The sequence below is a fragment of the Williamsia sp. MIQD14 genome, from assembly GCF_051025635.1.
Classification (GTDB): Bacteria; Actinomycetota; Actinomycetes; order Mycobacteriales; family Mycobacteriaceae; genus Williamsia_A.
Genome location: NZ_JBPFDG010000001.1, coordinates 1,257,696 through 1,315,366, shown reverse-complemented (window position 1 = coordinate 1,315,366; position 57,671 = coordinate 1,257,696). Strand labels below are relative to the sequence as shown.

Sequence of the window (57,671 nt, the reverse complement as noted above, 5' to 3'; positions counted from 1 at the left end):
CACGACGGCGACCCCGCCGAGCACGGCGTCAACGAAGGCGTCGCGCAACCGCTCGAGGTGACGCATCCCGTTGAGCAGCGGCAGCACCACGGTGCCGGCGGTGACGGCGGGCGTGATGTCGGTGATCGCGGCATCGAGTGCCTGCTCCTTGACCGTGACGATCACCAGGTCCCACGAGGTCTCTCCGAGGCGGTCGGCGGTGACGGTCGGGGCGCGCGTGACCGTCGTCGTCGGGCCGTCGTGCACCGCGAGGCCGTCGGCGGCCATCTGTGCGGCGCGTGCGGGACGGACGAAGAAGGTGACGTCGCGACCGGCCTCGAGGAGCAGTGTCCCGAAGAACCCACCGACCGCGCCGGCCCCGACGACGAGTGTGCGCACGTGCGTCAGTTCCGGCCGACGTCGATGGGATGGGTGGCGAGGAGGGGGAGCGGCCACGGCTGGCGGCGCAGCACGTCGGCGAAGACGTCCGACCCGGCGGGGGCGAGCAGATCCCCCGGGAGCGCCGAGGCGACCAGCCAGGAGTCGTGGCGGAGCTCGTCGTCGAGTTGGCCGATCCCCCAGCCCGAGTACCCGGCGAACACGCGGATGCCCTCGAGCACGTCGGTGAGGTACTCGGGTTCGGCGTCGAGATCGACGAGCACGACGCGTCCGTCGACCGGTCGGACCCCGACGACGGTGTCGACGTCGATGCCGCGCCGCACGACCCCGAGACACAACGCGGAGTCCTGCTTGACCGGACCACCGATGAACACCGCGGGCGGTGCGGCCGCCATGTCGGTCCACCTCGGCAGCAGATTGTGGACCGCGGTCTGGCTCATCCGATTGACCACGACACCGAGGCTGCCCGCGTCGTTGTGTTCGACGATGTAGATGACCGACCGACGGAACGTGGGTTCGGTGAGCGTGGTGGCCGCGATCAGCAGGCTGCCCGCTCGAATTCGCCCTGCCTCCACGGTGTCCCAGCTCGCGTCGTATCCCTCACCGACGGCGTCGTGTTCGCGCGAACCCTCACCGGGAACGTCCTCGGGGTCGTCTGACCTGGCCACATCACCATCATGGCACGGTCGACGGTCGGGGGCGGTCGGCTCGGACATCGGAGGCCGATGTCGGGTTCGTCTGTGGCGCCTCGCCGATCGTCAGGATTCTCACAGCTCGTGGCCCCGCGCCCCGCCGGCGCGGTTTGTACCCTCGGTCGGGTGAGTTTCCTGCGTGCCTTCCACGGCCGCCCCGGACTGGGGCGGCTGCTGGCCGTGCGCCTGAGCAGCCAGGTGACCGACGGGCTGTTCCAGGCCGCGCTCGGTGGCGCCATCCTGTTCAACCCCGAACGGCACGCCGACCCGTTGGCCGTGGCCGGTGGTCTCGCTGTGCTGCTGCTCCCGTATTCGGTGATCGGTCCCTTCGCCGGCGCCCTCCTCGATCACTGGGATCGCCGGACGGTGCTCATCTGGGCCAACATCGCGCGAGCCTTCCTCATCGGCGCGGTGGCGACGTCGATCGCCGTCGGTGCACCCGACACGGTCGTGCTGATCGCGGCACTCGTGGTCACCGGGGCGAGTCGATTCGTGGCCAGCGGTCTGTCGGCGGCCCTGCCCCACGTGGTGGACCGCGAGGCGCTCATCGGCATGAACGCGTTCTTCACCACCATCGGTTCCGGCGCCCTCGCCGTCGGCGCCGGACTGGCCCTCGGGCTGCGTGCGGTGTTCGGGGCGGACAACTCCGGGAGCGCCGCGACCACCATGGGGGCGGTGGTGATCGCGCTGCTCGGTGCGGCCCTCGCCGTCGGATTCGCACATCTCGCCCTCGGCCCCGACCACCCCGACACCGAGGGTGCACCGGTCAGCGCGGACCATCCACGCGGCCCGGCCCTGCGTGCGGTAGCCGTCGGACTCATCCACGGTGCGCGCGCCGTCGCCCGGGCGCGCGGGGTGTCGGGAGCGTTGACGGCGATCGGCGCGCATCGATTGGTGTTCGGGCTCAACACGCTGATGCTGCTGGTCCTCACGCGGCACTCCGCCCTCGGCGGGGGCATCGCCGGTGTCGGACTCGTCGCGGCCATGACCGCGGTCGGCATGTTCTTCGCCGCCATCCTCACCCCGATCTCGGTGGCCAGATGGGGCCGGCGCATCACGCTGTACGCGGCGTTGTCGGTCGGCGTGTGCGCCGAGCTCACCCTGCTGACGTTCAACGGCATCGTGATCTGCGCCGCGGCGCTCGTGCTCGGGTTGATCGGGCAGATGGCCAAGCTCTGCGGCGACGCGGCCATGCAGATGGACACCGACGACGCCGTCCGAGGGCAGGTGTTCTCGTTCCAGGACGCCGTCTTCAACGTCGCCTACGTCGCTGCGGTGACCGTCGCCGCGCTGGTGATCGCCGAGGACGGGCACTCACCCGGCCTGCCCGCCGCGGGCGCGGTCATCTATCTCGTCGCGCTCGTCGCCGTGCGGACCGTCTACTCGCCGCGACGCCGATTCGCCGACGACCCCGCGACTCATCGCGCCTGCGCCGAGGCGGCCGGAGCATCGAACCCGGACTGCCCGCGCAGTGCCCAGGTGTCGGCGACACCGTCGCCGTCGGCGTCGATCACCACCCCGTCGAACTGACGGTCGCCGTCGAGATCGATCAACACCCGCACGGGGTGCGGATCATCGGAACCGGCGAACACCAGGCCCACCGTGGATCGGCCCGACGAATCCGGGTCGACGATGCGGTCGTCGGGACGACCGTCGCCGTCGAGATCACGGTGATCGTCCGGCACGGCCTCGACACTCTCGGGTTCCGGGGCGCTCACCGATGCGGGCGGAGACGACGGCACGGGCGTCTCGGTCGGTGGCGCCGCCTGCACGGCACCGGCGTGCACGTCGTGGACTCGGTGATCCCACAGGCCGCGACCGGTGTCGGAGTAGAAGCGGTCGGGATCGTCGCCGCCGACGTCGAGGGCGGCGAGATCGACGCGACCGTCACCGTCGGAGTCCCACATCGCGTCGTCGAGGTGACCGTCACCGTCGAAATCGATGGACACGGCATCGGCGACGCCGTCGCCGGAGAGGTCGCGGTCGGCCCGCGACGACCACTCGGTGGCGGCACCGTCACCGGTCCCGAACGCGTAGGTGAGCAACGGATGCTCGCCCGGTGGCGAGGCGTGTGCGCCGTCGGCGGTGGGATCGGTCGGGTCGTCGGGCGTGCCGTCGTCTGCGGAGGGATCGCCGAGGGCGCCGAGGAAGTCCATGTCGCTATGACGTCGCAGTCCGCCCCTCGGTTCCACCACCCGACGAACCGGCCCGTCACGTCGAGACGGGCCGCGGATCGCCTCGGTGACGACGGGTAGCGTGACACTCGCTTCGTCGGCGAAAGGCCCTCATGTACATCAGCGAACTGGGCGAGATGTGGCATCGCGCCCGCGTGGAACCGCGCACGGTGCATCTGGACTCCGCTGCGGCGTCTCGTTCCTCGAACGCCGTGATCGAGGCGGTGACCGCGCATCTGTGGCGGGAGTCCGAACGCGGGGCCTACATCGCCGCCGAGGAGGCCGCCGATCAGGTCGCGCGGTGTCGCCGCGACATCGCCGCGATGGTCGGGCACGACGCCGACCGACTCGCGTTCCGGGAGAGCGCTCTCGCGGCGTTGCGTGCGCTGCTCACCTACTGGAACCTGCCGATGTCGGCGACGGTGTGGGTGTGCCCCAACGAATACGGCCCGAACCTCGACCAGTTCGAGCGACGCGGTTACGCCGTACACACGATGCCGTCGACCGACGTCCACGGCCGGGTCGATCTCGACGCCCTCGAGAACATGCTGCAGTTCGAGCAACCCGACGTGATCCACGTCTGCCACGTCGGGTCGCACAGCGGGATCGTGCAACCCGCCGCGAAGATCGTCGAACTGGCGCACCGGGCGGGTGTCCCGGTGGTCGTCGACGCCGCCCAGGCGCTCGGCCAGGTCGACTGTGTGACCGGGGCCGACATCGTCTACGGGACCAGTCGCAAGTGGATCGCCGGTCCGCGCGGCGTCGGTTTCCTCGCGGTGCGCGCCGATGCGCTGCGGCCGGTGGAGATCGAGAGCTCGGAGGCGTTCATCGCCGGCCGGATCGGCCTCGGGGTGGCCGTGCAGGAGTTGGCCAGCTTCGGCCTCGAACGGGTCCGCCGCGAACTCGCGGCCATCGGCAGGCACACGCGCGAGCGGTTGCACGGCGTCGGCAGCTGGGAGCTGCTCGAACCGATCGACGAACCGACGGCGATCGTCACCCTGGCGCCACCCCCGGGGTGGGGTCCCGGCGATGTCGCGGCCGCACGAGAACGACTGCGCTCCTTGGGCATCTTGACCACCTGCGCCGAATCCTGGCGTGCGCCACTGTTCACCGAACAGTCGGTGCTGCGGATCAGCCCGCACCTCGACGTACAGCGCGAGCATCTCGACACCCTCGCGACCGAGCTGCGCGGGATGGGCTACTGACGGTGCGTCCAGACGGCTCCGCGGCCCCGCGCCGTCGGCCATACTGATTCCATGGCCATCGACCCCCGCGGACGAGATCTCCAGCGCTACCTCGCAGATGACCCCGGTGGTCCGGTGGTGATGCTCAACCTGCTCCGGTTCGCCGACGGCGGCCGCGAGGCGTACGCGGAGTACGCCGCCGCACTCGATGCGACGTTCCTCCCGCGTTACGGCGGAGAGGTGCTCTACGCGGGGGACGGTTCGACCGCGCTGGTGGCCGAGGCCGGACAGGAGTGGGATGCGGTTCTCCTGGTGCGCTATCCCTCTCGCGCCGCGTTCAGCAAGATGGTGGCCGACCCCGAGTACCAGACGGTGACAGGGCTGCGGACCGGCGCGCTGCAGGAGGCCGTCCTGCAGGCCACCATCCCCTGGCCCTAGCCGGGTTCGACGACCTCACCCCGACCGCAGCGCGGTCAGGACGTCGCGGTGGGTGATCCATCCGACGACGTGGTCGTGCCGATCGTCGAGCACCGGCAACCCTGTTCCCGAGTGGTCGGCCATGGCCTCGAGTGCCTCGTCGAGCGTGCTGTCGGCGGTGACCGCCTCGGGCAACTCGGCGATCTGGGCGACGGAGACCGCACGCGCCGAGGGGATCTGCATCGCCTCGGCGATGCCGCGCGCACTCACACATCCGCGGTAGAGGCCTGCCTGATCGACCACCGGTATCAGCGACCGGTCGCAGTCCGCCAACAGACCGGCCGCGGCCTCGAGGTCGGTGTCGTCGGGAAGCGGATGCGGGGCCGGACCGACGGCGCGCGCGATCGTCTGCCCCTCGAACAGATCCGGTCGGGCCGCCTTGTCGATGTCGATGCCGCGCCGCAACAGCTTTCGCGTGTAGATGGTGTCCTTCGAGATGAGTTGACTCACCCCGGCCGACATCGCGACGGCGAGCATCAGCGGCAGGATGATGCTGTACTCCCCGGTCAGCTCGAACAGGATGATGACGGCGGTGATGGGTGCCCGGGTGGCACCGCCGAGCGCCGCGCCCATCGCGATCAGTCCGTATGCCCCTGCGCTGACGACGATCCCGGGCGCGATGTCATGACCGATGGCGCCGAACGCACTGCCCGCCATGGCACCGATGAACAACGTCGGGGCGAACACCCCTCCGGATCCGCCGATGCCGATCGTGAGACTGGTGGCCGCGATCTTGGCCACCAGCAACAACAGCAGGAAGCCGACGACGTACTTGCCCTCGACCGCGTTCTGCAGGATCGGGTATCCGACGCCGTACATCTGCGGGACAGCCAGCAGCACGGCACCGAACACGAGTCCACCCACCGCGGGTCGGGCCCACTCGGGCCAGCGCCACACCCAGTCGCAGAGATCCTCCACCAGGTAGAGCACCTTCGAGAACAGGACCCCGACCGCGCCGACGACCACTCCGAGGACGATGTAGAGCCCGTACTCGGCCGGGTTGTGGACGGTGAACGCGGGCAGCGACAGGAACGGGTCGTCGCCGAGGACCGCGCGGGCGAGCAGACTCGCCGTCACGCTCGAGAGCACCACGGCACCGAAGGATTCCGCGGCGAAGTCCCGCAGGATCAGTTCGAGTGCGAAGAAGGGGCCGGCCAGCGGAGCGTTGAAGGTGGCGGAGATGCCGCCGGCGGCGCCGCACGCGACGAGCACCTTGAGACGGTCGGAGTCGACACGTGTCCACTGGCCCAGACCGGAGCCGATCGCCGAGCCGATCTGGACGATGGGCCCTTCCCGCCCGACCGATCCGCCGCCGCCGATGCACAGGGCGGAGGCCAGCGCCTTGACCAGCGCAACGCGCGGCGCGATCCGTCCGCCGCGTTGGGCGACGGCGTACATCACCTCGGGCACACCGTGTCCCTTCGCCTCGGGAGCGAAGCGATAGACGAGTGGACCGTAGACGGCGCCGGCGATCATCGGCGCGACGAGCAGGAACCACATGCCCATGCCCGGGAAGTGGGGACTGCCGACGCGGCCCGCGTCGGAGAAGTCGTCGGTACCGGTGAACACCCACGTGATGGAGGTGATGAGCCATCGGAACGCCACACTGCCCAGTCCGGTGCCGAGGCCGATGACGACCGCGAGCGGGACGAGGGCCGCCCGTTCGGTCCGGAGCCACCGGCTCACCGGCATCGGGATCGTCATCGCCGCGTTGCCGACAAATCGGACAGCACAACAGGTTCGGCGGTCTCACGGGGGCGTGTTCGCATCGTCCGAACGTATCGAAGGCCCGAGAGGGTGGGCCGGTCGGCGTCGGGAGGGTCTGGTGATCGCGCCGTCGGCCCGTGGCCCACTGGCTAGTCTGAGCCCACGGTGCCGATCGGCGCGGTGCGTCGCGGGACGGGGGAGTGGGTCGGGATGCGGATGAGGATGACGCGTTTCGCCGACGTCTTCTGGTTCTTGCCGGTCGTTCTCGGCGTGGGTGCCCTGATCCTCGCCCAGGGGCTGATCGCCGTCGACCGTGCCCTCGTCGACAAGGACCTGGGAGTCTGGGGCACGCTGCTCTATCGGGTCGGGGTCAGCGGCAGCCGCGACATCCTCGGCGCCATCGGCGGGTCGATGCTCGGAGTCGCCGCGACGGCGTTCTCCATCACGGTGTCGGTACTGGCGACCGCGAGTTCCACCTACGGTCCGCGGCTCGTCCGCAACTTCATGAACGACCGCGGCAACCAGTTCGTCCTGGGCACGTTCGGGGCGACGTTCCTGTACTCGCTCATGGTGCTCCGGTCGATCCGCGACAAGTCGATGGAGAACGGGCAGTTCGTCCCCGACATCGCCGTGAACGTCGCGGTCGTCCTCGCCGTGCTCGACGTCGCGGTGCTGGTGTACTTCATCAACCACATCGCCGGGTCGATCCAGGTGTCCACCCTCTCGGCGCGCGTGCGGTCCGAACTCGTCGATGTCGTCGACGCCCTCTACCCGGAGCAGCAACCGGACGACGCGCGACCCGCGACGTTCCCCGACGGCGACGCGAAACGTGTTCTCGCCGAGTCATCCGGGTTCGTGATCGACATCGACGAGGATGCCCTTCTCTCCCTCGCGCACCGACATCAGTGCGTCATCGAGACGCTCGTGCGACCGGGTGACCACGTGGTGGCCGGTGAACACCTCGTGCGGGTGACCCCGCCGTCGGCGGTCGACCGACTCCGTGTCGGTGTCCGCAAGGCGATCGATCTCGGCGACACCCGAACCCCTCTGCACGACGTGCAGTTCGCCGTGCAGCAGTTGGTGGAGATGGCGGTGCGCGCCCTGTCGCCGAGCACGAACGACCCGTACACCGCGCACAACGCCCTGAACGAACTCGCGACCGGCATGGTGCCGTTGGTAGCACGGGAAGCGCCGTGGCTCGGTCGCGTCGACGGTGAGGACACGGTTCGGTTGATCGTCACCCGCGTGCCTGCCGCCGAACTGATCGACGACATCTTCGACGCCGTGCGGACCTACGCTCTCGCGGCCTCGGTCGCCATGTCGGCCGCCATCCTGCTCGCACGGCGAATCGGTGTCGCGGCTGTGGAACCCGATGTCCGAGAGGCGGTCCTGCGCCACCTCGCGCTGATCGAGGCCGCCGAGCAGGCATCGACCGGTGATCGGGTCACCATCGACTTCTGCTGTGGCGAGATCGCCGCCGCACGACTCGCGATCAACGCCCGCGCCGTGGTGTGAAGCCTTCGGTCACCCAGGAGAGGCGAGCGTCAGCATCGCGATCTCCGGCGGGGCACCGACGCGCACCGGAGGTCCCCACGCACCCGCACCGCGTGTCGTGTAGATCGTCGTGTCGCCGATGGTGTCGAGGCCCTCGACCGTCGGCTGCTGCAGTGGCACGAGATAGCGCAGCGGCCAGATCTGTCCGGCGTGGGTGTGACCCGAGACCTGCATGTCGACACCGGCGTCGGACGCCTCGTGTGCCTGCAGTGGCTGATGGGCGAGGAGCAGGACGAAGCGGCTCGGGTCGCGGCCGGCGAGCGCTGCGGTGAGGTCGGGTTCGTGGGGAGCGGGTGCGGTCGCGTCGTTGATGCCGGCGACGTCGATCTGCGCACCGTCACGGGTCACGGTGGCGCGTTCGTTGCGAAGCACGTTCACCCCCAACGAGTCCCACAGATCGAGCCACCGCCCTCCGTCGCCGGCGTAGAACTCGTGGTTGCCGCTGACGGCGAACACCCCGAGCGGTGCGGAGAGGTCGCGCAGCGGTGCGAGGTCGGAGCCGACGTGCTCGACGGTGCCGTCGATGAGGTCGCCGTCGAGGATCACCATGTCGGGGCGCTGGGCGTTGATGCGGTCCACGACCTCGCGAACGAAACCGACGCCGCGGGACGGACCGGCGTGCAGATCCGACACCAGCGCGACCGACGTCCCCGCGAATGCGGCGGGGAGGCGATCGAGGGCCACCGTCGTCCGGGTCACGCGTGGATGCGCCGCCTCGAGGAGGCCGTAGCCGACGGCCGCCACCGACGCGACCACCACGACGGCCGACCCGATCCTGGTGGTGCGCAGCCGGATCGACGTGCTGTCACCCCCGCGGGCGGCGTGCACGAGGCGCATGACGAGTGTGATGACACCGAGCACCACGGTGCCCAGAACCAGATAGAGCACAACGGCCATCCAGGTCCATCCCGCGAACGCGGGCCACCGTGACCACGCCGGGTCGAACGCCGACCCGGACCCGAACCCGATCAGCGCGAGGATCCCGGCGACCACCAGGACCACGTCGGCACCGATCGCGACGCGACGCGACAGGCGGGTGGAACGGACGAACCGACGGTGCAGCACGACGGTGATGAGTACGAGGAGGACCCCGACGACGGGAAGATTGGACATCGTGATCGCCAGGATACGGACAGTTCGGACGGGGAGGCGCACCGCCAAAAGGGCATCGCGCACGTCGTCGACCCGTACCGTGAGACCGAGCGTTCAGACCATGAGCTCTTTCTCCGCCCGCGCATCACCACCGCGCGTGCGCCCCCTCCATCCGTGAACACCAGACCGAGGAGTCACCATCAGCACAACCGCAGTCGCCGTCGAGGTACTCGCCGAAGGTTCCGGCGTCCGAACGAGCGTCGGATTCATCGGCTACATCATCATCGGAGGTCTCGCCGGCTGGATCGCCAGCAAGTTCATGGGCACCGACGCCCAGATGGGCATCCTTCTCAACGTCGTCGTCGGCGTCATCGGAGCCTTGCTCGGAGGATTTCTACTGCGCGCTTTCGGCGTTGACGTCGCCAGCGGCGGTTGGTTCTTCACCTTCCTCACCGCACTCCTCGGCTCCGTGATCCTGCTGTTTGTCGTGAAGCTCGTACGCAGGTAGTCCCTACTGCAGGCGCCTGGCCGCCTGCTTGACGAGTCCGCCGCCGATGATGAGGCGTTGGATCTCGCTGGTGCCCTCGTAGAGGCGCAGCAGCCGGGCGTCGCGGAAGATCCGTTCGACCACGACACCCCGCATGTACCCGGCGCCGCCGTGCACCTGCACGGCGGTGTCGGCCACGGCACCGAGCATCTCGGTGCAGAACAGTTTCGCCATCGACGGCGCGATGCGCCGGTCGGTCTCGGCCACCCACTGTCGCGCGGCCTCCCGCACGATCGTCCGTCCGGCCATCACCTGCGTCGCCATGTCGGCGATCATCGCCTGCACCAACTGGTTGCTGCCGACGGGTTTCCCGCCCTGCGTGCTCAGCGCCGCCGAGGTCACCGACTCGTCGAGCGCGCGCTGGGCCTGGCCCACCGCGACCGCCGCGATGTGGATGCGTCCCCGCGCGAGGATCGTCATCGCCGCCCGGTAGCCGACGTCGGCGTCGCCGCCGACGAGTGCCTCCGCCGACACCCGGACCTCGTCGAGGTGGACCGTCGCGGTGAGTGATCCCTCCTGACCCATCTTCGTGTCGGCGGGCGCGACGCTCACACCCTCGGCGTCGGCGGGCACCAGGAACACCGCGATGCCCGGCCCGTCGTCGTCGGCGTCGCGGTAGCGCGCGAACACGACGAACAGGTCGGCGGTGGGGGCGTTGGTGATGTAGCGCTTCTCCCCGGTGAGCACCCATTCCTCGCCGTCGGCGACGGCCTTGGTGCGCAGGCCGGCCGGATTCGACCCGGCGCCGTCCTCGGTGAGCGCGAACGAGGCGACCACCTCGCCCGAGGCGATCTTCTCGAGCCACCTCTGCTTCTGCTCGTCGGTGCCGAACTGCACCAGGACCTGCCCGGCGATGCCGTTGTTGGTCCCGAACATCGACCGCAACGCGAGGCTGGTGTACCCGAGCACCTCGGCCAGCCGCACCTCCTGCGCGAGGTCGAGACCGAGGCCACCCCACTGCTGGGGGATCGCGAACCCGAACAACCCGAGGTCTCGCGACGCCTGTCGCAGGTCGGCGGGGATCTCGTTGCCGTCGGCGATCTCCTGTTCGCGGGGGATCACCTTCGTGCGGATGAATTCCTCGGTGGTGGCGAGGATCTGCCGGAGTTCGGAGGCATCGACCTCGGCGCCCCCGACGTCCAGATCACCGGCTCCGGGGCCGTCGATGGTGGGACCGACCTGCGTTGTCGTCATCGCTCCAGCGTAGGTCGCCGTCCGATGTGTCACATCGGGATCGGGGCCGTGGCCGAGCGGTCAGCCGATGTGCGCGGCGAGGACCTGGTCGAGCACGTGGGTCACCGCCGGCCGCGCGCGATCGGCGTCGGCGGCGACCAACCCGATGCGAGTGCGGCGATGCAGGATGTCGTCGGCGTCGACCGCCCCCTCGGCGGTGATCGCGAACTCGACCTCCGCGCGCGTCACGTCGATGCCGGGCGCGATGGGTCCGAGGGGAGCGCTCACCGTCGCGCCCTGCACCACCCGATCGGACTCGCCGCCGAAGCGGGCGATGAGCGACGCCGGGAGTCGCCGATTGCGCGGTCCGTGCGCACCGACGAGCGGGATCGACTCGGTGACACAGGGATACGCCTCGAGGCGCGCGCGGGAGACGGCGGCATCGACTGCGTCGGCGGCCATCGTGCGGTAGGTGGTGAGTTTGCCGCCGACCACGGTGACCAGCCCGTCGTCGGCGACGGTGACCGAGTGTTCCCGTGACAGATCGGCGGTCTCCCCGTCGGCCTGCAGCAGCGGTCGCAGACCGGCGAAGGTCCCGATGACGTCGGCCCGCGACACCGGGCGCGCGAGAGCCGTGTTCAGGGTCGCGATGATCGAGTCGATCTCGTCGTCCGAGGCCTGCGGCACGGCGGGCACCGGGCCGGGGGCGTCGACATCGGTGAGGCCGGCGTACACGCGGCCGAGCTGTTCGGGCAGCGCGAACACGAACCGGTTGCGGGCACCGGGGATGGGGACGGTGAGTGCCCCCGTCGGACACCCCAGGGTGGCCGCGTCGAACACGAGATGCGTTCCGCGACTCGGACGCACCGTGATGGAGTCGTCGACCGTACCCGCCCACACGCCGGTCGCGTTGATCACCGAGCGCGCACGGATGTCGAGGTGGTCGCCGGTGATCTCGTCGATCACTGTCGCGCCCTGACCGGTGACCTCGGTGGCGCGCATCCGGGTGCAGATCGCGGCCCCGTGGGCGGCCGCGGTGCGCGCGATTGCGACGACGAGTCGTGCGTCGTCGATGAGCTGACCGTCGTAGGAGCGCCACCCGCCGCGCAGGCCCTCGGTCTCTACGGCGGGGCATGCCGCGGTCACCTGGGCGGCCGAGATCCGCGCGGGGTGCGCCAGGACGTCGGTAGGAGTCCGTGCACCGCGACGCAGGAGGTCACCCACCGCGAACCCGGTTCCCACGAGCGCGCTTCCGACCGCGGCGTCGAAACGTCCGCGCATACCGGGTTCGGCGGTGCCGTGACCGGCGGAGTAGGTGGGGACGACCTGGGCGACGGGGGAGACGAGGTGGGGCGCGATGGTCGTCATGAGGTGGTGGCGCTCGACCGCGCTCTCCCAGGCGATGCGGACGCGGCCCGAGGCGAGGTACCGCAGCCCGCCGTGGACGAGTTTGCTGCTCCACCGGCTGGTGCCGAAGGCGAGATCCTCGGCCTCCACGAGGGCGACGGTCAACCCGCGGGATGCGGCGTCGAGCGCCACACCGACGCCGGTCACGCCGCCGCCGATGACGAGGACGTCCCACGGTTTGCGGCGGGCCTGCAGACTCGCGCGGTCGCGGCGCGCGCGTTCGGGACCGAGATCGGCGCTGAAGGGATGGGGTGGTGTGGTCATCGTGCGGCCCCGTCGTCGTCGGCCGGGGTGCTGTCGGGAGTCGTCGGCACCGACACCGGCTCGACCGGGCTCAGGTAGCCGCACAGTGCACGGGTCAGCTCCTTCGACCAGTCGCCGCCGAGGACCGGGGCCACCACCGATCGCGACTGGATCGCCGACTGCGTGATGAGCAGGACCATCGCGCCGAGGCGCATGGGGTCGCCCGCGCGGACGGCACCCACCTGCTGGGCCCGGGTGATGCGGCTGTCGAGGACGTCGAGGACTCCGCGCTGGCTCGCGCCGAGGCGCTGGAAGACGTACGGCGCCATGAGATCCGGTTGTCGACGCAGCAGGGACGAGAACAGGGTGTCGTCGCTGAGTCCGACGGCCGCGCCGACGATGCCGTCCACGAGGGCGGCGAGCACCTCGGGCGGACTCGATTCCGGTGCGGTGGCGATCGCGGCGTCGACGGCGGCGACGTGCTCGGTCATCAGGCTCGTCATGTCGCGGGTCAGCAGGTCGCGGATGACCGCGCTCACCTCGGGCCACCGTCGGTAGACGGTCGGTCGGCTGACGCCGGCCTCGCGGGCGACCTCGGCGAGGGTCAGCTTGCGTCCGGATCCGCGGACGAGGCAGCGCCGTGCCGCGTCGAGGACGTCGTTCCTGGTTGACATGTTGTGTAAAACTGTAACGCATGATTGCGCCGCCGTCTGCCGCTCTTGCCCCCCGATCGTCCCGGATCGGGCTGCCGCCGATGCAGTGGAACGCCTGGGGAACCGCCGAGGAGGCGACCACTCTCTCGCCGGCGATCCTCGATCTCGTGCGCAGCGCCCTCGGGGTGAGCGGTGAACCGCGACCGGCGCCCTCGATCGACGAGGTCGCCGTCGCGCCGACCCGCATGACCTCCGACGATCGCTCCGCCCTCGTCGAGATCGTCGGGGCCGACTGCGTCTCGGTCGACCCGCAGGACCGGTTGCGGCGCGCCGGCGGCAAGTCCACGCCCGACCTGCTGCGCCGGACAGCGACCGACCAGGACGCACCCGACGCGGTCGTCGCACCGGGGACCGACGACGAGATCGCCGCGATCCTCGCCTGGTGCGAGCGGGCGGGAATCGCGGTGGTCGCCTTCGGCGGCGGCACCGGTGTCGTCGGTGGCCTCGATCCCGATGCCGGCCGCCACCGCGCGGTCATCTCGCTCGATCTCCACCGCTTCGACACACTCGTCGATCTCGACACGACGTCGCAGATCGCGGTGCTCGGTGCGGGGGTCTCCGGACCACGGGCCGAGGAACTGCTCACCGAGCGAGGCTTCTCGCTCGGCCACTTCCCGCAGAGTTTCGAGTTCGCCACCATCGGCGGGTTCGCGGCGACGCGCTCGTCGGGTCAGGACTCGGCCGGATACGGACGCTTCGACGACATGGTCGTCGGGCTGACCGCGGTCACCCCGCGCGGGACACTGCGACTCGGCCCGGTGGCCAAGACCGCGGCCGGACCCGACCTGCGCCAGATGGTGCTCGGCTCGGAGGGCACCCTCGGGATCATCACCGCGGTGGCGCTGCGGGTGCATCCGACGCCGACCCACTCCGTGAACGAGGCGTGGCACTTCGCGGACTTCGCCGAGGGCACCGCCGCGCTGCGCGCAGTCGTGCAGCGCGGCACGGGTCCGACGGTGCTGCGACTGTCCGACGAGACCGAGACCGGGGTCAACCTCGCCAGCCCCGGCGCCATCGGGGTCATCGACGACGCCGTCAGCGGGGGTGTTCTGGCCATCACCCGATTCGAGGGCGACGAGGCGCTGTGCGCGGCGCGGCGCGATCTGACCGCCGAGACGCTGCGGGCCGCGGGGGGCACCTCGATGGGTGCGGGACCCGCCGACGCCTGGGAACACGGCCGCTTCCGCGCTCCGTACCTGCGCGACGCGCTGTTGGCGATCGGCGTGGGGTGCGAGACCCTCGAGACGGCGACCACCTGGTCGGGGGTCCCCGCGCTGCGCGACACCGTGGTCGGGGCGTTGACCGCCGCACTCGCGCGACCTGCCGCGGGGCTGCCGGGTGGGTCGCCCGCCCTGGTGATGTGCCACATCTCGCACACCTATCCGACCGGCGCATCCCTCTACTTCACGGTCGTCTACCGAATGGGCGACGACGCGTTGGCACAGTGGGCGGCGGCGAAGGCCGACGCGTGCGCCGCCATCGTCGACGCGGGCGCCACCATCACCCATCACCACGCCGTCGGTGCCGACCACCGGCCCTATCTCTCCGCCGAGATCGGCGAGGTCGGGGTCGCGATGCTGCGTGCCGTGAAAGACGCACTCGACCCCTCGGGCGTGCTGAACCCCGGAACGCTGATCCCGTGACCACCTCCGATCGCGGACCGGTCGCGTCGGTCGTGGCGCTGGTGAACCCGACGTCGCGCAACGGAGCGGCGATGACGACGGCCCGGGAGGCGATCGCCGCCATGACCACGCGCGGGATGACCGTGGACGCGCGGTCGGGATCCTCGGCCGCCGACGCCGCGATGATCGCCCGTGAGGCGGTGGCCCAGGCGGGTGACGCCACGTCCGGCATCGACGCCGTGGTCGTGATCGGTGGCGACGGCACCATCGGCCCGGTGCTCGACGCCGCGCGCGGCACGCAGGTCCGCGTGGGGCTCGTCCCAGCCGGGACCGGCAACGACCACGCCCGCGCCCTGGCGATACCGACCACCGACATCCACGGTGCGATCGACATCATCGCCGCAGGTCACGCCCGTCGTGTCGACCTTGCCCGGCTCACGCTCGGTGCGAGCACCACCACCTTCGGCACGGTGGCGGCCATCGGCCTCGACGCCGCCGTCACCGACCGCGCGGTCGGAATGGCGCACCCGCGGGGACAGTCGAGGTATGCGCTCGCCGCCGTCGCCGAGATCGCGGCACTGCGCCCACGCCGGTTCCGTGTGACCGTCGACGGCGTCGTGCACGAGATGGATCTCGTGATGGCGTCGGTGGGCAACACGCCCAGTTACGGCGGCGGGATGCGCATCTGTCCGCAGGCACGCATCGACGACGGTCTGCTCGACGTGACCCTCGTCGAGCACACGTCACGACTGCGTCTGCTGCGACTCTTCCCGACCATCTATCGGGGGACCCACATCACCCGCCGCGGGGTGCACACGCTGCGGGCGACCACGGTGACCGTCGAGGCGGCCGAGCCGACCCCCGTGTCCGCGGACGGAGAGGTCCTAGGGGTGACGCCGGTCACCATCGAGATCGACGCATCCGCAATGGATTTCCTCAGCCCCCGAAGCTGAGTTCTCCACAGGTCCATCCCGGTTTATCCCCACTGTCCACAGGTGTTCTGTGGATAAGTCGTGACTCGTGCTGGCCGCCAACGATTTCGATCCAGATATGACGAAACCCGAACCGTCACAGACGATTCGGGTTCCGTGAACAGCCGGTCTCAGCTGAGCTTGTCCTTGATGTTCTCGCCGACCTTCTTCACGCCGGCCGAACCCTGATCCTTCTTTCCCTCGGCCTCGAGGTCCTTGTTGTCGGTGACGTCACCGACAACCTCTTTCGCCTTGCCGATGGCGTCCTCGGCGGCGTTCTTGGCCTTGTCGACAATCCCCATGAGAATCTCCTGTCGTGTACCCCGACCGATGTCGAGGTGTCTGTGGACCGCGCGCCGACGGCGCGCGGGTGGAGCAGTCAGCGCATGCGTCGTCGCAGGTCAGCGCGCCTGGTCGGCCGCGGCTTTCTCGCTCGTCGCGCCGGCGGTCGCGAGCTCACCGGTGTAGCTCTCCAGGTGGGCGCGGACGAACCAGTGGAACTTCTCGAGCTCGGCGGTCTGGCCGATGAGGATGTCCTCGGTGACCGGGTCGAGCTTGCCGGTGGTCTCGATCGCGTCGCGATGCGAGGTGATGAAACCGACGTAAACCAGGTCGAGCGCGCCGAGGTGGGCCTGGACGGTGTCGCGGCCGAGGCTGTAGTCATCCCAGCTGCGGCTGTCCTCGATGGCCTTGGCGGTGCCCTTCGGCGACTCACCGAGGGTGGCGATCCGCTCGGCCAGGGTGTCTGCGTAGCCGCGCACGAGATCGACCTGCGGGTCGATCATCTCGTGCACGCCGATGAAGTTGGTGCCCACGACGTTCCAGTGGACGTGCTTGAGGGTCAGGTGCAGGTCGTTGAGCGCGCTGAGGCGTTCCTGCAGCGTCGCGACCACTGTCGCAGCGCTGTCTGCGGTCAGTCCGGGTGTGGTGAAAGAAGCCATGTCTCCGACGGTAGGTCGCCACATCGGGCTTGCCCACCGCTGAGCGAGATCGCAACCAGACCGATTCGACGATCACGAAAAGGTAACGAAGCACCGTGACCTGGCCGTGACCACTCAGAGTCCACACCGTGATGTCCTGGGATGCAGCGCCGCTACCTGCACCTGTCAGCGTAGGTGGCATGGACGAGCAGATCACGATGGTCGACGACATCGACAGCCGCGACGCCTCCCGCCGCGAATGGCGGTCGGTCAACGCCGTCGTGATGGTTCTCGCGCTGCTGACCTGCTTGTTCGTGGTCGCGCTGCCGATGCTGGGATCACTCGCACTCGCCGGAGCCGTGCTCGGGTTGTTCGCCGGCGCGGGTCTCGCGACGATCTTCGTCCTCTCCCGCGTGCAGGACTGACTCAGCCGGTCGGCGAGGCACCGGCGCCCGGCGCGAGGCCGTCGCGCACGGCCACCGATTCCGTCCCCAGCGGTTCGAAGACCTCGATGATCACATCTGAGTCGCGGTAGCCACCCGCGGCGGCGCCGAGCACCTCGGTCAGCCGACGGTGGATCTCGTCCCCCGACCACCGGTGCTCGGAGACCGGATGTCGCCAGTCGACCGCCACGACCGTCGCGCCCGCGGCGTGCTGATCCCCGATCCACCCCAGCGCCCGGGTCAGCGGTTCACTGTCCAGGTAGTAGAGGACCTCGCTGGCGACGACGAGGTCGTAGGTCTCGGTCGGCGTCCACGTGATCAGGTCGGCGACCTCGAGTCGCACGCGATGGGAGTCGGCGACGAGGCGCCGGCGGGCGATGTCGACGCCCCTCGGGTGCAGCTCGACGCAGTGGATGCGGTCGACGCGGGGGAGCAGTTGTCCGGTCAGTGCCCCCGTCGACGAGCCGAGTTCCAGCGCGCTGCCGAACCGCGCCCGCGGCAGAGCGGCGACGGTCAGGTCCCGTTTGCGCTGCTCGTAGAAGTGGTCGTCGAACCCCCACGGGTCGTCGGACCGTGCGTACATCCGGTCGAAGTAGGACGGGTCGGTCACGTGAAGAACACCTCGGTGCGCCCGGTGAGGCGGTCGAGGATCGGCGGTGGCAACACCGCGCGATCGGCGGGATCGGGGGACAGGTCGGCGATCTGACTGGCGAAGGCCGCGACCGCCCGCATCTTCGCGGCGTGCGCCTCATCGCTCAGGGCATGTGCGTGGGCGCGTTCCCACGGCACGGCGGGGTCGCCGGGGGCGGCCCAGTGCCACATCCACACCGGGTACTCGGCGAACACCGACCCCGTCCGTACCGCCGCGGTGGCCGCGGCCCATCCGGCGGCCTCGTGATCGGGGTGACGGTCCCCGCGCCAGGGCGCGAGCACCAGATCGTGACCGCCGAACGTCCCGATCGCATCGATCACCGCGTCTTCCAGTTCGGCGGTGCGGTCGGACAGTTCGCCGTCCGGCAGGCCGACGTGCAGGACGTGGTCGACACCGACCTCGGCCATCGACGCCTCCAGTTCGGCGCGACGGATCCGGGCGAGGTCGTCCGGCGACACCGTCGGCGACCCGGGATGCGATGCCGCACCGTCCGACAGGCAGAGCACGGTGACGCCGCCACCGTCGGCGACCCGTGCGGCGATGAGTCCGCCCGCGCCGAGGATCTCGTCGTCGGGGTGGGCCGACACGACGAGCATCCGCGTGGGAGCCGCGAGGTCGAGGGCGGGCAGGTCGCGGGTGACCAGCCAGTCGCGCCACTGTTCGGCGGTCGCGAACCCGTCGGCAGCGAAGCCCGCGGCGTCGGAGCCGCGGTCGTGGGTGGGATCGTCGGCGGTCACAGTGCGTCCCTCGCGTCGATGTCGGCGCACAGTCGTCCGAGTGCGATGAGGTCGCGCTCGGCGTGCGATTGCCGGATGTAGACGGTGAGGTCGGCGACCGCACCCGAGTGGGCGGCGTCGGCGACGAGGGGTCCCGGGCCACGACTGCGTCCCACGCGATCGATGATCTCCGCGGCCACCGACTCGATGTGCGCCCGCACCCGTAGCGCGAGCACCTGGGCGGCCTCGACGTCGTCGGGTGCGGCGTCGATCGCGGCGGCCGCGGCCGCCAGGACGGTCTCCCCGGTGAACAGCGCCACCTCCACGGCACCGCGGTGCATCAGGGCGACGTCGTCGTCGCGACCGTGCGCGAGCACCGCCTGTGCCACCCGCTGCGCGCCGCCGAACCAGCACGCCGCGACACCGATGGCGCCGTGCCAGAAGCCCGCGCGGCCGAAGTAGTCGTCGGCATCGGCCACGTACGACGCCGGCGTCGCATCGAAGTCGACGGCATGGGTCTCGGTGGCGCGCATCCCGGCGGCGTGCCAGTCGTCGTGCCCCACGGTTATGCCCGGGGCGTCGAGGGCGACGGCGAGCAACGCCCGACGGCCGTCGTGCCAGGCCGTCACCAACGCGTGCGTGCATCCGGAGGCTCCCGAACACCACGGCTTCGTGCCGGTGAGGATCCAGGTGTCGGCGGTCGCGGGGTCCGGGTGGGCTGCGAGCGCGGGCGGCGGTCCCTCCGCGGCCCACACTCCCCATCGCTCACCCGGCGCGGGTGCCGTGGCGCCCAGATCGAGAAGGATCGCCTCGGCGTCGACGTGGGCCTCCAGCAGGCGCCCGGTGGAGATGTCGGCGCGCGTCGCGGCGGTCAGCGCTCGCAGCCGGTCGAAGGTGTCGCCGCGGCCGGGGATCGGCAGCGTCGGGCCGACCCCGGTGATCGAGGTCGTCATCCCGCCACCGCGCTCGGTGTGGCGCCGAGGTCCACGGCACCGGAGGTGTCGAGGAGCGCGGGCAACGACGTCGCGAACCCGGCGGGCACCCGGCCCCGCGCCCGGGTGGAGGTGAACACCGGTGCCTGCGCGCTCCACGCGATCGGGCGAGTACTCGCCTCCAGGCGGTGCACCAGGTCGACGTCCTCGTCGTGTGTCAGGGGCGCGAACCCGCCGAGCGTGGCGTAGACCGAGGCGCGGACACCGAGGTTCGCACCGTGGATGTGTCGGTGGCCGTCGCGGTCGGCGTACTGCGCGGCGAACCTCTGCGCGGCGTCGTGCGGCCAGTGATCCCAGTCCATGGGCACGATGGTGCCCACGACGGCGTCGGCTCCGGCGTCGGCCAGACGCAGGTGACTCACGAGCCACTCGTCGGGCACCCGCGAGTCGGCGTCGGTGCTCGCGAACCACACGTCCGACCGGGTGGGGAATCCGAGGAACCCGGCCGCGCGGGCGGCGCCGACGTTGCGTGCGCCGACCGTCCGGACCTGTACGTGCCGAGCCGCGACGGTCTCGGACCCGTCGTCGCAGGCGTCGGCGACGACCACGACCTGCACCGGGACCGACACCCGCGTCGCGGCGCGGTCGATGGCGGCCAGGGCGTCGGGGAGGCCGTCGCGCTCGTTGTGTGCCGGGACCACCACGACACAGCGGGACACCGGCGGCCGAGCCGTCCGACTGTCCTGCGCTGCGCCGGTCATCGCCGGTCCCCGGAGCCCAGGATGCCGCTCGCGATCACCTCGGCGGCGTCGCGGAACACCGCACCGGCACCCGCCTGGAGGAGCTCTCCGCGTCCCACGCCACCGGTGAGGACGCCGACACCGGGGACACCGCGATCGGACGCCGCGACGAAATCCCATGTGGCGTCGCCGATCATCACCGCGTCGGCGGCCTCCACTCCGGCGCGGTCGAGGGCGATGCCCACGATCGTCGAATCCGGTTTGGCGGTCTCCACGTCCGCGCCGGAGGTCACCGCGTCGACGAGATCGTCGACGTCGAGCAGGCGCCGCAGCAGGTCGAGTTCGTGATCGGGCGCCGACGTCGCCAACACGACGACCATGCCCAGACGCTGGGCCTCCCGCACCAGGTCACGGGCACCGGGGAGGACCGTGAGCCCCTCGGAGCGCTCGGAGTAGAAGCGGTCATGTGCGTCGGACAACCGGGACTCGAGATCGTCCGACCCGGTGTCGCCGTCCGCGATCTCGACGAGTTCGGACACCAGGATGCCGCCGTCCTTGCCTATGCGACGGTGAATCTCCCAGTGCGGCAACGTCAGATCGTTGTCGGCGAACGCATCTCGCCACGCGGCCACATGGGTGTACACCGAGTCGACCAGCGTGCCGTCGATGTCGAACAGGGCCGCTCGACGGCCGCTCACGCGTGGTCACGCGCCGCAGCACACACCGATTGCATTGCGAAGACAGGGAATTGCAGATACGTGATGGGCATGAGGGAACTGCCTCTCGAAGGCTCGGGGATGTGCGACAACCACCCGAGGACTTCAGGCTCGTGCAACCGAGTCTAGCCAGCCCGGGGGGCCTGTCAACACCGATGGAGGCCCGAACGTGCCAGAATGGGCTGGTGAGGAGGCATCACCATGGATGAGATGACCGATACGAGCACGCTTCTCGCGCTCGCCAAGCTCGCGCGGACACTGCACGAGCAGGACGACCCAGCCGGCGAGGACGCGCTGCTCCGATCAATCACAGACAGTGCCGTCGAGCTCGTACCCGGCACCGAGTACTGCGGCATCACCCTGGTCGAGAAGGGCGAGCTGACGTCGGTCGCGCCGACCGATGACATCGCCGCCCGTGTCGACGCCATTCAGCACGAGCAGGGAGAGGGCCCCTGCCTCGACGCGGCCTGGGCCAATCAGATCGTCCGGGTCGACGACTACGACACCGAAGGCCGCTGGCCGACGTTCGTCGATGCGGTGCGATCACAGACCCCGGTGCGCTCGACGCTGTCGTTCCAGCTCTACCGCGGCGACGCCACCATGGGGGCGTTGAACCTGTACGCGCACAACGCGAACGCCTTCACCGACGAGTCGGAGGAGGTTGGTCTCGCGGTCGCGACACACGCGTCGCTCGCCCTGTTCGCGGCACGGCGCGACGAACAGTTCGCGAGCGCCCTGGCCAGTCGCGACACCATCGGTCAGGCCAAGGGCATCGTGATGGAGCGCTTCGATGTCGATGCGGTGCAGGCGTGGGAGTTGATGCGCAAACTCTCCCAGGACGCCAACATCAAGGTCGCCGAGCTGGCGCGCAAACTGATCGACGCCGACCATCCCACCAAACGGCGCGACCTTCTCAACTAGGCCCTCGCGGCAGCGGCACGCTCAGCCGGGTCGGGCCTCGTGTCCCGGACGGCCGTGGGTCCGACGCTGTTCCTTCATCTCCGACTCCATGACGTGGCGTCGGCCGTCGAGAAGTTCGTCGCGCGTGCGCTTCTCGAATTCCTTGACCGAGCGGTAGTACCCGTCGTCGAACTCCTCGACGAGCTGGAAGGTCCACCGACCGGGAAAGGTGTTGAGGCCGACGATATCTCGTCTCAGATCGTCGGCGAGGCGATCGTGACCGGCGCCGGCGAGCAGGTCCGCGGCCTCCCCGAACAGCAGGTCGGCGTGTCCGGACATCTGGTGGGCCTCATAGAGATGCCCACGCACCCGTTCGACCCACTCGAGGGCCTCGGTGACCTTGCCCGCCGCCTCGACCGTCGCGTCGGACACCCCGGCGGGCCGGCGATGTTCGTCGTCGGCAGGCAGATCGTCGGTACTCTCCGACGACGACCGATCAGACAACCGTGAACCGGCTGAGGATCGAGTGCACCGCCTGCGTCACGGTCATGCGGTCGTAGGTCTGCACGAAATCGAAGGTGCGCTCGAGATCGGGTCCCTCGTCGTGCAGATCACGCGCGGCGAGCAGCGCGCAGAAGTGCGGTCCGAGCACGGCGACGTTCCACTCGTCGGCCATCGGGTCGTCGGGATCGAGCGGGGCGTGCTGCACGTTCCCGTCGATCATGTTGGCCAGCCCGACGCCGTAGACGCCGGCCAGACCGGTCTTGTCGGCCAGGTCCTTCCAGCGCTTCGCGGTGAGGAGCGTGAAGAACTTCGCGTGCTGGAAGGTGCCCAGCACCACGACCGCCGCTCCGGCCGCGGAGGCCTGGGCCTCCAACGACTTGCTCATCTCGATGAGCAGGTGCTTGGTGCCACGGCGAGGACGGTGCACCGCGGAACCGATCGCATAGGGCGTCGTCGGTCCGGCATCGGGGGTCGACCAGACGGGCGCCTCGGGGAGGGGCACAACAGCCTCGTCGCCGAACTCCGCGGGGTCGTCGACCGGGGGATACAGATCACCCAGGCCGTAGGTGGCACCTACGGTCAGCGCCGCCATCTTGAGCGCGATCGAATCGACACCTTCGGCGATGACCACGGCGTGACTGCGCTCCACGTGGGCGGCCAGCGCATGGGCGAGACGCGCCATGTCGGGCTCGGTGGTGCGGGTCAGCAGCTCGGGCCCGGTGATGATGACATCGGGCTCGATGAGCGCGAGCATCGTGATGGCGTATTCGCTCACCCCGAGACCGTCGACGCAGATCACGCGGCCGGCGCGACGGGCCGCCGCGACCTTGGCCATGGTGCGCTGCGGACTGTGCAGCATCTCGTCGGGCTGGACCGAGACCGCCAGCCGCTCCAGGGAGGGCTCGAGGTCGTCGTCGTCGAGCGAGTCGAGGTCGACCGTGACCAGCAGCGGGAGGATGTCGGCGATCGTCTGCGCCTGCTCGGTGGCGGCGAAGGCGAACTTGTGGTTGTCGAGGATGTGCTCCTGCTGCATGAGGCGCGCAGCGTGGCGCAGGGATTCCGCGGTGCTGAGAGCCGAGCCGGCCGGGCCTCGTACCTGGAGCTCAGCCGCGGCGAGCGCACCGTCGGTGAGTCGTCGTACGGGCGCGAACTGCACAGAGACCTCCAACGCCCCGACGAAGGAATCCTCGTCGTGTCTCGAGCGTACCGGTCGTGAGTCGGTGGAAATACGCCTCACCGACCCGTGGTCGAGTGTGCGCAGGTGGAGACCGTGAGAGCGGTCCCGGACGTGGTGACCATAGGTTCATGTCCCGTCTTGCCCTCGCCGTTTCGCAGCCACACGGCAGCGGATCGGTTCACGCTGCTTGGAGATCGCATCCGGGGTGTCCGGAGGGTAGATCGTGCGGGTCACGGAGGAGGAGGGGATGTAGTCGTTCGCGAGGCCAGTGTCTCGACCTGACTCCACAGTAGCGGGATCCGGGCCATACGTCACGGCCCGGTAACCGGCCCGACCCTGAGATAACGGAACGATAACGACTCCGATCGGTGTCGTCGCGCCGTCGGTCGTACCCCCGTCGGTCAGGCGCCCGGACGATCGGGCTGCTCGGACCACCACGCCAACAGGGCCGCCTCGGCCTCGTCGCGATCGAGCGGACCTCGATCGAGCCGCAGCTCCTTGAGGTGCCGCCACGCGCGGCCCACGACCGGACCCGCGGGCACCCGCAGCAGTTCCATGATCGCGTTGCCGTCGAGATCGGGCCGGACCCGCTGCAGGTCCTCCTGCTCGGCCAGCACGGCGATGCGCCGCTCGAGGTCGTCGTAGGTGCGCTGCAACTTCTGTGCTCTGCGCTTGTTGCGTGTGGTGCAGTCCGCCCGGACCAGCTTGTGCAGCCGCGGGAGCAGATCTCCGGCGTCGGTGACGTACCGCCGCACCGCGGAATCGGTCCACTTGCCCTCGTCGTACCCGTGGAACCGCAGGTGGAGGAACACCAGGGTGGCGATCTCCTCGATCACCGCCTTCGGGTACTTCAACGCCTTGAGTCGCTTGCGCACCATCTTCGCGCCGACCACCTCGTGGTGGTGGAAGCTCACGCCACCGTCGGGCTCGTGCCTGCGGGTGGCCGGCTTGCCGATGTCGTGCAGCAGTGCCGCCCACCGCAGCACGAGATCGGGATCGCTCTCCTCCAGGTCGATCGCCTGCTGCAGCACCGTCAGCGAATGCCAGTACACGTCCTTGTGCTGGTGGTGCTCGTCGATGGCCAGCTTCATCCCCGGGATCTCCGGCAGCACCCGGTCGGCGAGGCCGGTGTCGGTCAGCGCCACGACACCCTCGACGGCGTGCTCGCCGAGGATCATCTTGTCGAGCTCGGCGGCGACACGCTCGACGGTGATGCGCCCGATCTGATCGGCCATCTCGGTGATCGCCGTGATCACCCGCGGGGCCGGGGTGAACCCCAGCTGCGAGACGAATCGCACCGCCCGCAGCATCCGCAGCGGATCGTCGGTGAACGACACCTCCGGCGCGGACGGGGTGTCGAGCACCCCGCGCACCAGGTCGGCCATCCCGTCGAGCGGATCGATGAACTCCTGCTCACCGTCGGCGCCCACACGGACCGCCATCGCGTTCACCGTGAAATCACGACGCACCAGGTCGCCCTCGAGGGTGTCGCCGAACTCGACCAGCGGATTGCGCGTCACCTGGTCGTAGGTGTCGGCGCGGAACGTGGTGATCTCGATCTGATGGCCCCCGCGCGACGCGCTGACCGTGCCGAACTCGATCCCGGTGTCCCAGACGGCGTCGGCCCACCCGCGCAGCAACGCCTGGACGTCGGCCGGTCGGGCATCGGTCGTGAAATCCAGATCGGTGCCCAGACGACCCAGGACCGCGTCGCGCACCGAACCGCCCACCAGAAACAAGGAGAAGCCGCGCTCGGCGAAACGGTCACCGAGGGGTGTGAGGACGTCGGAGAACTGCCGCAGCGCGATCGCCGCATTCGTCAGCAGACGGGTGCGGCGTTCGTCGGAGGACCGGCCGGCCGATGCTGTCACGAGGTGACAGCCTACCGACCCCCCGATCGGCCCGATCCGGTGTCGCCGACTCGCCGACCTCGCACGTTCTCCCGACCACGCGCCCTCCGTTCTCCGAACCGCGACACTCTCCGTTCTCCGAACGGGGGGTTACAGGCGGCTAGCATCGTGGGGTGTCAGCCGAACCCACCGAGCCGAATCGCGATGTCGCAGGACATCCGCGTCGTCGGCGCGGCAAGAGGCGAGGCGGCCGCAGGCGGGGTTCGGCGGCCGCGACGGGCATCGTCGCGGTACCCGACGCCCGGCCGACGGACACCGATCCGGGCCCGAGCGGTCGGACCGACACCCCCGACATCGCCGCCGAGGCGCCTTCGCCACCCCGGTCCGACACCCCGACCGGCGGGTCCCGCCGCGGGCGTCGCGGTCGGCGACGCAAACCCAGCCGCCCCACCTCCGACACCCCCGACACCGCCATCGGCGGAACCCGCGAGAGCGACGGCGACGTCACCGTCGCGGTCAAGCCCTCCGACCTGCGCGCCGCCGTCCGCCCCGCGGGCCGGGCACCCCGCTCCACACCGAACGACCCCGACGGCGCCACCGGCCCACGGTTGCGCACCGTCCGCGAGACCTCGGCCGGTGGTCTGGTGGTGTCGAACATCGACGGCCCGGCCGGCGACCGGTGCGCCGCACTCATCGGCCGCGTCGATCGACGGGGTCGCATGATGTGGTCACTTCCCAAGGGACACATCGAGACCGGGGAGACCGTCGAACAGACGGCGATGCGCGAGGTCGCCGAGGAGACCGGCATCGAGGGCACCGTCGTCGCCTCGCTGGGCAAGATCGACTACTGGTTCGTCAGCGAGGGCAAGCGGATCCACAAGACCGTGCACCACTACTTGATGCGATCGATCGGTGGCGAACTGTCCGACGCCGACTACGAGGTCGCCGAGGTGGCCTGGGTCCCGCTGTCAGACCTCCCGAAAAAGCTCACCTACTCCGACGAACGTCGCCTGGCCCGTGCCGCCGCCGACGTCCTGGATTCCCTCACCTCCGACCCCGAACTGCTCGCCCGCTCCGAGGCCGACAACGTCCGTACCGAGCCCAACGAGTACGAGAAGGCCGCCGCCGCACGCAATCAGCGACGTAAGGAACCCGTTCGCGCGACGCGTCCGCGCAGGCGTCGTCGCGGCCCACGGCGTACCGCGACGGCCGACGGCACCGCGGGTCCGGCGTCGGCCCCGGCGCAGCCGGAATCGACACGGACGCAGCCCGAACCCACGCGGGGCGCCCACGAGCCGCGTCACGACGGATGACCCGGCATCGACCGTCGACACGACGCATCCGGCACCCCGGTGCTCGTGTCGTCGCGACGCTGCTCGCCGCGATCGTGTCGGCGATGTGGATCGCCGGGACCGGACCCGTCGGTGCGGCACCGTTCCCCGAGCCCGCCGAATTCGTCAACGTCGCGATCGATTCGGTGTCGCCGTCGACGGTGACGACGTCGAGCCCGTCGACGGTGACGGTCACCGGAACCCTCTCCAACGTCGGGGACCGGCCCGTGCGCGACCTGGTGATGCGACTGCAACGCGGCGACGCCGTGCAGTCGTCGACGGGCCTGCGGTCGTCTCTCACCCGCGACACCGCGCAGTACGAGGTGACGACACCGTTCCGCGACGTCGCATCCCGACTCGACCCGGGACAGCGCAGGAGTTTCTCGCTCACCGTCCCGCTGTCGGCGCCTACCGAGTCCGGGTCATCCGGTGCCACACCGGGACTCGGCATCGACACCCCCGGCGTCTACCCCCTGCTGGTCAATCTCAACGGGACCCCCGACTACGGCGAGGCCGCCCGCCTCGACGACTCCCGCACGCTGCTCTCGGTGCTCGGCCTACCGCCCGACCGGGGTCGCGCGACGACCGCCGCCGGCGCGATGGCCGCCGGATCGACCGGTGCGCCCGGTGTCGGCACCGATGGTTCCGTCGCACCGACGGTCTCGACGCCCACACAGTTCACGCTACTGTGGCCACTCGCCGCGCCGGGACAGCTCGCCCCCGGTGTCCCCGGAGGCGGTGATTCCGACGTCCGCCTCGTCAGTGACGACCTGGCCACCTCGCTGAGGTCGGGGGGACGGCTCGACGGACTGCTCACCACCCTCGACGAGGCGACATCGACCGCGGACGCACCACTGACCCGCAGCACCTGCATCGCCGTCGACCCCGACCTGCTGGTGACGGTGCAGGCGATGACGAACGGCTATGTGGTGTCGCGCGATCCCACCGACCCCCGGTCGGCGACCCGCGAGGGGACCGGTACGGCCGCGGCGCGGGCATGGCTCGAGCGGCTGCGGACGATGGCGTCGCGGCTGTGCGTGGTGGCCCTGCCGTTCGGTCAGGTCGACCTCGACACCCTCGCGGCCGCCGCCGACCCGGCGTTGACCCGCACGGGTCTGACGTCGCCCGCGGAGATCGTCGACACCATCCTCGGCGTCACGAGCCTGCGCAACCTCGTCGTGCCCACCAGCGGTGCCCTCGACGCGACCGCGGCCCGCCTCCTCACCACGAACCGACTCGACCGCGCGCTCGTGGCCTCGTCGTCGATTCAGACCGCGACACCCTCGGGGACCGGGCAGTACCGCGCCTCCGACGTCGGTGTCGCCACCTACGACCCGTCGCTGACCACGGCGCTCGCCGCGATGGGCGCGGCTCCGTCGACGCCGGCGATCACCCCCGACGACCAGCGGTTCGACCTCGACTCCGAGTCGCAGGACAGCCGACGCGTGGCGGCGACCTCGGCGCTGACCTATTCCGCCATCGCCCCGACCACGGGATCGGCGGCGGCGCGTATCGGCGCACCGGTCGACACCCCCGTGGTGGGGCGCAGCGAGGTCGTGGTGCCGCCTGCGGTGTGGTCGGCCTCGGCCGACGACGCGCGCGCCGTGCTCGACACCGCCACCCTCCTGCTCGACGCCGGTCTCGCCGCACCCCGGCCACTCGGGACCGTCGCGGCCGATCTCACCGACACCTCCACCACGGCCGAACTCCAGACGCCACCGTCCACCACCGTCGGTCTGACCACCCTCGACGCCGACACCACCGGGATGATCACCCGGGCGACGTCGATGATCTTCCAGATCGAGGCCTCGATGGTGGCGCGCAACGACGTCGCGATGTCACCGCGCACCTACGTCGCACCCCTGGTCGAGGACCTGATCCGCGCCATGCGCTCGGCCCCCGTCGACGACGCGGCGGATCGACGCGCGATGGTGGCGACCGCGCGAGCCCGGGTCGGTGCGGTCGACCGCGCCGTCGACCGGATGCGCGATTCGGTCGGCATCCTCGACCCCGGCGGGAAATACACGCTCGCCTCCGAACGCAGTCCGTTGCTCCTGGTGGTGCGCAACGACCTGCCGCTGTCGATCCGCGTCCGTCTCGACACGGCGGCACCACCGGATCTCGATGTCGGCGACATCGGCGTCATCGAGATCCCGCCGAAGGGCACCCGTCAGATCCAGCTGCCGACGCAGGCACGCTCGTCGTCGTCGATGACGGTCAACATCGCGTTGGTGACCTCGAGTGGTGTCGCGATGGGCAGTCCGATCGAGTTGTCAGTACATTCCAACGCTTATGGGAAGGCGTTGTTCATCATCACGATCTGTGCCGGTGCCCTGTTGGTCCTGTTGGCGGGCCGACGGCTCTGGCACCGGTTCCGGGGACAGCCCGACCCGGCCGACTTCGATCGTCCCGAACCCGATGAACGCGAGCGTCTGATGGCCGACAGTCGATACCTGCACGGCGGCCACGGAGGCGCCGGGCACACGAGCAGCGGGGCGGACACCATCGAGCACCCGTTCCCCCGGATCCGCGCCGCCGACGACCCCGACCGTGCTCGCGATCGTGAGCACCCCGGTGGCCGTGATGACTGACACCCCCGGCGGTCCGCACGACGAGAGCCCCGACACCGGCTCCCGGGCGGCACCGCGACGGATCCCGGCGACCGGCGACCCCCTGGGCGACCCCGCCTACGGGCGCGCCGCACCGCGCTCCATCCGACCTGCGGGACAACGCTTCTCCGATCCCGGTCCGATCGACGAGCCGGAGTCGACCCGGTCGCGTCGACGCACTCGTACCGAACCGCCGCCCCCGCGCCGGCGGCGCCCGCCCGAGACCACGTCCCCCGGTGTCGCCCCGCCCCAGCCCCCACCGTCGGAGACGACACGGATGCCCGCGGCGCCCGCCGGTGCCCGGCGCCGGCCGCCGCCGTTCGAAGAGGTCGGCCGCCGCACGGGATGGGACGGGACCGAATGGGACGACAGCGTGGACCCACCGACCCGCAGGATGGCCACCGTCGCGCCACCGCACGTCGACCCCGGTGACATCGGCGAGGTCGAGATCAGCGACGACACCATCCGGGCGACCCGGAAGTCGGCCGTCGCCACACGAGCGCGGCCCGATGATTCCGCGCGGGCGCGGCCCGATGATTCCGACGCCAGTGTGCTGCGGACCAGTGGGTCGATCGCGCTCGCGACACTGATCAGTCGGGTCAGCGGATTCGTCCGCACCATCCTGGTGTTGGCCTCGCTCGGAGCGGCGACGGCGTCGTCGTTCCAGGCCGCCTACGTGCTGCCCAGCATCGTCGCCGAGGTGGTCCTCGGTGCGGTGCTCACGGCGATCGTCATCCCGGTCCTGGTGCGCGCCGAGGCCGAGGATCCCGACGGTGGTGAGGATTTCGTCAACCGAATCTTCACCCTCGCGCTCACCACCCTCGGTGTCGCGACGGTCGTGGCGCTCGTCGCCGCCCCCCTGCTGACCTACCTCAACCTCGGCGACGGCGAGGTCAACCGCGATCTCGCGACCGCCCTGGCCTACCTGTTGCTGCCCGAGATCCTGTTCTACGGCATGTCGGCACTGTTCACCGCGATCCTCAACATGAAGGGCGCATTCCGTCCGGGGGCCTGGGCGCCGGTGTGCAACAACATTGTCCAGATCGCCACCCTCGTCGTGTTCTCCCTGGTGCCCGGGGAGATCTCGCTCAACCCGGTCCGCATGGGTGACACGAAACTGCTCGTCCTCGGTATCGGCACCACGCTCGGCGTGGTGTGCCAGGCGGCGATCCTCCTGCCGGCGCTGCGCCGGGCGGGCGTGAAGCTGCGGCTGCGGTGGGGTCTCGACGCCCGGCTGCGCGCCTTCGGACGGATGGCCGCGGCGATCGTCCTGTACGTCGCGGTGCTGCAGGTCGGGTTCTTCATCACCTACCGGATCGCCTCCCACGCCGACGCATCCGGGGTCAGCGTCTACGCCACCCACTGGCAGTTGCTGCAGCTGCCCTACGGCGTTCTGGGCGTGACCATCCTGACCGCGATCATGCCCCGACTCTCGCGCAACGCCGCGGCGAAGGACACCCACTCGGTGGTCGATGACCTGTCGCTGTCGACGCGCCTCACGATGGTGGCGCTGCTGCCGATCATCACGTTCATGACGTTCTTCGGTCCGGCCATCGCCGTCGCGATCTTCAACTTCGGGCGATTCGACCTGTCGGCGGCCGACCAGTTGGGGTCGGTGCTCAGCTGGGGCGCGTTCACGATCATCCCGTACTCGATGACCCTGGTGCAGTTGCGCGTCTTCTATGCCCGCGAGGACGCGTGGACACCCACGGCCATCGCCGTCGGCATCACCGTCGTGAAGTCGGTGTCGTCGTACCTCGGGCCGGTGCTGTTCGACGACGGACAGAACGTGGTCCGCTGGCTCGCCTTCTCCAACGGCCTGGGCTACGTCGTCGGCGCGATCGTCGGACACCTGCTGCTGAGGCGACGGCTCGGGCGGATCCGCATGACGAACGTCTCGCGCACGACCCTGCTCACCCTGGCCGCCTCGGTGGGCGGCTGCGCGCTGGTGTGGGGTGTCTCGCAGGTGTCGGGGCTGCACCGAGTCGCCTCCGACCACGGCAAGATCGGGTCGCTGGCCTACCTCCTCTTCACCGCGGTCGTCGCACTCGGACTCGTCTACACCGCGCTGGTGCTGCTGCGGATCCCCGACGTCATCGCCGTCAGCGTGAGCGTTCGCCGCATGCTCGGCCGATTCGTGCCCGCCGTCGCCCCGCGATCGCAGCCGGCCGACGAATCGATCGCCGAGATGACCGTCGCGTTCCCGCGGATCACCGGTGACGAGAGCCTCCCCTATTCTGGCCAGGTACAGGTGTTGCGGCGATTCGATCGTGGTACAGCCAGCTGGCAGGCATATTCGGACTACACCGGCGGTGCGGCGGGCGGATCATCGTCCGGTGCGCCGCGGGATCTGCGGTATCGACGGAGAGGAGTTGGCCTCGTGGGTGACAACCGCGTCGACCCGGAGAAGGGTGTCGAGCACGATGTCGACCCCGCTGCGGAGCAGTACGTCGACCACGGTGGACTCCACGATCTGCCGGGATCGGTGAACACCGACCCCCGCCTGCGCGCGCTGCGACCCGACGGTCCGCCCTCACCCTCCGAGGGGCCCACGCCCGCCGACGACACCGCCACCCGCGCCCAGCCCGCGGCCGGGGCCCCCGGGGCGTCCGCCCCGACCGGCGCGAATCCCCCTGCCGCCCCGACGGGGCCGAACCCGGCGGCGGTGAATCCTGCTGGATCTCCAGCTCCGACTGCTGCGTCGCGTCGCGGACCGCGCCTGGTGCCGGGCGCCGCGGTCGCCGGTGGACGGTACCGACTCCTGCAGGCGCACGGCGGAACCCGCGGGCTGCAGTTCTGGCGGGCCCGCGACATCAATCTCGACCGCGACGTCGCCCTGACGTTCGTCGACGCCGACCAGCACGCCCCGCCGCCGGAACCCGGTGCGCCCCTGGGTGTCCGGGGTGAAGGCCCGCAGGCCGTGTTGTCGCGCACCCTGCGACTGGGTCGGGTCAACTCGCCCGGCATCGCCCGCGTGCTCGACGTGGTCCGTGGGTCCTCGGGCGGGATCGTCGTCGCCGAGTGGGTGTCGGGTTCGTCGCTGGCCGAGGTCGCCAAGACCCATCCGTCCCCGGTCGGGGCCGCGCGCGCCGTCCGCGCGCTGGCCGCCGCCGCCGAGGCCGCCCATCGGACCGGTAGCTCACTGTCGATCGACCACCCCGACCGGATCCGGATCTCCCGTGAGGGGAACGCGGTGCTGGCGTTCCCCGGCACCATCGCCGGCGACGACAAGACCACCGACGTACGCGGACTCGGTGCGGTGCTCTACGCGCTGCTCCTCGCGCACTGGCCGCTCGATCCCGACGGCGCCGCCGAGGCCATCACCAGCGCCACGACCGGGGAACCGATCGGCGGGCTGCCGGTGGCCGAGCCGTCGGCCGCGGGCATCCCGAAGGAACCTCGCGCCGTGCGTCCCGACGTGCCGTTCGAGATCTCCGCCGTGGCAGCGCGAGCGTTGGAGGGCAACAGCGGAATCCGCACGGCCGCAACGATCCAACACGTCCTCGACCAGGCGACCGTGGTCGATCAGAAGACCGATCTCATGCCCGTCATCGGTGACGACACCGAACGTCCGGCACCCGCCACCAACGTCTCGGCGCAGGCCGCAGGTCGTGGCGGCTCCCGCCTGTCGCTGAAGGACCGATCGCCACGGTCGATGCGGGTGCTCGCGATCTCGGCGGCTGCCGGTCTGGTGATCCTGCTGCTGGTGATCGCCCTGATCGTGTGGCTCACCGACACCGTCGGATCGTCCAACGGGCCGACCGACATCAACTCGATCATCACCTCGTCGGAACAACCGGGTCAGTCCGCCGCCGCCGCAGCACCGGCCGGCGCACTGGGCCTGCGGTCGGTCGCGGTGGTCGACTACTCCAACCAGACCGCCGACTCCAGCACCAACGTCGGCAACATCATCACCGGGCAGGGTCCGGCGTGGAACACCGACACCTACCGGGGCGGTCCGCGCTTCGGCAACCTCAAGAACGGTCTGGGCCTGATGTTCACGCTCGACCGCGCGGCCGCGGTCCGCACGGTCACGGTGCGCACACCCAATCCCGGTATCGCGCTGCAGATCCGGATGTCGCCGTCGGCCTCGGCCGGATTCGACGAGACGACCCAGGTCGCCGCGGCCACCGTCGACCGACCGACGACCACGATCACGATCGCGCAGCCGCGGTCGGCGCCCTTCGTGCTGGTGTGGCTGACCTCCCTGCCACAGGCGTCGCGGGGTGGGTTCCAGGGGACCATCAGCCAGATCAGCATGGGCAGTTGACGGTCGAACCCCTCGGTGTGACCGTCTGCGAGGACGGACTGGCTCGTCCGCCGTGGGCGGTGGCGCCGGGCATGATGCGCGACTACTACGACACCGAGTGGGGCATGCCCGTCGACGGTGAATCGGCCCATCTCGAGCGGCTCTGCCTCGAGGGTTTCCAGTCGGGGCTGTCCTGGGCGACCATCCTGCGCAAGCGTCCCGCGTTCCGAGAGGTGTTCTGCGACTTCGACGTCGACACCGTCGCGGCATTCACCGACACCGACGTCGAACGGCTGCTCACCGACGCGCGGATCATCCGTCACCGCGGCAAGATCGAGGCCGCCATCGGCAATGCGTCCGCGACGATCGCGTTGCGGGACGCCGTCGACGGGGGACTGGTGTCGCTGCTGTGGTCGTTCCAGCCCGAGCGCACACCGATGCCCGAGACCATCGCCGACGTACCGACGTCCTCACCGGAATCGGTCGCGATGTCGAAGGAGCTGCGCCGCAGAGGGTTCCGTTTCGTCGGCCCGACGACGATGTACGCGCTCATGGAGGCGATCGGCATCGTCGACACCCATCTGCTCGGATCGTTCCGACGCGGTTCGTCGGGGGTGTGGGCACCCGACGGCACACCGCGATCGCGGCGGTAGCGTCGCAGGGGTGAGTGCACAGCTGCGCGATCTGCCCATCCCGCTCGTCGGCGCCCCGATGGCCGGCGGACCCACCACCGACGACCTCGTCGTCGCCGTCGGCGAGGCAGGCGGATTGGGGTTCCTCGCGACCGCCTACCGGTCGGCCGAGCAGATCAGGGCCTCGATCGACGCCGTCCGCGCGCGCGGGGTGCAGCGTTTCGGTGCCAACCTCTTCGTCCCGGATGCGCCGGAGGTACACGAGACCGATCCGGCGGGTGTGGCGCGGTACGTCGAGGCCCTGACGCCCTGGGCACAGGCCGCGGGGGTGGACGTGCCGGAGGTCCCGGCGTTCTCCACCGCCGACTACGCGACCGCGTTCGATGTGGTCGTCGAGCGGCGCGTGCCGTGGGTGTCGTTCACGTTCGGCCTGCCCGCGCCGGAGGAGGTCGCACGTCTGCGAGAGGTGGACGCGACGATCGTCGTGACGGTCACCTCCGTGGCCGATGCGCACGCGGCGGTCGAGCGCGGCGCCGACGTCCTCTGGGTGCAGGGTCCGGCCGCCGGTGGCCACCGCTCGACCTTCACCGTGGCGCAGACCCCGCCGGAGGATGCCCTCGACGACCTGCTGGCAGCGGTCGTCGACGCCGTGCCGACACCGGTCGTCGCGGCCGGGGGAGTCGGCGACGGGGCCGACGTCGCACGGCTCCTCGGGCTCGGCGCGCAGGCCGTCGGCATCGGGACACTGCTGCTGCGCACGCCCGAGGCGGGCACCAGCGCCCCGTACCGTCGCGCCCTGACCGCGGCGGCGGAACCGGGTTCGCAGGCCCACACCGTGCTCACGCGGGCGTTCTCCGGCCGGCCGGCCCGGGGGCTCGCCAACCGGTTCCACCGGGAACTCGGCCACCTCGCCCCGTCGGTGTTCCCGGAGCTCAACACGCTGACCGGTCCGATTCGACGCGCGGCGACCGCAGCCGACGACGCCGAGGCCATCACGCTGTGGGCCGGTGAGGGATTCGCCCACGCCCGCGAGCTCCCGACCGAGACCGTGTTCGCCGACCTCTGGCGGTCAGCGCTGGAGCACGGCGCGCAGCGTCGGGGAGCGATGCACAACAGGGATTGATCCACAGGGTCGGCCACGCTCAGCGATACCGGCGGTCGAGACTCCACTACCGTGGCTGAGCATGACCGATGCGGGAGCCGGAGCCGACACGACGGCGTCGTCGTCCGCCCGGACTCCGACCGACGAGCAGCTGCTCGCCGCGCACATCGGCGGTGACCCCCGGGCCTTCGGCCGGCTCATCCGCCGCCACCAGAACTATCTGTGGGCGGTCGCCCGTCGGAGCAGTCACAGCTCCGAGGACGCCTCCGATGCGTTGCAGGAGGCACTGTTGAAGGCCCACCGCAACGCCGGCGGGTTCCGTGCCGACGCGCAGGTCCGGTCGTGGTTGCACCGCATCGTCGTCAACTGCGCGCTCGACCGCGTGCGCCACAACACCCTGCGGCACACCGTCCCCATCCCGGAGTTCGACACACCCGCCCTGGCCGACCCGCGCGACGCGACCGCAGAGATCGACACCCGGCTCGCCGTCGACCACGCACTGCAGACGCTGCCCGCCGACCAGCGGGACGCGGTGGTGGCCGTCGACGTCGAGGGCTACTCGGTCACCGACGCCGCCGCGATGCTCGGTGTCCCCACCGGCACCATCAAGAGCCGATGCGCACGCGGCCGGGCGAAGCTCGCGCTCGCCCTCGGTCACCTGCGCGAACCCGATGACATCGGACCCGGTGGGAACCCATCGGTCCCGGTCGGCGTCTGATGGACATGGGTGAGACGGGAACGGGCCCGATGATCACGAGCACGGACGCGGCCACCTCGACCGCCGCGGCCGAGGAACGGGAGGCGCGATGACCGACGATCCCGCCGCCCCGCACCCCGGTCCTCCGTTCTCGATCGACCTCGTCGCCGATCTCCACGCAGGCGTCCTCCCCGAGGACGAGGCGGCCGTCCTGTGGCCGCGCGTGCGCGCCGATCCCGCCGCGCGACGCATCCTCGACGCCCTCGACGCCACCCGTGCCGACCTCGCATCCGCCCCGGTCGCCGACGAGGCCCCGCCGGCCGCGGTCGCCGCCGCGATCGACGCGACCCTGACGAACCTCGAACAGCAGTCGCGCGCGCCGCGGACCCCGGCCCAAACCGAGGTCGAATCCCTCGCCGATGCCCGCGCGCGTCTCCGGGATGCCGGACGACGTCGTGGCCTGCTCATCGCGCTGGCCGCGGCCGCCGTCATCTCGGTGGTCACCCTGGTCGTGGCCATCTCGACGGCGTCGATGTCGTCACAGGGGACCGTCACCAACGCCGATCCCTCACCCACGTCGGTGCCGAGCGCGGGAGCCGCAATCTCGCCGGTCGCGCTGCTGTCGGTGCTGGGACGCTCGGGGGCGTCGTTCGACGGCAGCCCCGCCGACGCCGCCCGCCTGCAGCGCTGTCTGGGGGCCAACGGCGTCGAGCCGTCCACGCCGGTCGTCGGCTCGGGCACCCTCACCGTCGACGGCGGACCGCGCACGGTCGTGCTGCTCGGAACCGGACAGGCCGGGCGGTTCGACGCCCTCGTCGTGGGCACCGACTGCGACACCGGCCGCCCGTCGCTGATCAGCCGCCAACGCATCGGGGGCACCACACCGACGAGGTGAGGCGCGGGAACAGATCCCCTTACCCTTGTGTTGAATCAGCCGATCACGCACGTGGAAAGAGGACAGATGAGCGACACAGGTACCGCCGAGGATCTGGGCGGCACGATCCACGACCTCATCGTCGTCGGGTCCGGCCCCGCCGGGTACACCGCGGCCGTCTACGCCGCGCGCGCCGAACTGGCGCCTGTCGTCTTCGAGGGCACCCAGTTCGGTGGTGCGCTCATGACGACCACCGAGGTCGAGAACTTCCCCGGCTTCCAGGAGGGCATCCAGGGTCCTGCGTTGATGGACGAGATGCGCGAGCAGGCACTGCGTTTCGGTGCCGACCTGCGCATGGAGGACGTCGATGTCATCCGCGCCGAGGGCGACATCAAAGAGGTCGAGGTCGGCGGCGAGGTGTACCGCAGTCGGGCGCTGGTGCTCGCGATGGGCGCAGCGGCCCGGTATCTCGACGTCCCCGGCGAGGCCGACCTGCTCGGTCGTGGCGTCTCCGCTTGCGCCACCTGCGACGGCTTCTTCTTCAAGGATCAGGACATCGCCGTCATCGGCGGTGGTGACTCCGCGATGGAGGAGGCGACCTTCCTCACCAAGTTCGCCCGCAGCGTCACCCTCGTCCACCGCCGCGAGGAGTTCCGTGCGTCGAAGATCATGCTCGAGCGCGCCAAGGCCAACGAGAAGATTCGCTTCGTCACCAACGCCGGCATCAACCGGGTGCTGGGGGAGACCTCGGTGACCGGCCTCGAGCTGGTCGACACCGTGACCGGTGAGACGTCGGTCCTCGACGTGACCGGCATGTTCGTGGCGATCGGTCACGATCCGCGCAGCGGCCTCGTCGCCGGTCAGGTCGACCTCGACGGTGACGGCTACGTGCGCACCGTCGGAGGCACCACGGCCACCAGCGTCGACGGCGTCTTCGCCGCGGGCGACCTGGTGGACCACCGGTACCGACAGGCCATCACCGCGGCCGGCACCGGATGCAGCGCCGCGATCGACGCCGAGCGGTGGCTGGCCGAACGCGCCGACGCCACCACCCACGTCACCGCCGATGTCGCGGTGGCATCGCTCGCCTGAACCGACCCCCGTCCGGATCGGCACCTGCCGATCCCCCCACACCACGTTTCCACTAGAGGAGGAACACACAATGGGTGCAAACACAGTCGTCGTCACCGACGCGACCTTCAAGTCCGAGGTTCTCGGCGCCGACAAGCCGGTGCTGGTCGACTTCTGGGCCACCTGGTGCGGCCCGTGCAAGATGGTCGCCCCGGTGCTCGAGGAGATCGCCGCCGACAACGGTGAGAAGCTCACCGTCGCGAAGCTCGATGTGGACGAGAACCCCAACATCGCACGGGATTTCAAGATCATGTCGATCCCCACCATGATCCTGTTCGAGAACGGCCAGCCGACCAAGACCATCGTCGGTGCCAAGGGCAAGGCGGCGCTGCTGCGCGAGCTCGACACCGTCCTCGGGGCCGAGAAGCCCGCGGTCTGATCCACCGGCCGACGAGTTCGGCCACATAGCGTCCATCGGGTGTGCGTGGCCTCTGCCGCGCACACCCCGATTGATGTGTGGCGCACCTGACGCAGCGTGTTGGTCTGGGGCCCACCGACCTGAGACACTGTGATGTCGATGTGCACTCCGAGTCGTCGATGTGCGAGAAAGGCTGTGGTGATGGCGCTGTACCGCCTGGGTGATCAGGGGTCTGCTGTCGCCGAGATCCGTTCGATCCTCACCACGCAGGGCCTGCTCCCCGACGCGTCCGGCTCGGGCGGTCGCCACAGCGCCGAGACCGAGACCGTCGGTCAGGACGCCGTGTTCGACCACGAGGTCGAGCACGCCGTGCGCACCTTCCAGCAGCACCGCGGCCTCATCGCCGACGGCATCGTCGGCCCGGCCACCTATCGGGTCCTTCGCGAGGCGTCCTATCGCCTCGGTGCCCGGATCCTCACCTTCACGCTGTCGGCACCGATGAACGGCGACGACGTCGCGACGCTGCAGTCGCGGTTGCAGAACCTCGGCTACTACACGGGGCTCGTCGACGGACAGTTCGGAGCATCCACCGACACGGCGTTGCGGTCGTACCAGAGCGAATACGGCATGGCGCCCGACGGCATCTGCGGCCCGGACACGCTGCGCTCGCTGAACAACCTCGGCACCAAGGTCACCGGCGGTTCGCCGCACGCGATCCGTGAGCAGGAGTCGGTGCGTCGATCCGGTCCTCAGCTGTCGGGCAAGCGTGTGGTCATCGATCCCGGCAACGGCGTCGTCGACGCGGCGGTGGACCCGGAGACCGCTGCGCTCGAGACGACCATTCTGTGGGATCTCGCGCACCGGCTCGAGGGGCGCATGGCGGCGGCCGGCGTGGAGACATTCCTGTCGCGGTCGGTGTCGGACAACCCCGACGACGCCCAGCGGGCGCGCACCGCCAACAGCTTCGACGCCGATCTGGTGATCTCGCTGCGGTGCGCGCACCACAAGACCCCGACCGCCGGCGGCGTCGCCACGTTCTACTTCGGGACGCCCCAGGGGTCGGTCTCGACGATCGGGGATTCGCTCTCGGGCTTCATCCAGCGCGAGATAGTGGCGCGAACTCCACTGCGCGACTGTCGGAGTCACCCGAAGACATGGGAGATCCTCCGCCTCACCCGGATGCCGGTCGCCCAGATCGACATCGGGTACATCACCAACCCGCACGATGCCGCCGTGCTGCGTGACCCCCAGATCCGGGACACCATCGCCGACGCCGTCCTGGTCGCGGTGAAGCGGCTGTATCTGCTCGGCGAGAACGACCGGCCGACCGGCACCTACACGTTCGCCGATCTGCTGGCGTCGGAGCACATCGCCCGCTGATCGCGGGACCGCCGGTGTCGACACGCCCGCGGGTCAGCCCACGGGCACCACGGTCCGCTCCCGACCGGTCGCGTCGATCGTCGCCATCACCACCAGCCCGGCCAGCGCGCTCTCGACGGCCGACTTCCATCCCAAGCCCTCGTCGAGCTCGAGACGGAACCGTGGGAATCGGTGGTGCGGTGCGACGAGCTCGAACCCGGCGTCGGTGAGGAAATGGGCGTCGGTCATGCATCCCGGGCAAAGGGTGGAGGACGGGTCCGGCACGCCGGGCTTCGTCGGTGCGAGGTCGTCGGGCTCGTCGCCCGACGACCGGACGATGCCGAAGGACTCGACGGCGCGGACACCACGCTCGACCAGATCGGCGACCACCGCCGACACCAACGACTCGGCGGTCCCCTCGAAGCCGGCATCCACACGCACCGACGTGAGGAGAACCGCGTCGGCGCTCACGGGGGAGGTGGGGAAGAGCGCGGCACGGGGCACACGGCCCGGCGGCGCATAGAAGGCGGTGCCGACGGCGCGACCCGTCGTGGACTCGACAGCCACCTGAGCGCACTTGCCCCAGTCGAGCATCACCATCGACACCCACGCCTCTTTGTCGAACTCGCTGTCGATGACGTAGCCGCTGTCCGGTCCCGGGATGCCGACCGGATCGACCTCCCAGAAGATGCACTGACGGACGTGGGTCGGCAGTGACTCGAACCCGTCGAGCCGAAGCGGACTGATCGAGACGCTCACACGTCCCTCCCGGCGGCCTCGAACGTGGACGCGAGGTCGCGGCGCGCGCCATGTCCCGATTCTGTTGCGCCACAACAATTGTGGACCGCCGGACGGGTCCACCGACAACACTCCGTCACAGTGACGTTTCGCCCCCTGGCCGGTGTACGTGCTCCGACGCGGTCACTGCGCGTCATTTTTCGCCAAGAGGTCCACGATGCGTTCGAGGTCGTCGACCGAACCGAATTCGACCACGATCTTGCCCTTCCGCTTCCCGAGGGACACCGTCACGCGCGTGTCGAGGCGGTCGGAGAGCCTCTCGGCCACGTCCTGCAGACCCGGCATCAGCATCGGCTTGCGCTTGGTCGGCGCACTCGGCGCGGCAGCCGGCCCGTCGTGATTGGCGAGTGTCACCGCTTCTTCGGTGGCGCGGACCGACATGCCCTCGGCGACGACGCGCGCAGCGAGCGCCTCCTGCAGATCCGACCCACCCTCCAGCGACAGAAGCGCGCGGGCATGTCCGGCCGACAGGACCCCCGCGGCCACACGGCGCTGCACGGGGATCGGCAGCTTCAGCAGGCGGATCATGTTGGTGACGACGGGCCGGGAACGCCCGAGGCGCGTCGCCAGCTCGTCGTGCGTCACGCCGAACTCCTCGAGCAGCTGCTGATAGGCGGCCGCCTCTTCGAGGGGATTCAACTGCACCCGGTGGATGTTCTCCAGGAGCGCGTCCCGGAGCATGTCCTCGTCTTGCGTCTCACGCACGATGGCCGGGATCGCGGTGAGTCCCGCGACCTGACTGGCGCGCCAGCGGCGCTCGCCCATCACCAGTTGATAGGCGATGTCGCCGACAGGGGAGGGCAGACGACGCACGACGATGGGCTGCATCAGCCCGAACTCGCGGATCGAGTGGACGAGTTCGGCGAGAGCCTCTTCGTCGAACGCGGTGCGCGGCTGCTGCGGATTCGGCTGGATGTGGGTCGGGGGGATCTCCCGATAGACCGCGCCGGCCTCGGTTGCCGGATCGATCGGCGACTCCGCGGCTGCGGCCGTGGAAGCGGTACGAGCCGCCCCACCCTTGCGTGGTGCCTCCCCGAGAACGACGTCCGCGGCGGCCGCACCCAGCCGTGGACCCTCGTCGGGACCGGTGGGAATCAGTGCTGCGAGGCCTCGCCCCAGGCCGCCTTTGCGCTGTGTCATGCGGTGCCGTCCTCCTGCCCCGTCGACGAGGCGCGCATCCCGAGTTCACGTCCGGCGTCGAGATAGCTCATGGCGCCGCGCGATCCGGGGTCGTATTCGATGATGGTCATGCCGAAACCGGGCGCCTCGGAGACCTTGACGCTGCGGGGGATCACCGTGGTGAGCACCTTGTCGCCGAAGTGACGACGGACCTCGTCGGCGACCTGGTCGGCGAGTTTGGTCCGGCCGTCGTACATGGTGAGCAGCACGGTGGACACCCAGAGATCTTTGTTGAGGTGAGCCTGCACGAGCTCGATGTTCGACAACAGCTGTCCCACACCTTCGAGGGCGTAGTACTCGCACTGGATCGGGATGAGTACCTCTCGGGCCGCAACCATCGCGTTGACCGTCAGCAGGCCCAGCGAGGGCGGGCAGTCGATGATCACATAGTCGATGTCGTGTGCGCGGATGGTCTCGAGATCGATGGCGTTCCGGAGTCTGGTCTCGCGAGCGACCATCGACACCAGTTCGATCTCTGCACCCGCGAGATCGAGGGTGGCGGGGACGCAGAACAGTCGCTCGTGCGCGGGCGAGGCCTGCATCGCCTCCGCGAGGGTGATCTCCCCGAGCAGCAGTTCGTACACCGAGGAGATGTCGGGATCACGGTGGTCGATCCCGAGGGCTGTGCTCGCATTGCCCTGGGGGTCGAGGTCGATCACCAGGACGCCCAGACCGTGCAGCGCCAAGGCGGCCGCGATGTTCACCGACGTCGTCGTCTTGCCGACGCCGCCCTTCTGGTTCGCGACCGTGATGATGCGGGGTTCGACCGGACGGGGGAGTCGCCCTGCCATGCCCTTGGTGAGGACCTGGCTGGCGCGCTCGGCAGCGGCAGCGATCGGGGTGTCGTGATACTTCTCGGTGGTTTCACGTGAAACGTTGCGCGGTGTTTCACGTGAAACGTTGCGGTCGGCGTCGGAGACGACCGCGCCGGAGGGGGCACCTCCGTCGGGTGGAACCTGACCCACAGCCACTCTCCTTCGACCCCGCTTGCTCAACATTCTGCGCCCAACCTCCACACCGCACCAATCCCACCGGACAGACGTGATCGCACCTTCGAGAGCGCCACGGTCACCGACGTTTGCCCGGCTTCCCGCGGTACTCGCCGCGGACCACCGTCGTCGCCACGGCAAGACTATCGGCACCACACGACTCCACGCGCAGCTCGCCCAGACCAGCCCGTGACAGCGCGGCGCGATGCTTCTCGATCTCCTCGCCGGCCGACGAACCCTTGATCGCGACGAGCTCTCCACCGGTACGCAGGAGCGGCAGAGACCACCGCGCGAGCCGGTCCAAGGGCGCCACCGCGCGCGAGGTCACCACATCCGCACCGCCCACCGACGACACGACGTCCTTGTCCTCGGCACGTCCGCGGATCACCTGCACGTCGATGTCGAGGATCCCGATGATCTCCGTGAGGAACTCGTACCGTCGGAGGAGGGGCTCCACCAATGTCACCCGGAGGTCGGGGCGAGCAAGGGCCAGAGGGATCCCCGGTAGGCCGGCTCCGCTGCCGATGTCGACGAGTCGGGCATCTGCAGCGATCACCTCGGCCGCCGCCGCACAGTTCAACACGTGACGCGACCACATCTGGTCGACCTCGCGCGGACCGATCAGTCCGCGCACGACACCCGCGTCGGCGAGGAAGTCACGATAGGTGGCGGCGGCATCCATGCGGCGACCGAACATCATGTGGGCGGCGGCCGCGACGGCGGGGTCGTCGAACTCGGGGTCGTGTTTCACGTGAAACATCCTTTCCGGGATGAGGCAGAAACGCCACAGGGCCCCGGCGTAACCGGGGCCCTGTGGGTGTCGAGTGGGGGAGGGTCAGCGCTTGATGACCACGACGCGGCGCTTGGGCTCAACGCCCTCGCTCTCGCTGATCACTCCGTCGACGGCGGCGACCGCATCGTGCACGATCTTCCGCTCGAACGGGGTCATCGGGTCGAGCTCCTCACGACCGCCGTTCTCGACGACGCGCTGAGCGACCTCGGTGCCCAGGGCCGACAGCCGCTGACGACGATCGGCGCGCCAGTTCGCGACATCCAGCATGAGACGCGACCGCTCACCGGTCGCCTGCTGCACGGCGAGGCGTGTCAGCTCCTGCAGAGCATCGAGCACCTCTCCGTTCTTGCCGACAAGCTTCACCAGATCGCGGCCGCCATCGATGCTCACGATCGCGCGGTCACCGTCCACGTCGAGGTCGATGTCACCGTCGAAGTCCAGGAGATCCAGCAGCTGCTCGAGGTAGTCACCAGCCACCTCACCCTCCTCGACGAGATGGTCGTCGCCGCTGCCGGTGTCGCCGTCCTCCGAGTCGACGTCTGCAGTCGCGTCGGGGGCGCCGCTGTCCTCGGCGACGATCTCGTCCGTGGTCTCGATCTCAGCGACGTCGGCGTCGCTCGTCTCTGCCGTCATGTGTTCTCACCTTCGAATCGTGTGTGTACAAGTCGGTCCGCCGACCGGTCGTGGCGGTCGTGCGGAGTAATCGCGAGGGCGCTCAGCGCCGCTTGCGTCTGCGCTGCTGCGTCGTCGCCGGCTTCTGTCCGGGACGTGGCTTCGCCCCGGCAGTTGCTTTCGCACCACCGGACGAACCGTTCGACGCAGTGCCGTTCGTGGCCTTGCCTGCGCCCTTCGACAGGTTCGGGGACGAGCCGTTGCCGTTCGACGGCGATCCGTTGGCGCCGCCCGACGCCGCGGCCTTGCCGTCACCGTTGGCCGACGAACCGTTCGCGTCGGCGGCGTCGGAGGTACCGGTGTCGACCTTCTTCTTGGCGCGGTCGGGACGGGCGCCGGGCTTGGGCGCGTTGGCCTTCAGCTTCTCCTGCTTGGCAGCCTTCTTCTCCGCGTCTTCCTTCTCGATGCGGTTGAAGACGATGTGCTGCTGTCCGTAGGTCCAGAGGTTGTTGCTCACCCAGTACAGGAGGATGGCCACGGGGAAGAACGCACCGGACACCAGGATGCCGAGGGGGAAGACGTAGAGCGCGAGCTTGTTCATGATCGCGGTCTGCGGGTTCTCGAGTGCGGCTGCGCCCTGGCGGGCGACCGAGGCACGGGAGTTCATGTGCGTCGCGATCGACGAGATGATCACCAGCGGGATCACGAGGTAGATGATGTGGTTCCGCGTGAAGTCGATGACACCGTCGGCGCTGAAGGCGACCCACTCGGACTTCGGCTGCGAGATCGCGGCCGACAGGGGCACACCGAAGAGGCGGGCGTCGAGGAAGTTCTGGACCTGATCGGCGTTGAAGGCGTAGTTGCCGATCGACCGGGTCTGCTCTGCGCTCATACCGAGCTGGCCGAACCCGGTTCCCATGCGGTTGAACGACCGCAGGACGTGGAACAGACCGATGAACACCGGGATCTGCGCGAGCATCGGCAGACACCCGAGGAGCGGGTTGAAGCCGTGCTCCTTCTGGAGCTTCTGCATCTCTTCGGTCATCTTGACGCGATCCTTCGCGTACTTCTTACGGATCGCCTGCAGCTGAGGCTGGATCTCCTGCATCTGCCGCGTGGTCCGGATCTGCTTCACGAACGGCTTGTAGAGAATCGCACGCAGGGTGAAGACGAGGAAGATCACCGAGAGCGCCCACGCGATACCGCTGCCGCCGGGGGAGTCGGGGAGGATGTGGCTGAACACCCAGTGCCAGACCCACATGATTCCCGAGACCGGCCAGTAGATGAAGTTGAGCACGGTGTCAGTTGCTCCTCACTGCGTCGGAGACGCACCTTGTCGAGGCGTCGGAGACGCACCTTTGTTCAGCGTCGGAGACGCTTGATGTATCGGCGTCGGAGACGCGGGGGTTCGGATCGTCGCCGGCCGGCTCGCCGGTCACCAGTCCATGGTGCCTGTTCCGTTCGGGGACGGGGTCATAGCCGGGTTTGTGCCAGGGCCCGCACTTGAGCAGACGCCAGATCGACAGTGCGCCGCCGCGGATGGCGCCCCATTCGTCGAGGGCTTCGACGGCGTAGGAACTGCACGTCGGTTCGAAGCGACAACTGGGCATGCGGGTGGGGGAGATCCACGTCTGGTAGGCACGCACGAGAAAGATCAGTGCCCTCCGCAGCCAGCCCCCGGGGTTCACAGCGCTGCACCGGTGGCGGTTGCGGACGGTGTCCGCACCAGGCCGGATCTGTCGACTGCCGCCGAGACCTGTTGCGCCAAAACGGTTTCTGATACATCAGCCGCAGTAGGGAGCGCGCGGATCACCACCGTGGACGGGGTGCTCACACCTTGCAGAGCCTCGGCACTGGCCGCGCGGAGGCGCCGGGCCACGGCATGACGGGCCACGGCGTTGCCGACCGCTTTGCTCACGATGAGACCGACACGAGGGCCGGCGGGCTCGGCGACGTCGACACGGACCCCGCGCGAGTCCGGCCACACGTCCGGGCTGACCAGGACATACGTCATGAGGTCACGACGACGGACGCGCACCCCGTGTCGAAGTGTGCGACTGAAGTCGGACCTCTGCGAGATCCGCTGATGTCGGGCGAGCACCGGTGCATTCGACAGTGCGTCCGCGTCGGCTACGACACGGACGGACAGACGAATCAGGCAGTCAGGCCCGCGCGGCCCTTGCGGCGACGGCCGTTGACGATGGCACGGCCGGCACGTGTCCGCATGCGCAGACGGAAGCCGTGCACGCGCGCGCGACGGCGGTTGTTCGGCTGAAAGGTCCGCTTGCCCTTGGCCACGGGAACTCCTCGTTGTCGGGGCATCGGAGAAGACATGCGTCCTCGACACCCGTTTATCTGGTGGTCTCATGCCGGGTTCGGTCGTGCGCCCGTACGTCCACCCAGGCCGATGACACCGCCAGAAATCGGCGGGTTCGAAACGGGCGGCGCGCACGAGAAGACCCACACCTCGGCGACCGTTCGAGAGTACTGACCGCGTCGAAGCCGGTCAAACCGCCGACGAGGTGCCCGACGACGGCCACCGGGGCCGATCAGGACGAGCCGACCTGGGACGACACGCCGTGGACACGGGGTGTCGGGAACTTCGGCCCGAAATGTGCCTACCGAACGGTTGAGACTCCGTCGGACGTCTGTTAGCTTTCCACGAGCACATCGTTCGGCGAGGGGTTCATCGCTCCTCGCGCGGCCTGGGGACAACCGGTCGCCGTGGTCCTCCGGGATCGCCCGATGTCGTCGGCGCCGAGGTGGTTCGGCCTGGTCGACGCCTCTTCCGTATCTGTCCACACCTGTGGATAACCGTGTGGACAAACGTCGGTCGGTACGCGACGATGGGCCACGCGATACGGCCCACCACGGACGATCGCCGTCTCGAGGAGGGGTCACGATGAGTTCCGACCGCGACACCTTCGGCGACATCTGGCAACAGGTCCTCGTCGAACTCACGGCCGACGACACCCTCGGTGATTCCCTCACCCGTCAGCAGAAGGCCTGGCTGTCGCTGGTGCAGCCCCTCACCCTCGCCGAGGGGTTCGCCTTGCTCGCGGTGCCGTCGGCGCTGGTCCAGGAACAGATCGAACGCACCCTGCGCGAGCCGATCCGCGCCTCGCTCAGCCGACACCTCGGCGCCGAGGTCGATCTCGGTGTCCGTATCGATCCCGATGCGGAGTCGTCGTCCGTGCACACGCCACTCGACGTGAGTGCCGCGTTGGACACGCTCCCCGACACGTTCGCCGACCGACGCGACACGAACGACTACCTCCACGACACCCCCCGGATCGACGGCGTCCTCGGCAGCGGCCTCCCGCCGGCCGACGGTCGGTCCGCCGACGGCGACTGGTCGACGTACTTCCACCCCAGTCCCGGTGAGCCCAGCAGCCTCAACCCCAAGTACACGTTCGACACCTTCGTCATCGGGGCGTCGAACCGTTTCGCGCACGCCGCGGCCGTCGCGATCTCCGAGGCACCGGCGCGGGCGTACAACCCGCTGTTCATCTGGGGTGAGTCGGGCCTGGGCAAGACGCATCTGCTCCATGCGGCCGGCCACTACGCGCAGCGTCTGTTCCCTGGGATGCGCGTGAAGTACGTGTCGACCGAGGAGTTCACGAACGACTTCATCAACTCGCTGCGTGACGACCGCCGCGTGGCGTTCAAACGTCGCTACCGCGATGTCGACGTCCTCCTGGTCGACGACATCCAGTTCCTGGTCGGCAAGGAAGGTATCCAGGAGGAGTTCTTCCACACCTTCAACACCCTCCACAACGCGAACAAACAGATCGTCGTGTCGTCGGATCGCCCGCCCAAGCAGCTCGCGACCCTCGAGGACCGACTGCGTACGCGTTTCGAGTGGGGCCTCATCACCGACGTCCAGCCGCCCGAACTCGAGACCCGCATCGCCATTCTGCGCAAGAAGGCGCAGATGGACAGCCTGCAGGTCCCCGACGACGTGCTGGAGCTCATCGCCTCGAAGATCGAACGCAACATCCGCGAACTCGAGGGCGCACTCATCCGCGTGACGGCCTTCGCCTCGCTGAACAACGCCGAGCTGAACCTGGCGCTGGCCGAGATCGTCCTGCAGGCCCTGCTGCCCGACACCGGCAACGTCGAGATCAACGCACCGGCCATCCTCGCCATCACCGCGGAGTACTTCGGCATCAGCGTCGACGAACTGCGGGGACCGGGTAAGACCCGGTCGCTCGCGCAGGCCCGTCAAATCTCGATGTACCTGTGTCGCGAACTCACCGACCTCTCCCTGCCCAAGATCGGCGAGACCTTCGATCGCGACCACACCACGGTCATGTACGCGGACAAGAAGATCCGCAAGGAGATGGCCGAGCGCCGCAAGGTCTACGACTACGTCCAGGAACTCACCGCGCGCATCAAACAGCGCTCGCGCACCTGATCTCGCCCGCCCTCGACACCGCATCTCTCGACCTCGGGTCGAGATCCGATGACACCTCTCGACCCACCGCGCAGGCTCCGTTCTGTCATTCCCCAGCTGTGGATAACTCGGTGGATAACCGCACGAAACTGTGGAGCAACGGTGGACCGAGGTGAACGAACATCAACACGTGCACAACGTCGGGCCGAACCGGTGGCAACACTCCACGTGTCATACACAGACCTGCACCGCGTCCCAACTGGGCGGGACACGCTCGGTCCACAGATTCCACAGTGCCTATGACTATTGATATTCACTCTCTTTCACTTCTCTTTATAAGAAGCGATGTGCACAGACCGTTCGTCCACACCCCTCGCCGCACCCGCCGTCACCTGCTCGGGTGCAAGCTCCACCCGTTTGCCACGATCGGCGCCGGTCCGTTCTAGAGTGGTGCCCACTGGCCGACGCAGGGTCCACCAGGGGTTCGGTCCACCGGCCGATCGACACCGACAGGGAAGGGCATTCGTCGCTATGGAGGATCGGACCGATCGGGAGGGTCGATCGCTGTGAAGTTCCGTGTGACACGCGACGAATTCGCCGACTCCGTGGCCTGGGTCGCGCGAAGCCTGCCCAGCCGACCCCCGGTCCCGGTTCTCGGATGTGTCGTGCTGACCGCCGGCGACACCGGCCTGACCGTCTCGGGCTTCGACTACGAGGTCTCGGCCCAGGTCGACATCTCCGCCGAGGTGGCCGACGAAGGCCGGGTGTTGGTGTCGGGCAAGCTGCTCGCCGACATCACCCGCGCCCTGCCGGCCAAGCCGGTCGACGTCGCACTCGACGGTTCGCGTGTCGCGATCACCTGTGGCAGTTCACGTTTCTCCCTGCCGACGATGCCGGTGGAGGACTACCCGACGCTGCCCGAGGTCCCGACCGTGACCGGCACCGTCCCGGCCGAGGTCTTCGCCGAGGCCATCACCCAGGTCGCGATCGCCGCAGGCAAGGACGACACCCTGCCGATGCTGACCGGTATCCGGGTCGAGATCGAGAACGACACCGTCGTGCTGGCCGCGACCGACCGGTTCCGTCTCGCCGTCCGCGAGCTCACCTGGCAGCCCACCTCCGGCGACACCGCCGCCGTGCTCGTCCCGGCGAAGACGCTCTCCGAGTCGGCGAAGTCCGCGGGCTCCGACGGCACGCCGGTGTCGCTGGCGCTCGGTTCCGCCGGCAGCATCGGTAGCGACGGTCTGCTCGGCATCCTCGGTCAGGGCCGCCAGACCACGACGCGTCTGCTCGACGCGGAGTTCCCGAAGTTCCGTCAGTTGTTGCCGCCGTCGCACACCTCGATGGCCACCATCGAGATCAGCGCGCTGACCGACGCCATCAAACGCGTCGCGCTCGTCGCCGAACGCGGTGCGCAGGTGCGTCTGGAGTTCACCGACGGTTCGGTCCTGCTCACGGCGGGCGGGGACGACGCGGGCAAGGCCGAGGAGGAGGTCGCGGTGTCGTTCTACGGCGATCCGCTGACCATCGCCTTCAATCCGACCTACCTCCTCGACGGACTGGCCGCGCTCCACACCACGTCGGTGGACTTCGGGTTCACCACCCCGAGTCGGCCCGCGGTGCTGCGTCCCTCGACCGGCGACGCACCGGTTCCCGACGACAGCGGCGCCTACGCCGCTCCGGCCAGCGATTTCACGTATCTGCTGATGCCGGTTCGCCTTCCGGGCTGATCGACACCGCGCCTCCGGTCCGATGATGTGCCGGTGTCGCACCGTTTTCCGACGAGAGGACGCACCATGCAACTCGGACTGATCGGTCTGGGCAAGATGGGTGCCAACATGCGTGAGCGCATCAAGGGTGCCGGGCACGAGGTCATCGGGTACGACCCCCGGCCCGAGGTCACCGATGTCGCATCGCTCGAGGAGCTCGCCGGTGCGTTGTCGGCGCCCCGCGTCGTGTGGGTCATGGTCCCCTCGGGCGATCCCACCCGTGAGACGGTGGAGACGTTGTCGAAGGTCCTCTCGCCCGGTGACCTCGTGATCGACGGAGGCAACTCCCGCTACACCGACGACGCCCCGCACGCGGAGTTGTTGGACGCCAAGGGAATCGGATACATCGACTGTGGTGTGTCCGGTGGCGTGTGGGGTCTGGCCAACGGTTACGGACTCATGGCCGGAGGGGCGGCCGACCACATCGAACGTGCCATGCCCATCTTCGATGCGTTGCGTCCCGAGGGCGACCGCGCCGACGGCTTCGTCCACGCGGGTCCGGTCGGCGCCGGTCACTACGCCAAGATGGTGCACAACGGCATCGAGTACGGATTGATGCACGCCTACGGGGAGGGCTACGAGCTGCTCACCGCGGAGCCGCTCATCGACGACGTCGCGGGCACGCTGCAGGCGTGGACGCACGGCACGGTCATTCGTTCGTGGTTGCTCGATCTCCTGGTGAAGGCGCTGCAGGAGGACCCCGGGCTCGCCGAGATCTCCGACTACACCACCGATTCCGGCGAAGGTCGATGGACGGTGGAGGAGGCGATCCGCCACTCGGTACCGGCCAACGTCATCTCGGCCGCACTCTTCGCGCGGTTCGCGTCGCGACAGGAGAGCGGTTCCCCGACCCTCAAGGCCGTGTCGGCCCTGCGCAACCAGTTCGGCGGTCACTCGGTGAAGCCGTCCGGTAGCTGAGAGCACGTGTTCGTCCGCACCCTGCGGCTGCGCGACTTCCGCTCGTGGACCGAGGTCTCGCTGGACCTTGCCGCGGAACCGACGATCTTCGTGGGGCGCAACGGCTTCGGGAAGACCAACCTCGTCGAGTCGTTGCAGTATCTCTCCACCCTCCGTTCCCACCGGGTCAGCACGGACGCCTCTCTGGTCCGAACCGGTGCGCAGTCGGCAACCGCGTCGGCGACGGTGATCAACGGCGGACGTGAACTCACCGCCGAGGTACAGATCACCCCGGGGAAGGCCAACCGCGCGTCGGTGAACGGCGCACCCTCGCGTCGGGCGCGCGACATCGTCGGCATCCTGCGCACCGTGCTCTTCGCCCCCGAGGATCTGGCGCTGGTCCGGGGCGAGCCGTCGGACCGTCGTCGGTTCGCCGATGAGCTGGCCGCTCTCGCGGGTCCCCGGATGGTGGCGGCGCGCAGCGACTACGACAGGGTGTTGCGACAGCGATCGGCGCTGTTGAAGACCGCGGCGTCGGCGATGCGGTCCGGTGGCGAGTCGGCGGCGTCGGTGATCAGCACCCTCGATGTGTGGGACACGCAGCTCGCACGATTCGGCGCCGAGGTCACCGCCGGCCGGATCGACGTCGTGGAACGGTTGCGACCGTTGGTCGCCGCCGAGTACGCGACGCTCGCGCCCCAGTCGAGGCCGGTCGATCTGCGGTACCGGCCGAGCGTCGGAGACGACATCGTGCCGACCGACGGTTCCGTCGCCGATGTCGAGTACATCGAGGCCGTGTTGCTGACGCGGTTGGTCGAGGCACGCAAGAAGGAGATCGAACGCGGGGTGTGTCTGGTGGGTCCGCACCGTGATGACATCGACGTCGTGATCGCCGGCCAGGTGGCGAAAGGCTTTGCCAGTCACGGGGAATCGTGGTCGCTGGCGTTGGCGATGCGTCTGGGTTCGGTGGAGTTCATCCGGTCCGACGGTGCCGAGCCGGTGGTGATGCTCGACGACGTGTTCGCCGAACTGGATGCCTCCCGGCGCGCGGCGCTGTCCCGATTCGCGGCGTCGGTGGAACAGGTCATCATCACCGCGGCGGTCGCCGAGGACATCCCGGCCGCCATCGGTGGGCGTCGCATCGCGGTCGGGGTGCGGGAGTCCTCACCGGAGTCCGGCGGTCGGGAGTCGTATCTGCTCGAGGAGGGTGACCGGTGAGCGACGATCCGCGCGTCGAGGGGGACGGGGAGCCGAGCAGCGGGCATGCCATGGCGCGCAAGGCGCTCGAGGAGGCCCGCGACGCGGCACGTGCGGCGGGCAAGTCGGTCGGTCAGGGACGGTCGTCGCCGGTCCGGCGTCGCACAGGGGGTCGCCGCGGCGGGTACTCGGGTTCGGGACCCGATCCCCGCGATCCGCAGCCGTTGGGTCGACTCACCGGTTCACTGTCGCGCGACCGTGGATGGGGCGACAAGATCGGTGAGGGGACGGTGTTCGGCGCCTGGTCACGGATCGTCGGTCCCGACATCTCCGCTCATGCGCAACCGACCGATCTGCGCGACAAGATTCTCTACGTCACGGCGGAATCGACGGCGTGGGCGACGCAGCTGCGACTGATCCAGGGCCAGATCATCGCCAAGATCGCCGCGGCGGTCGGAAACGGCGTGGTCACGCAGTTGCGGATCACCGGACCGAAGGCGCCGTCGTGGCGCAAGGGAGAACGGCACGTACGGGGTCGCGGGCCGCGCGACACCTACGGCTGAAACAGCCCTTCAGAGGTGCGTGACGGTCTGCGCCCACAATCGCCCCTAGGAAATGTCGAGAAATTCGGTCTGTGGGCGCGTCAGACACCATGGACGGCCGTTCTCGGACGCCTGAGGCAGTACTATGGAGGGAGTGCCCCGAGAGGGGTTTCGACGAGCACGTCCTGACACGATTGAGGAGCGGACCCCACCCGTGGCCGACACCAGCGACACCCCCGACAACGAGAACTCCTCGGCGATCACGCCGGAGAAGTCCCAGCCCGAGAAGGCGGCCCCGAAGAAGGCTCCCGCCAAGAAGGCGGGGAGTGGCAGCTACGGCGCCGACTCCATCTCCATTCTCGAAGGTCTCGAGGCCGTTCGCAAGCGTCCCGGCATGTACATCGGTTCCACCGGTGAGCGCGGCCTGCACCACCTCATCTGGGAGGTCGTGGACAACTCGGTCGACGAGGCGATGGCGGGCCACGCGAGCAAGGTCGACGTCAAGCTCCTGGCCAACGGGGGAGTGGAGGTCATCGACGACGGCCGCGGCATCCCCGTCGAGATGCACAAGACCGGTGTCCCCACGGTCGAGGTCGTCATGACCCAACTACACGCCGGCGGCAAGTTCGACTCCGATTCGTACGCGGTGTCGGGTGGTCTGCACGGTGTCGGCATCTCCGTGGTGAACGCGTTGTCGACGAAGGTCGAACTCGAGATCGACCGCGACGGCTTCCACTGGTCGCAGACCTACAACTACGCCAAGCCCGCAGAGCTGGTGAAGGGGTCGGCGACCCGGCGCAAGGGCACCACCACCCGCTTCTGGGCCGATCCTGAGATCTTCGAGACCACCGATTACAGCTTCGAGACGATCTCGCGGCGTCTGCAGGAGATGGCGTTCCTCAACAAGGGGCTCACCATCACCCTCACCGACGAGCGTCCCGCCCAGATCGGCAACGACAGCGAGGACATCGAGACCGCCGAGGCACCCAAGAGCCAGGCCGAGATCGACAGCGAGGCGGCCGCCGAGGTCTCCGACGTCATCGAGATCGCCGACACCGCCGGCGAGAGCGTTCGCAAGGAGGTCTCGGGCAAACCGCGCACGAAGATCTACCACTACCCGGGTGGACTCGAGGACTACGTCGCCCACCTGAACAACCGCAACAAGTCGCGGCTGCCGATCCACGCGTCGATCGTGAGCTTCACCGCGAAGGGCACCGGCCACGAGCTGGAATTGGCGATGCAGTGGAACGACGGCTACTCCGAGTCGGTGCACACCTTCGCCAACACCATCAACACCCACGAGGGCGGTACCCACGAGGAGGGTTTCCGGTCGGCGCTGACCAGCACGGTCAACAAGTACGCGCTCGACAAGAAACTCCTCAAGGAGAAGGACGGCAAGCTCACCGGTGAGGACATCCGCGAGGGACTCGCCGCGGTGATCTCGGTGAAGGTCTCCGACCCGCAGTTCGAGGGCCAGACGAAGACGAAGCTCGGCAACACCGAGGTGAAGAGCTTCGTGCAGAAGGTGGCCAACGAGCACCTGTCGCACTGGTTCGAGTCGAACCCCGCCGAGGCCAAGATCATCATCAACAAGGCGGTCGGGTCGGCCCAGGCCCGCATGGCCGCGCGCAAGGCCCGGGAATTGGTGCGGCGCAAGAGCGCGACCGACATCGGTGGTCTGCCGGGTAAGCTCGCCGACTGCCGCAGCAACGATCCCGCCAAGTGCGAGGTCTACATCGTGGAGGGCGACTCGGCCGGCGGCAGCGCGAAGTCGGGCCGCGACTCGATGTACCAGGCGATCCTCCCGATCCGCGGCAAGATCATCAACGTCGAGAAGGCACGCATCGACCGGGTGCTGAAGAACACCGAGGTCCAGTCGATCATCACCGCGTTCGGCACCGGTATCCACGACGAGTTCGATCTCGCCAAGCTGCGCTATCACAAGATCGTGCTGATGGCCGACGCCGATGTCGACGGGCAGCACATCTCGACGCTGCTGCTCACGCTGCTCTTCCGCTTCATGCGGCCGCTCGTCGAGCACGGCCACGTGTATCTCGCGCAGCCGCCGCTGTTCAAGCTCAAGTGGCAGAAGGGTGCCGCGCCGGAGTTCGCGTACTCCGACCGCGAGCGCGACGGACTGCTCGAGGCCGGCCGCGCCGCGGGCAAGAAGATCAACACCGACGACGGCATCCAGCGCTACAAGGGCCTCGGTGAGATGAACGCCAAGGAGCTGTGGGAGACCACGATGGACCCGACCGTGCGCGTGTTGCGCCAGGTCACCCTCGACGACGCCGCCGCTGCCGACGAACTGTTCAGCGTCCTCATGGGCGAGGACGTCGTCGCCCGCCGTAGTTTCATCGCCCGCAACGCACGGGATGTCCGCTTCCTCGACGTGTGATCGACGCCGGTTCGTTTCACGTGAAACACCGCGCCGTACAACGAAAGTGATTTGATGACCGACACCACCCTGCCGCCGGGCGGCACCACCGACGACTCCGGCGGAGACCGCATCGAGCCGGTCGACATCCAGCAGGAGATGCAGCGCAGCTACATCGACTACGCGATGAGCGTCATCGTGGGCCGCGCGCTGCCCGAGGTCCGCGACGGCCTCAAGCCCGTCCACCGTCGACTTCTCTACGCCATGGGCGACGCCGGGTTCCGGCCCGACCGCAGCTACGTCAAGTGCGCGAAGCCGGTCGCGGAGACGATGGGCAACTACCACCCGCACGGCGACACCGCGATCTACGACGCCCTCGTCCGTCTCGCGCAGCCGTGGTCGATGCGGTATCCGCTCGTCGACGGCCAGGGCAACTTCGGTTCACGCGGCGACGACGGTGCCGCCGCGATGCGCTACACCGAGGCCCGTCTCACGCCGCTGGCGATGGAGATGCTGCGCGACATCGACGAGGAGACCGTCGACTTCACGCCGAACTACGACGGCAAGACCATGGAGCCCACGGTGCTCCCGAGCCGCATCCCGAACCTGTTGATCAACGGGTCCGGCGGTATCGCGGTCGGTATGGCGACGAACATGCCGCCGCACAACCTCACCGAGGTCGCCGACGCGGTGTTCTGGGCACTCGACAACCACGAGGCCGACGAGGAATCGACGCTGGCCGCCTGCATGGAGCGGATCAAGGGACCCGACTTCCCGACCGCGGGTCTCATCGTCGGGTCGCAGGGGATCATCGACGCCTACACCACCGGACGCGGCAGCATCCGCATGCGCGGCGTGGTCGACGTGGAGGAGTCGCGCACCGGCGCGACGACCCTGGTGATCACCGAACTGCCGTATCAGGTCAACCCGGACCGGATGATCGTGTCGATCGCCGAGCAGGTCAACGACGGCAAGCTCAAGGGCATCAGCCGCATCGAGGACCAGTCGTCGGACCGCGTCGGCATGCGGATCGTCGTGACGCTCAAGCGCGACGCCGTCGCCAAGGTCGTGCTGAACAATCTCTACAAGCACAGCCAGCTGCAGACGAGCTTCGGCGCCAACATGCTCTCCATCGTCGACGGGGTGCCGCGCACCCTGCGCCTCGATCAGATGATCCGCTTCTACGTGGCACATCAGCTCGACGTGATCATCCGGCGCACGCGCTACCGGCTGCGCAAGGCCGAGGAGCGCGCGCACATCCTGCGCGGCCTGGTGAAGGCCCTCGACGCGCTCGACGACGTGATCGCGCTGATCCGTGCCTCACCGAACACCGAAGAGGCACGCGCGGGTCTGATCACGCTGCTGGACATCGACGAGATCCAGGCCGACGCGATCCTCGCGATGCAGCTGCGCCGTTTGTCGGCGTTGGAGCGGCAGAAGATCGTCGACGACCTCGCCGAGATCGAGCTCGAGATCGCCGACTACCTCGACATCCTCGCCAAGCCCGAACGCCAGCGCGCGATCGTGCGCGATGAGCTGACCGAGGTCGTCGAGAAGTTCGGCGACGAGCGGCGCACCCGCATCATCGCCGCGGACGGTGACGTCACCGACGAGGACCTCATCGCGCGTGAGGACGTCGTCGTCACGATCACCGAGACCGGCTACGCCAAGCGCACCAAGACCGACCTCTACCGCAGCCAGAAGCGTGGCGGCAAGGGCGTGCAGGGTGCCGGGCTCAAGCAGGACGACATCGTGCGGCACTTCTTCGTGTGCTCCACCCACGACTGGATCCTGTTCTTCACCACCAAGGGTCGGGTGTACCGCGCGAAGGCCTACGAGTTGCCCGAGGCCAATCGCACCGCGCGCGGCCAGCACGTCGCGAACCTGTTGGCCTTCCAGCCCGAGGAACGCATCGCTCAGGTCATCCAGATCAAGAGCTATGAGGACGCCCCCTACCTGGTGCTGGCGACCCGCGGAGGTCTCGTCAAGAAGTCCCGTCTGGTCGACTTCGACTCGAGCCGCTCCGGCGGCATCATCGCGGTCAACCTGCGCGGCGAGGACGAGCTCGTCGGTGCCCAGTTGTGCAGCTCGTCCGACGACCTGCTGCTGGTGTCGACCAAGGGCCAGTCGATCCGCTTCAGCGCGACCGACGAGGCGTTGCGCCCGATGGGTCGGCAGACCTCCGGCGTGCAGGGCATGCGGTTCAACGACGACGATCAGCTGCTGTCACTCAACGTGGTCGTCGAGGGGACGTACCTGCTGGTGGCCACCGCCGGCGGCTACGCCAAGCGCACGG

The 57,671-nt window shown here is 69.3% G+C and carries 53 protein-coding genes (2 of these 53 cut by a window edge); 26 read left to right on the top strand and 27 right to left on the bottom strand.

Translation table 11 applies throughout. The features are described from left to right. Together ACQ7HM_RS05730 and ACQ7HM_RS05725 are read right to left on the bottom strand one after the other, a co-directional pair. Positions 1 to 378 carry the beginning of a 2-dehydropantoate 2-reductase gene (locus ACQ7HM_RS05730; protein WP_434215245.1) on the bottom strand. 549 nt of this gene lie to the left of the window's left edge, so 378 of the gene's 927 nt are visible here — the first part of the coding sequence; its start codon is at positions 376 to 378; its stop codon lies beyond the left edge, outside the window. A 5-nt stretch (positions 379 to 383) separates the two neighbouring features. Continuing rightward, entirely contained in the window at positions 384 to 1,046 is a 663-nt protein-coding gene (locus ACQ7HM_RS05725; protein ID WP_434215244.1) for a YqgE/AlgH family protein, read from the bottom strand. 150 nt (positions 1,047 to 1,196) lie between these two features. Between ACQ7HM_RS05725 and ACQ7HM_RS05720 the strand changes: the two genes are divergently transcribed. Next, positions 1,197 to 2,600 carry an MFS transporter gene (locus ACQ7HM_RS05720; RefSeq protein ID WP_434215243.1) on the top strand — a complete coding sequence of 468 codons (1,404 nt, stop codon included), beginning with the start codon at positions 1,197 to 1,199 and terminating at the stop codon, positions 2,598 to 2,600. Here the strand turns inward: ACQ7HM_RS05720 and ACQ7HM_RS05715 are convergent. Next, complete coding sequence (locus tag ACQ7HM_RS05715) at positions 2,489 to 3,226, bottom strand: hypothetical protein (protein WP_434215242.1); 738 nt, start codon at positions 3,224 to 3,226, stop codon at positions 2,489 to 2,491. The genes ACQ7HM_RS05720 and ACQ7HM_RS05715 overlap by 112 nt on opposite strands. Before the next feature lie 131 nt (positions 3,227 to 3,357). Here ACQ7HM_RS05715 and ACQ7HM_RS05710 point away from each other — a divergent pair, with 131 nt between their 5' ends. Next, the gene (locus ACQ7HM_RS05710; protein WP_434215241.1) at positions 3,358 to 4,449 is read left to right on the top strand and encodes an aminotransferase class V-fold PLP-dependent enzyme; all 1,092 of its coding nucleotides are present in this window, start codon (positions 3,358 to 3,360) and stop codon (positions 4,447 to 4,449) included. Positions 4,450 to 4,500: 51 nt separating this feature from the next. After that, the gene (locus ACQ7HM_RS05705) at positions 4,501 to 4,866 is read left to right on the top strand and encodes a DUF1330 domain-containing protein (RefSeq protein ID WP_434215240.1); all 366 of its coding nucleotides are present in this window, start codon (positions 4,501 to 4,503) and stop codon (positions 4,864 to 4,866) included. A 15-nt stretch (positions 4,867 to 4,881) separates the two neighbouring features. Here the strand turns inward: ACQ7HM_RS05705 and ACQ7HM_RS05700 are convergent, their stop codons facing one another. Then, positions 4,882 to 6,609 (bottom strand): chloride channel protein, encoded by a 1,728-nt coding sequence (locus ACQ7HM_RS05700; protein WP_434215239.1) that lies wholly within the window; start codon positions 6,607 to 6,609, stop codon positions 4,882 to 4,884. A gap of 219 nt (positions 6,610 to 6,828) precedes the next feature. Here ACQ7HM_RS05700 and ACQ7HM_RS05695 point away from each other — a divergent pair, with 219 nt between their 5' ends. Then, the gene (locus tag ACQ7HM_RS05695; protein ID WP_434215238.1) at positions 6,829 to 8,127 is read left to right on the top strand and encodes a DUF2254 domain-containing protein; all 1,299 of its coding nucleotides are present in this window, start codon (positions 6,829 to 6,831) and stop codon (positions 8,125 to 8,127) included. Positions 8,128 to 8,136: 9 nt separating this feature from the next. On the opposite strand, the gene ACQ7HM_RS05690 is transcribed toward ACQ7HM_RS05695, so the two are convergent. Continuing rightward, complete coding sequence (locus tag ACQ7HM_RS05690) at positions 8,137 to 9,279, bottom strand: metallophosphoesterase (protein WP_434215237.1); 1,143 nt, start codon at positions 9,277 to 9,279, stop codon at positions 8,137 to 8,139. A gap of 178 nt (positions 9,280 to 9,457) precedes the next feature. On the opposite strand from ACQ7HM_RS05690, the gene ACQ7HM_RS05685 reads away from it, so the two are divergent. Then, a complete protein-coding gene (locus ACQ7HM_RS05685; protein WP_434215641.1) occupies positions 9,458 to 9,766 on the top strand; it encodes a GlsB/YeaQ/YmgE family stress response membrane protein in 309 nt (102 codons plus the stop codon). Between the two features lie 3 nt (positions 9,767 to 9,769). On the opposite strand, the gene ACQ7HM_RS05680 is transcribed toward ACQ7HM_RS05685, so the two are convergent. From ACQ7HM_RS05680 to ACQ7HM_RS05670, 3 genes are read right to left on the bottom strand one after another with little or no spacing between them, the layout of a single operon-like run. Beyond that, positions 9,770 to 10,999, bottom strand: a complete 1,230-nt coding sequence (locus tag ACQ7HM_RS05680; protein ID WP_434215236.1) for an acyl-CoA dehydrogenase family protein — start codon at positions 10,997 to 10,999, stop codon at positions 9,770 to 9,772. Positions 11,000 to 11,059: 60 nt separating this feature from the next. Next, positions 11,060 to 12,649 carry a glycerol-3-phosphate dehydrogenase/oxidase gene (locus ACQ7HM_RS05675; RefSeq protein ID WP_434215235.1) on the bottom strand — a complete coding sequence of 530 codons (1,590 nt, stop codon included), beginning with the start codon at positions 12,647 to 12,649 and terminating at the stop codon, positions 11,060 to 11,062. Beyond that, positions 12,646 to 13,302 (bottom strand): TetR/AcrR family transcriptional regulator, encoded by a 657-nt coding sequence (locus tag ACQ7HM_RS05670; RefSeq protein WP_434215234.1) that lies wholly within the window; start codon positions 13,300 to 13,302, stop codon positions 12,646 to 12,648. Before ACQ7HM_RS05670 ends, ACQ7HM_RS05675 begins: the two co-directional genes overlap by 4 nt. An 80-nt stretch (positions 13,303 to 13,382) precedes the next feature. Between ACQ7HM_RS05670 and ACQ7HM_RS05665 the strand changes: the two genes are divergently transcribed. Continuing rightward, positions 13,383 to 14,984 (top strand): FAD-binding oxidoreductase, encoded by a 1,602-nt coding sequence (locus tag ACQ7HM_RS05665; RefSeq protein WP_434215233.1) that lies wholly within the window; start codon positions 13,383 to 13,385, stop codon positions 14,982 to 14,984. Beyond that, positions 14,981 to 15,916, top strand: a complete 936-nt coding sequence (locus tag ACQ7HM_RS05660) for a diacylglycerol/lipid kinase family protein (RefSeq protein WP_434215232.1) — start codon at positions 14,981 to 14,983, stop codon at positions 15,914 to 15,916. Before ACQ7HM_RS05665 ends, ACQ7HM_RS05660 begins: the two co-directional genes overlap by 4 nt. Before the next feature lie 149 nt (positions 15,917 to 16,065). Here the strand turns inward: ACQ7HM_RS05660 and ACQ7HM_RS05655 are convergent, their stop codons facing one another. Then, positions 16,066 to 16,236: a CsbD family protein gene (locus tag ACQ7HM_RS05655; RefSeq protein WP_045821745.1), complete on the bottom strand. Its 171-nt coding sequence runs from the start codon at positions 16,234 to 16,236 to the stop codon at positions 16,066 to 16,068. A gap of 99 nt (positions 16,237 to 16,335) precedes the next feature. Further along, positions 16,336 to 16,875 carry a Dps family protein gene (locus tag ACQ7HM_RS05650; RefSeq protein WP_434215231.1) on the bottom strand — a complete coding sequence of 180 codons (540 nt, stop codon included), beginning with the start codon at positions 16,873 to 16,875 and terminating at the stop codon, positions 16,336 to 16,338. 179 nt (positions 16,876 to 17,054) lie between these two features. Here ACQ7HM_RS05650 and ACQ7HM_RS05645 point away from each other — a divergent pair, with 179 nt between their 5' ends. After that, positions 17,055 to 17,279 carry a hypothetical protein gene (locus tag ACQ7HM_RS05645; RefSeq protein ID WP_434215230.1) on the top strand — a complete coding sequence of 75 codons (225 nt, stop codon included), beginning with the start codon at positions 17,055 to 17,057 and terminating at the stop codon, positions 17,277 to 17,279. A 1-nt stretch (position 17,280) separates the two neighbouring features. Here ACQ7HM_RS05645 and ACQ7HM_RS05640 read toward each other — a convergent pair whose 3' ends face one another. The 5 genes from ACQ7HM_RS05640 to ACQ7HM_RS05620 are packed head-to-tail and all read right to left on the bottom strand — an operon-like array spanning position 17,281 to position 21,035. Then, positions 17,281 to 17,907, bottom strand: coding sequence for a class I SAM-dependent DNA methyltransferase (locus ACQ7HM_RS05640; RefSeq protein WP_434215229.1), 627 nt, complete (start codon positions 17,905 to 17,907; stop codon positions 17,281 to 17,283). After that, a complete protein-coding gene (locus tag ACQ7HM_RS05635) occupies positions 17,904 to 18,686 on the bottom strand; it encodes a PIG-L deacetylase family protein (protein ID WP_434215228.1) in 783 nt (260 codons plus the stop codon). The genes ACQ7HM_RS05640 and ACQ7HM_RS05635 overlap by 4 nt, the downstream gene beginning before the upstream one ends. Beyond that, the gene (locus ACQ7HM_RS05630) at positions 18,683 to 19,618 is read right to left on the bottom strand and encodes an acyl-CoA dehydrogenase family protein (RefSeq protein ID WP_434215227.1); all 936 of its coding nucleotides are present in this window, start codon (positions 19,616 to 19,618) and stop codon (positions 18,683 to 18,685) included. The genes ACQ7HM_RS05635 and ACQ7HM_RS05630 overlap by 4 nt, the downstream gene beginning before the upstream one ends. Further along, on the bottom strand, positions 19,615 to 20,358 hold the full coding sequence (locus ACQ7HM_RS05625) for a glycosyltransferase (RefSeq protein ID WP_434215226.1): 744 nt from the start codon (positions 20,356 to 20,358) through the stop codon (positions 19,615 to 19,617). Before ACQ7HM_RS05625 ends, ACQ7HM_RS05630 begins: the two co-directional genes overlap by 4 nt. After that, entirely contained in the window at positions 20,355 to 21,035 is a 681-nt protein-coding gene (locus ACQ7HM_RS05620) for an HAD family hydrolase (protein ID WP_434215225.1), read from the bottom strand. The genes ACQ7HM_RS05625 and ACQ7HM_RS05620 overlap by 4 nt, the downstream gene beginning before the upstream one ends. A 228-nt stretch (positions 21,036 to 21,263) precedes the next feature. Here ACQ7HM_RS05620 and ACQ7HM_RS05615 point away from each other — a divergent pair, with 228 nt between their 5' ends. After that, positions 21,264 to 21,974 (top strand): GAF and ANTAR domain-containing protein, encoded by a 711-nt coding sequence (locus tag ACQ7HM_RS05615; protein ID WP_434215224.1) that lies wholly within the window; start codon positions 21,264 to 21,266, stop codon positions 21,972 to 21,974. 21 nt (positions 21,975 to 21,995) lie between these two features. On the opposite strand, the gene ACQ7HM_RS05610 is transcribed toward ACQ7HM_RS05615, so the two are convergent. From ACQ7HM_RS05610 to ACQ7HM_RS05600, 3 genes are all read right to left on the bottom strand, one after another. Further along, complete coding sequence (locus ACQ7HM_RS05610; RefSeq protein ID WP_434215223.1) at positions 21,996 to 22,457, bottom strand: hypothetical protein; 462 nt, start codon at positions 22,455 to 22,457, stop codon at positions 21,996 to 21,998. Further along, positions 22,450 to 23,613: a DICT sensory domain-containing protein gene (locus ACQ7HM_RS05605; RefSeq protein WP_434215222.1), complete on the bottom strand. Its 1,164-nt coding sequence runs from the start codon at positions 23,611 to 23,613 to the stop codon at positions 22,450 to 22,452. Before ACQ7HM_RS05605 ends, ACQ7HM_RS05610 begins: the two co-directional genes overlap by 8 nt. A gap of 422 nt (positions 23,614 to 24,035) precedes the next feature. Next, on the bottom strand, positions 24,036 to 25,505 hold the full coding sequence (locus ACQ7HM_RS05600; protein ID WP_434215221.1) for a CCA tRNA nucleotidyltransferase: 1,470 nt from the start codon (positions 25,503 to 25,505) through the stop codon (positions 24,036 to 24,038). Between the two features lie 152 nt (positions 25,506 to 25,657). Here ACQ7HM_RS05600 and ACQ7HM_RS05595 point away from each other — a divergent pair, with 152 nt between their 5' ends. The 10 genes from ACQ7HM_RS05595 to ACQ7HM_RS05550 all read left to right on the top strand — a co-directional run bounded on the left by ACQ7HM_RS05595 (position 25,658) and on the right by ACQ7HM_RS05550 (position 39,847). Further along, positions 25,658 to 26,797 (top strand): NUDIX hydrolase, encoded by a 1,140-nt coding sequence (locus ACQ7HM_RS05595; RefSeq protein ID WP_434215220.1) that lies wholly within the window; start codon positions 25,658 to 25,660, stop codon positions 26,795 to 26,797. Further along, complete coding sequence (locus ACQ7HM_RS05590) at positions 26,794 to 29,406, top strand: DUF6049 family protein (RefSeq protein ID WP_434215219.1); 2,613 nt, start codon at positions 26,794 to 26,796, stop codon at positions 29,404 to 29,406. Before ACQ7HM_RS05595 ends, ACQ7HM_RS05590 begins: the two co-directional genes overlap by 4 nt. Next, positions 29,399 to 33,694, top strand: a complete 4,296-nt coding sequence (gene murJ / locus ACQ7HM_RS05585) for a murein biosynthesis integral membrane protein MurJ (RefSeq protein WP_434215218.1) — start codon at positions 29,399 to 29,401, stop codon at positions 33,692 to 33,694. Before ACQ7HM_RS05590 ends, murJ begins: the two co-directional genes overlap by 8 nt. Then, the gene (locus tag ACQ7HM_RS05580; protein WP_434215217.1) at positions 33,691 to 34,326 is read left to right on the top strand and encodes a DNA-3-methyladenine glycosylase I; all 636 of its coding nucleotides are present in this window, start codon (positions 33,691 to 33,693) and stop codon (positions 34,324 to 34,326) included. Before murJ ends, ACQ7HM_RS05580 begins: the two co-directional genes overlap by 4 nt. A 10-nt stretch (positions 34,327 to 34,336) precedes the next feature. Beyond that, complete coding sequence (locus tag ACQ7HM_RS05575; protein WP_434215216.1) at positions 34,337 to 35,428, top strand: NAD(P)H-dependent flavin oxidoreductase; 1,092 nt, start codon at positions 34,337 to 34,339, stop codon at positions 35,426 to 35,428. A gap of 61 nt (positions 35,429 to 35,489) precedes the next feature. Next, the gene (sigM, locus tag ACQ7HM_RS05570; protein WP_434215215.1) at positions 35,490 to 36,125 is read left to right on the top strand and encodes an RNA polymerase sigma factor SigM; all 636 of its coding nucleotides are present in this window, start codon (positions 35,490 to 35,492) and stop codon (positions 36,123 to 36,125) included. 88 nt (positions 36,126 to 36,213) lie between these two features. After that, positions 36,214 to 36,999 (top strand): hypothetical protein, encoded by a 786-nt coding sequence (locus ACQ7HM_RS05565; RefSeq protein WP_434215214.1) that lies wholly within the window; start codon positions 36,214 to 36,216, stop codon positions 36,997 to 36,999. Between the two features lie 66 nt (positions 37,000 to 37,065). Then, a complete protein-coding gene (gene trxB / locus ACQ7HM_RS05560) occupies positions 37,066 to 38,070 on the top strand; it encodes a thioredoxin-disulfide reductase (protein WP_434215213.1) in 1,005 nt (334 codons plus the stop codon). A 70-nt stretch (positions 38,071 to 38,140) separates the two neighbouring features. Then, the gene (trxA, locus tag ACQ7HM_RS05555; protein ID WP_434215212.1) at positions 38,141 to 38,488 is read left to right on the top strand and encodes a thioredoxin; all 348 of its coding nucleotides are present in this window, start codon (positions 38,141 to 38,143) and stop codon (positions 38,486 to 38,488) included. Positions 38,489 to 38,668: 180 nt separating this feature from the next. After that, positions 38,669 to 39,847: a peptidoglycan-binding protein gene (locus ACQ7HM_RS05550; RefSeq protein ID WP_434215211.1), complete on the top strand. Its 1,179-nt coding sequence runs from the start codon at positions 38,669 to 38,671 to the stop codon at positions 39,845 to 39,847. Positions 39,848 to 39,880: 33 nt separating this feature from the next. Here ACQ7HM_RS05550 and ACQ7HM_RS05545 read toward each other — a convergent pair whose 3' ends face one another. The 9 genes from ACQ7HM_RS05545 to rpmH all read right to left on the bottom strand — a co-directional run bounded on the left by ACQ7HM_RS05545 (position 39,881) and on the right by rpmH (position 46,495). Continuing rightward, entirely contained in the window at positions 39,881 to 40,585 is a 705-nt protein-coding gene (locus ACQ7HM_RS05545) for a hypothetical protein (protein WP_434215210.1), read from the bottom strand. Between the two features lie 162 nt (positions 40,586 to 40,747). Next, the gene (locus ACQ7HM_RS05540) at positions 40,748 to 41,764 is read right to left on the bottom strand and encodes a ParB/RepB/Spo0J family partition protein (protein ID WP_434215209.1); all 1,017 of its coding nucleotides are present in this window, start codon (positions 41,762 to 41,764) and stop codon (positions 40,748 to 40,750) included. After that, positions 41,761 to 42,768: a ParA family protein gene (locus tag ACQ7HM_RS05535; RefSeq protein WP_434215208.1), complete on the bottom strand. Its 1,008-nt coding sequence runs from the start codon at positions 42,766 to 42,768 to the stop codon at positions 41,761 to 41,763. Before ACQ7HM_RS05535 ends, ACQ7HM_RS05540 begins: the two co-directional genes overlap by 4 nt. Positions 42,769 to 42,871: 103 nt before the next feature. After that, the gene (gene rsmG, locus ACQ7HM_RS05530; RefSeq protein WP_434215207.1) at positions 42,872 to 43,552 is read right to left on the bottom strand and encodes a 16S rRNA (guanine(527)-N(7))-methyltransferase RsmG; all 681 of its coding nucleotides are present in this window, start codon (positions 43,550 to 43,552) and stop codon (positions 42,872 to 42,874) included. Between the two features lie 75 nt (positions 43,553 to 43,627). Continuing rightward, positions 43,628 to 44,218, bottom strand: coding sequence for a protein jag (locus ACQ7HM_RS05525; RefSeq protein WP_434215206.1), 591 nt, complete (start codon positions 44,216 to 44,218; stop codon positions 43,628 to 43,630). Between the two features lie 82 nt (positions 44,219 to 44,300). After that, positions 44,301 to 45,494, bottom strand: a complete 1,194-nt coding sequence (gene yidC / locus ACQ7HM_RS05520) for a membrane protein insertase YidC (RefSeq protein ID WP_434215205.1) — start codon at positions 45,492 to 45,494, stop codon at positions 44,301 to 44,303. 4 nt (positions 45,495 to 45,498) lie between these two features. Next, positions 45,499 to 45,807, bottom strand: a complete 309-nt coding sequence (gene yidD, locus ACQ7HM_RS05515) for a membrane protein insertion efficiency factor YidD (protein ID WP_434215640.1) — start codon at positions 45,805 to 45,807, stop codon at positions 45,499 to 45,501. A 74-nt stretch (positions 45,808 to 45,881) separates the two neighbouring features. Continuing rightward, positions 45,882 to 46,298 (bottom strand): ribonuclease P protein component, encoded by a 417-nt coding sequence (gene rnpA, locus ACQ7HM_RS05510; protein WP_434215204.1) that lies wholly within the window; start codon positions 46,296 to 46,298, stop codon positions 45,882 to 45,884. Positions 46,299 to 46,351: 53 nt separating this feature from the next. Further along, positions 46,352 to 46,495 (bottom strand): 50S ribosomal protein L34, encoded by a 144-nt coding sequence (gene rpmH / locus ACQ7HM_RS05505; RefSeq protein WP_045824938.1) that lies wholly within the window; start codon positions 46,493 to 46,495, stop codon positions 46,352 to 46,354. A gap of 604 nt (positions 46,496 to 47,099) precedes the next feature. Here rpmH and dnaA point away from each other — a divergent pair. From dnaA to gyrA, 7 genes are all read left to right on the top strand, one after another. Further along, positions 47,100 to 48,614, top strand: coding sequence for a chromosomal replication initiator protein DnaA (gene dnaA / locus ACQ7HM_RS05500; protein WP_434215203.1), 1,515 nt, complete (start codon positions 47,100 to 47,102; stop codon positions 48,612 to 48,614). Between the two features lie 545 nt (positions 48,615 to 49,159). Then, positions 49,160 to 50,323 (top strand): DNA polymerase III subunit beta, encoded by a 1,164-nt coding sequence (dnaN, locus tag ACQ7HM_RS05495; RefSeq protein WP_434215202.1) that lies wholly within the window; start codon positions 49,160 to 49,162, stop codon positions 50,321 to 50,323. A gap of 66 nt (positions 50,324 to 50,389) precedes the next feature. Further along, entirely contained in the window at positions 50,390 to 51,280 is an 891-nt protein-coding gene (gnd, locus tag ACQ7HM_RS05490) for a phosphogluconate dehydrogenase (NAD(+)-dependent, decarboxylating) (protein WP_434215201.1), read from the top strand. Between the two features lie 6 nt (positions 51,281 to 51,286). Then, positions 51,287 to 52,477 carry a DNA replication/repair protein RecF gene (gene recF / locus ACQ7HM_RS05485; RefSeq protein WP_434215200.1) on the top strand — a complete coding sequence of 397 codons (1,191 nt, stop codon included), beginning with the start codon at positions 51,287 to 51,289 and terminating at the stop codon, positions 52,475 to 52,477. A 50-nt stretch (positions 52,478 to 52,527) separates the two neighbouring features. Continuing rightward, on the top strand, positions 52,528 to 53,019 hold the full coding sequence (locus ACQ7HM_RS05480) for a DUF721 family protein (protein ID WP_434215639.1): 492 nt from the start codon (positions 52,528 to 52,530) through the stop codon (positions 53,017 to 53,019). Positions 53,020 to 53,347: 328 nt separating this feature from the next. Continuing rightward, positions 53,348 to 55,396, top strand: coding sequence for a DNA topoisomerase (ATP-hydrolyzing) subunit B (gene gyrB, locus ACQ7HM_RS05475; RefSeq protein WP_434215638.1), 2,049 nt, complete (start codon positions 53,348 to 53,350; stop codon positions 55,394 to 55,396). Positions 55,397 to 55,450: 54 nt separating this feature from the next. Next, a protein-coding gene (gyrA, locus tag ACQ7HM_RS05470) for a DNA gyrase subunit A (protein WP_434215199.1) crosses the window boundary here: on the top strand, positions 55,451 to 57,671 show its 5' portion. 293 nt of this gene lie beyond the right edge of the window; only the first 2,221 of its 2,514 coding nucleotides appear in the window; its start codon is at positions 55,451 to 55,453; the stop codon falls past the right edge of the window.

Coding starts and splice junctions, on each gene's coding strand:
- ACQ7HM_RS05715 (WP_434215242.1), bottom strand. CDS start 3,226: ATGGACTTCCTCGGCGCCCTCGGCGATCCCTCCGCAGACGACGGCACG.
- ACQ7HM_RS05710 (WP_434215241.1), top strand. CDS start 3,358: ATGTACATCAGCGAACTGGGCGAGATGTGGCATCGCGCCCGCGTGGAA.
- ACQ7HM_RS05705 (WP_434215240.1), top strand. CDS start 4,501: ATGGCCATCGACCCCCGCGGACGAGATCTCCAGCGCTACCTCGCAGAT.
- ACQ7HM_RS05700 (WP_434215239.1), bottom strand. CDS start 6,609: ATGACGATCCCGATGCCGGTGAGCCGGTGGCTCCGGACCGAACGGGCG.
- ACQ7HM_RS05695 (WP_434215238.1), top strand. CDS start 6,829: ATGAGGATGACGCGTTTCGCCGACGTCTTCTGGTTCTTGCCGGTCGTT.
- ACQ7HM_RS05690 (WP_434215237.1), bottom strand. CDS start 9,279: ATGTCCAATCTTCCCGTCGTCGGGGTCCTCCTCGTACTCATCACCGTC.
- ACQ7HM_RS05680 (WP_434215236.1), bottom strand. CDS start 10,999: ATGACGACAACGCAGGTCGGTCCCACCATCGACGGCCCCGGAGCCGGT.
- ACQ7HM_RS05675 (WP_434215235.1), bottom strand. CDS start 12,649: ATGACCACACCACCCCATCCCTTCAGCGCCGATCTCGGTCCCGAACGC.
- ACQ7HM_RS05670 (WP_434215234.1), bottom strand. CDS start 13,302: ATGTCAACCAGGAACGACGTCCTCGACGCGGCACGGCGCTGCCTCGTC.
- ACQ7HM_RS05665 (WP_434215233.1), top strand. CDS start 13,383: ATGCAGTGGAACGCCTGGGGAACCGCCGAGGAGGCGACCACTCTCTCG.
- ACQ7HM_RS05655 (WP_045821745.1), bottom strand. CDS start 16,236: ATGGGGATTGTCGACAAGGCCAAGAACGCCGCCGAGGACGCCATCGGC.
- ACQ7HM_RS05650 (WP_434215231.1), bottom strand. CDS start 16,875: ATGGCTTCTTTCACCACACCCGGACTGACCGCAGACAGCGCTGCGACA.
- ACQ7HM_RS05645 (WP_434215230.1), top strand. CDS start 17,055: ATGGACGAGCAGATCACGATGGTCGACGACATCGACAGCCGCGACGCC.
- ACQ7HM_RS05630 (WP_434215227.1), bottom strand. CDS start 19,618: ATGACGACCTCGATCACCGGGGTCGGCCCGACGCTGCCGATCCCCGGC.
- ACQ7HM_RS05625 (WP_434215226.1), bottom strand. CDS start 20,358: ATGACCGGCGCAGCGCAGGACAGTCGGACGGCTCGGCCGCCGGTGTCC.
- ACQ7HM_RS05615 (WP_434215224.1), top strand. CDS start 21,264: ATGACCGATACGAGCACGCTTCTCGCGCTCGCCAAGCTCGCGCGGACA.
- ACQ7HM_RS05590 (WP_434215219.1), top strand. CDS start 26,794: ATGACCCGGCATCGACCGTCGACACGACGCATCCGGCACCCCGGTGCT.
- murJ (WP_434215218.1), top strand. CDS start 29,399: ATGACTGACACCCCCGGCGGTCCGCACGACGAGAGCCCCGACACCGGC.
- sigM (WP_434215215.1), top strand. CDS start 35,490: ATGACCGATGCGGGAGCCGGAGCCGACACGACGGCGTCGTCGTCCGCC.
- ACQ7HM_RS05565 (WP_434215214.1), top strand. CDS start 36,214: ATGACCGACGATCCCGCCGCCCCGCACCCCGGTCCTCCGTTCTCGATC.
- trxB (WP_434215213.1), top strand. CDS start 37,066: ATGAGCGACACAGGTACCGCCGAGGATCTGGGCGGCACGATCCACGAC.
- trxA (WP_434215212.1), top strand. CDS start 38,141: ATGGGTGCAAACACAGTCGTCGTCACCGACGCGACCTTCAAGTCCGAG.
- ACQ7HM_RS05550 (WP_434215211.1), top strand. CDS start 38,669: ATGGCGCTGTACCGCCTGGGTGATCAGGGGTCTGCTGTCGCCGAGATC.
- ACQ7HM_RS05540 (WP_434215209.1), bottom strand. CDS start 41,764: ATGACACAGCGCAAAGGCGGCCTGGGGCGAGGCCTCGCAGCACTGATT.
- rsmG (WP_434215207.1), bottom strand. CDS start 43,552: ATGTTTCACGTGAAACACGACCCCGAGTTCGACGACCCCGCCGTCGCG.
- ACQ7HM_RS05525 (WP_434215206.1), bottom strand. CDS start 44,218: ATGACGGCAGAGACGAGCGACGCCGACGTCGCTGAGATCGAGACCACG.
- yidD (WP_434215640.1), bottom strand. CDS start 45,807: ATGCCCAGTTGTCGCTTCGAACCGACGTGCAGTTCCTACGCCGTCGAA.
- dnaA (WP_434215203.1), top strand. CDS start 47,100: ATGAGTTCCGACCGCGACACCTTCGGCGACATCTGGCAACAGGTCCTC.
- gnd (WP_434215201.1), top strand. CDS start 50,390: ATGCAACTCGGACTGATCGGTCTGGGCAAGATGGGTGCCAACATGCGT.
- ACQ7HM_RS05480 (WP_434215639.1), top strand. CDS start 52,528: ATGGCGCGCAAGGCGCTCGAGGAGGCCCGCGACGCGGCACGTGCGGCG.